This is a genomic window from Streptomyces sp. NPDC048254 (genome assembly GCF_043201895.1).
GTDB lineage: Bacteria > Actinomycetota > Actinomycetes > Streptomycetales > Streptomycetaceae > Streptomyces.
The window spans coordinates 1-57,671 of record NZ_JBICZJ010000001.1 but is presented as its reverse complement, the minus strand read 5'-3'; the positions used below and the strand labels follow the sequence as shown (position 1 = coordinate 57,671).

The following is a 57,671-nucleotide window of genomic DNA, read 5'->3' as shown; positions in this document are numbered from 1 at the left end:
TAGCGCTGCTGCGGCCGCTGGGGCTGCTGCGGCGGCGGGGCGTACTGCTGCGGCTGGTGGCCGTACCCGGCGGGCTGCTGCTGGCCGTATCCGCCCTGCTGCCCGTATCCCCCGCCCTGCGGTCCGCCCTGCTGCCCGCGCGGCTGCGGCCGGCGTACCGGCTGCTGCTGCGGGGCCTGGCGCGGCGGCTCCTGCTGCGGCCGGGCCACCTGGCGCTGGGGGCGGCGGCGCAGCGGGTCCTCGTTCGGGTCGAGGTACTGGACCTGCGTCTGCTCGTTGCGGTCGCGGGCCGCGCGGAGCTGGGTCTGCCAGGGATGCGGCTGCTCCGGCTGCTGCTGGCCCGGCTGCCCCTGGGGCATCGGCGGCATGACGGCCGTCGGGTCGGCTGCGCCGGTGTTCGGCAGCACGGCGGTCGGATCGGCGGCGCCGACGGGGCCGCCGGTGTGCGGGAGCACGCTGGTCGCCGCGTTCGGGTCGTACGACCCGCCCGCGCCGGTGTTCGGCAGTACCTGCGTGGGATCGGCCGACCCCGGTACGGCCGCCGGCGCCGGGTCGGGGGCCAGCAGCGCGCCCACCCCTTCGGCGGCGGCGATCTGCGCGGAGTTCGCGTGCACGCCGACGCCCTCGGCGACGACGCGCAGGCCGCGGGCGAGGTTCTCGGCGCTGGGCCGGTCGTCGGGGTTCTTGCGCAGGCAGCGCTCTATGACCGTCCACAGCGGGTCGGGGACGGTGGACGGGCGGCGCGGCTCGGCGCTGAGGTGCTGGTGGAGGACTTCGAGGGCGCTGCCGCCGGAGAACGGCGGGCGCCCGGTGACCAGCTCGTACAGCAGGATGCCGGCGCCGTAGATGTCGACGGCGGAGGTCTGCGGGCGGCCCTCGGCGGACTCCGGCGCTATGTACGCGGGCGTGCCGACGAACTCGTGGGTGCGGGTCAGGCCCGGGGAGTCGGCGAGCCGCGCGATGCCGAAGTCGGTCAGCAGCGGGTGCATCTGGCCGTTGTACTGCTGGAGCAGCACGTTGGCGGGCTTCAGGTCGCGGTGCACGACGCCGTCGGCGTGGCTGGCGGCGAGCGCGTCGGCGATCTGGGCGGTCAGCAGCGCGGCGGCGACCGGCGAGAAGGGGCCGTTCTCCCGCAGGTAGCGGTGCAGGTCGGGGCCCTCGACGAGGTCCATGACCAGGGCAAGGAGATCGCCCTCTACAACGAGGTCCCGGACCCGGACGATGTTCGGGTGGGTCAGCCGGAGCAGCACGGAGCGCTCCCGCAGGAACCGCATCACGATGTCGGGGTCGCTCGCGAGCTCTTCCTTGAGGACCTTGATCGCGACGGTCTCCCCGGGCTGGCCGGGCACGGCCGCCTCGGCGCCCGCGGTCTCCCGCTGGCGGGCACGCCAGACGGTGCCGGTGGCGCCGCGTCCGAGCGGCTCCTCCAGGAGGTACTTGCTGCCTACCGGCCGCACGTCATCCGCTCCCTGTCGCTTGCTGGTGTGTCCGGTTCTTGTGTCCGACCCACTGTAGTGCCGTCGTCCCTGGCACCGGGCTGTCGTCCTGCTGTGCTTTCCCCCGCACCGCAGGCGGCCGACGAGTGTTCCGGACGTATCCCCATACGTAGGCGTTCCCGCAGTTGTTCGATGGAAAGACGCTCGCTTCGGTCCGGTGGTTGCCGGGTCCGGACGTGACCGATCTCAAGTGATCGCCCGCGCGGTATTGGTCAGGCACTTTTGGGGGCAGAGCTGACCAATCAAGATCACTTACCATCGGGTCGTGGGCGCGTTGTCAGTGGCAGGTGCGAGGATGCGTGCGACAGCAGAACTGGCCGACGTGCTCGTGGCGGTGGGGGGAATTCCGCGCCCGCGCAGAAGGGACCGCTGACGGCGATGCAGATCCGGCTGACCGTCGTAGACCCGCTGGGCCCTGCCGCGCAGCGGGGCCGGACCGTGAGCCGGGACGTGCTGGTGACGGCGCCCGCGGGCACGGATCTGGCCGCGGTGGCCTCAGCACTGGCCTCGGCGGTCACCGGTGACGGCGGGCCGGGCGGCCGGGAGACGAGCGGCGCCCCCGTCGTGCTGTACGCCGGGGCGGAGCGGCTGGACGCCCGCCGCCGCATCCTGGGCGAGCCCCCGCTGGTCGACGGCGCCGTGCTGTCCCTGGGCGCGCCCGCCGCCCCCGAGCCGCATCCCGAGCTGGACGACGCCCCGGCCCAGCTGCATGTGATCGCCGGCCCGGACGCGGGCGGGGTCCATCTCCTGCACGGCGGCCAGATCACCATCGGCCGCTCCGCCGACGCCGACGTCCCGCTCGACGACCCGGACGTCTCCCGGCTGCACTGCGCGGTCACGGTCGCCGCCGACGGCCGCGTCTCGGTGGCCGACCTGCACTCCACCAACGGCACGGCCCTGGACGGCACCCGCGTCACCGACCGCCCGGTCCGCCTCGCCCCGGGAGCGCTCCTGCGCATCGGGGAATCGGCCCTGCGGCTTACGCCGTCCGGGGGACCGGGAGCCCGGGTCGGCACGGCACCGGACGGGGACGGATGCGTGCGGGTGCTGCTCGGGGGTGAGGGCGCGGACGCGGACGACGGCAGCGGCGGCTTCGCGGCCGGCGGTCTCGCGAGCCCCGCGCGCGGGACGGCCGCGGCCGACGGCCCGCCCGGCCCGGCGGGCCGCACCCATCACGCCTACGGCACGGCGGGCTGGGGAGCCTCGGGCGGAGCGGCGGGGGGCCAGGAGCACGGGCCGGGGGAGTCACCGGTCGTACCCGCACAGGGGGAAGCGCCGAGGATCGAGAGCCGGGGTGCACTGCCGACGGCCGGGCAGGGCGGCGGACTCCCTGCGGGCGCCGGGCGCGAGGACGGAGCACCGGCGGGCGGGCCCAGGCACGAGCCGCCGTCGGCCGGACGCGGAGACGGACCGCAGCCGGCCGGATCCAGGCACGAACCGTCCTCAGCCGGACACCGGGACGGCGCACCGGCCGCCGGACCCGGGCACGAGCCGCCCTCGTCCGCCGGACGTGGGTACGAGCCCTCGCCGGCCGGACGCGGGCACGACCCTTCGCCGGCCGGAAGCCGCGGCGGACTGCCCGGCCCACGCGCTGGTTCCGCCACCACGCAACGCACCGGTGACCCACAGCGCCCCGCCGCCGCGGACCGCGCCACCGCCACGGGCCGGTCCGCCCCCGCGCAACGCTCCGGCGACACTCACGCCGGCCGCTCCGGAGTTCTCGGCGGCCCCGGCCCCCGAGGTGGCTCCAACGGGCCCGCGTCCGGTTCCGGTGCCCGAAGCGGCCCGACCGGACCCGCGGTCTCCGACCCGGCGGCGGCGCACCACCGGACCTCTCCGGACGGCGTCCCGTCGGCCGGTGACGTCTCCGACGGCCCCGCCCCCGCCGCCTCCTCCGGCAGGCGCAAAGGCACCCCCCTCCGCGGTACCGACGCCCCCGCCCTGCCCGGCGCCCGCAGGCGTGGCGGGCTCGGGGCCTGGGCGCGGCGGCTGGCCGGCGGACGCGGTGAGGTGCTGTCGGCCGCCGACGGCGAACCCGCGGCCGAGGACGGCGGCACGGCGTCGCCCGGTGTCCCCGCCCAGCCCGAGACCTGGCCCGATCCCGCCGCCCTGCTGCTGACCGCGCTCGGCCCCGGCCCCCGCCTCTGGGAGCGCGGCCCCGGCCACCCGGAGACGCTCACGGTCCGGCTCGGCACCGCGGACCGCCCGGCGCCCGACGGACCGGGGCTGCTCCCCGCCGTGCCGGTCACCGCCGACCTGCGCGAGGCCGGCGCCCTCGGTCTCGCGGGCCCGCGCACCCGCCTCGCCGGTCTCGCCCGCGCCGTACTGGCGCAGCTCGCCACGCTGCACTCCCCCGACCTGCTGGAGATCGTGCTGATCAGCGCGGACCGGGCCCGCTCCCTCGAGGAGCGCACGGCCGAATGGTCCTGGCTCGGCTGGCTTCCGCACGTCCGCCCCGGGCACGGCCAGGACTGCCGGCTCCTGCTGGCCTACGACCGCGAACAGGCCGCGGCCCGCGTGGAGGAGCTGCTCCGCAGGGTGGAGGACCTGTCCGCGCCCCGACGGCCGGCCACCGCCGCCGACCGCCCGAACCTGGCGGGTACGACCGCGGACGCCCCGCCCGCCGAGGCCGCCCACCGCCCCTCCTGGGCCCGCGACGACCTCGGCGACGGCGACGAAGACGGCAGGGGCGGCTTCCCGGGACCGTACACGGTCGTCGTCGTGGACGGCGATCCCGGCGGCTCGGCGCTGCGGGACGCGGTGGCGCGGCTGACCGTCGCCGGGCCGCGTGCCGGAGTGCATGTGATCTGCCTGGCGGAGACGGCGCCCACCTCGCCCACCTCGCCGGTCACCCAGACCTACGAGGCGGCGTGCGCGGTGACGCCGACGTTCCGGGAGTGCGGGGCCGTGGCCCTGCTCAGCGGGGACGTGGCGACGGCCCTGCATCTGCTGCGGGTGGCCCGCACCGACGCGGCGGGCCCCCTCGGCCCCGGCACCCTGGCCGCGGTGGACGCGGTCTCCCCCGCCTGGGCCGAGCGGTTCGCGAGGGCGCTGGCCCCGCTGCGCCCCGACGGCCCGGCCGGCGACCGGCACGCGCGCGTGGCCACCCCGCTCCCCCAGTCCGCCCGCCTGCTGGACGAGTTGGGGCTGGCGCGGGCCACCCCGGCGTCGCTGATGGCCCGTTGGGCGGACGCGGCCGACGACGCCGAGTCGCTGGGCGGCCGGGCCCGGGCGGTGCTCGGCGCCGGACCGCGCGGCCCGCTCGGCGCCGACCTGGTGACCGAGGGACCGCATCTGCTGGTCGAGGGCCCGCCCGGCAGTGGCCGTACGGAGCTGCTGCGGGCGATGGTCGCCTCGCTGGCCGCCGCCGAACGCCCCGACCGGCTCGGGATCGTCCTGATCGACGGCCGCGACGGCGTCGGCACCGGTGCCGGCGCGGGACTCGGCGAAGGCCTGCGGGTGTGCACCGACATACCGCATGTGACCACCCACCTCTCCGTCAACGACCCGGTCCGGATGCGGGAGTTGGCGCAGTCACTGAGCGCCGAGCTGAAGCGGCGGGCCGAACTGCTGGGCCGCTCCCACTTCACCGACTGGCACAGCCAGCGGGAGATCTCGGGCCGGATCGTCACCCAGCGCGGCCGCCCCGCCGCCGCGGGCGCCGCCGACATAGAGGCACCGCCGAGCTCCACGATCCGGCTGCGCCCCTCGGCCGGAGCCGCCGCCCGTCAACGCACCGAGGCACCACCGCCGTTGCCCCGCCTGGTCGTCGTGGTCGACGATCTGGACGCCCTGGTCTCGCCCGCCCTCGGTTCACCGGGCCGGCCGGCCGCCGGTTCCGTGATGCGGGCGCTGGAGGCGGTGGCCAAGGAGGGCGACCGGCTCGGCGTCCACCTGATCGCGGCCACCGGTGCGGGCGGCCGTACGGCGGAGACGGAACCGGCCCGGCGGGCCACCCTGCGCGTCACCCTGGACCCACCGGCCACAGGACCCGACGAACCGGCCCCGGGCCGCGGCCGCCTGACCACACCGGACGGCCACGTCACGGCGTTCCAGGCGGGCCGCGTCACCGGCCGCATCCCCCGCACGGCGACCCAGCGCCCCACCGTCGTACCCCTCGACTGGCCCCGCATGGGCGACCCCCCGACCCGCCGCCCGGTGCGGGAGCTGGGCAACGGCCCGACGGACCTGGCGCTGCTGGCGAGCGCGGTGGAGAGAGCGGCGCGGGAGGTCTCGGCGGCGGAGGTTCCTTCGCTTCTGTGAGCGAGGGCGACCCGGGTCACTGATCACGAGGCGATCACGATCCCCGCCCCTCACCTGTACGCACCCTTGCCGCACAGGCGGCCCCCGCGTACACCGGAGCGCACGGGACAGAGTTCTGACGTTCAACGAGGAACGACGAACGGGGAAGTGATGCGCGCCATGAGCAACACCATCCGGACAGGCAGGGCCGTCACCACGCTTGCCGCACTCCTCGCGGGAGCCCTCGCGCTCACCGCGTGCGGAGGCAGCGACGACAAGAAGGACGACAACGGCTCGGAGAGCAGCGCCAATACGTCCGGTTCCACCCTCACCCTCCCGAAACTGGACGGCACCACGCTTGAGGTGGCCGCCGTCTGGACCGGGCAGGAGCAGAAGAACTTCAAGCAGGTACTCGCGGAGTTCGAGAAGCGCACCGGTGCGAAGGTCACCTTCGTGCCCGCCCAGGATCCGATCATCAACTTCCTCGGCTCGAAGATCGCGGGCGGTCAGCCGCCGGACATCGCGCTGCTGCCGCAGCCCGGCGCGATCAAGCAGGCCGTGCAGAAGGACTGGGCGAAGCCGCTCGGCGCGGACGCGGTCAAGGAAGTGCAGAAGAACTACTCGCAGGGCTGGCAGGACATCGGCAAGGTCGGCGGCAAGCAGTACGGCGTCTACTACAAGGCCGCCAACAAGTCGCTGATCTGGTACAACGCCACGGTCTTCGAGAACGCGGGCGCCCAGGAACCCAAGACCTGGCAGGACCTGCAGACGACCGCGCAGACGGTGTACGACTCGGGCGTCACCCCGTTCTCGGTCGGCGGCGCCGACGGCTGGACGCTGACCGACTGGTTCGAGAACGTCTACCTCTCCCAGGCGGGCCCGGAGAAGTACGACCAGCTCGCCCAGCACAAGATCAAGTGGACCGACCCGTCGGTGCAGCAGGCGCTGACCACGCTCGCCCAGATCTGGGGCAAGAAGGGGTACGTGGCGGGCGGCGCGAAGGGCGCCCTGCAGACGGAGTTCCCGGCCTCGGTCACCCAGGCCTTCACCGGCGGCGACCAGCCGAAGGCAGGGATGGTCTACGAGGGCGACTTCGTGCAGGTCAACATCGGTGAGACCAAGGCGAAGGTGGGCACGGACGCCAAGGTGTTCCCGTTCCCGGCGGTCGGCTCCGCCGCGCCCGTGGTCTCCGGCGGTGACGCGGCCGTCATCTTCAAGGACTCCAAGGGGGCCCAGGCCCTCGCGACCTTCCTGGCCTCCCCTGACGCGGCGACGATCCAGGCGAAGCTCGGCGGCTACCTCTCGCCGAACAAGAGCGTGCCGAACTCGGCGTATCCGAACGAGGTGCAGCGCACGATCGCCAAGGCGCTGATCGCGTCCGGTGACGACTTCCGCTTCGACATGTCCGACCAGGCCCCGCAGGCGTTCGGCGGCACCCCGGGCAAGGGCGAGTGGAAGGACCTCCAGGACTTCCTGCAGAACCCGAAGGACGTCGCGGGCACCCAGGCGAAGCTGGAGAAGGACGCGGCGGCCGCCTACGGCAGCGGAAGCTGACCCGGCGATGGCCGCACCCGCGACCACGGCCCCCGCTCCCCCCGGCCGCCGCAAGAGCGTGACCGGCACCCGCAGGACCGTGGCGTTCCTCTTTCTCCTCCCCGCCCTGGTGCTGCTCGGCGCGCTCGTGGTCTACCCGATCGGGTACTCGCTGATCCGCAGCTTCTACAACGCGAACGGCGACGGTTTCGCCGGCTTCGACAACTACAAGGCGATCTTCACGGACGACGGCATCCGCACCGCCCTGAAGAACAACATCATCTGGGTGGTGTTCGCGCCGACGGTCTCCACCGCCCTCGGTCTGATCTTCGCGGTGCTGACCGAACGGATTCGCTGGGGCACGGCGTTCAAGCTGGTCGTCTTCATGCCGATGGCGATCTCCATGCTGGCCGCCGGGATCATCTTCCGTCTCGTCTACGACCAGGACCCGGACAAGGGCGTCGCCAACGCGGTCTGGGTGGGCATCCACGACACCTTCGCCCAGTCCTCCGCGTTCCCGAACGCCCACCCGGGACGGGAGTCGCCGCTGAAGCCGGACCAGGGCGGCTTCGTCACCACGGCCACCGTCCACACCGGGCAGACCGTCACCCTTCCCCTGGTCGGCGTCGCCCCGGACCAGATGCCCGACGGCGCCAAGAAGGCCGTGGCGGCGCGGCCCGACCCCGGGAAGATCACCGGCACCACCTGGCAGGACTTCACCCGTGGCAAGGGCGTCGGCAGGCTCGGCGCCCCCGACCCGTCCGAGCTCGGCTACGACGGGATGCGCGTCGAGGCGGTGAAGGACGGCAAGGTGGTGGCCTCGGCCGAGGCCGCCGCCGACGGCACCTTCACCCTCCCCGCCGCTGCCGACGGAGCACAACTCAGGCTCCCGGCGAGCAACTTCAAGCAGCCCTACAACGGCGTCGACTGGCTCGGCCCGTCCCTGGTCACGCCCGCCATCATCGGGTCGTACATCTGGATGTGGGCGGGCTTCGCGATGGTGCTGATCGCGGCCGGACTGGCAGGTGTCCCCCGGGAACTCCTGGAGGCCGCCCGGGTCGACGGGGCGACCGAGTGGCAGGTGTTCCGCAAGGTCACCGTGCCGCTCCTGGCACCGGTCCTCGCGGTGGTCACCGTCACCCTGATGATCAACGTGCTGAAGGTCTTCGACCTCGTGTACATCATCGCGCCGGGCTCCTCGCAGGACGACGCGAACGTGCTCGCCCTGGAGCTGTACCGCAAGGGCTTCGCGGAGGGCCAGCCGGGCATCGCGAGCGCGATCGCGGTGTTCCTGCTGCTCCTCGTCATCCCGGTGATGTGGTTCAACGTGCGTCGGCTGCGACGGGAGGAACGGCGATGAGCTGGCTGCTGGAGAAGATCAACGGCGGTCTGGTGCGGTTCTTCCTGATCGTCGTCGCCCTGTTCTGGCTGGTGCCGACGATCGGGCTGCTCGCCTCCTCCCTGCGTTCCCCGGAGGACATGAGCGCGAGCGGCTGGTGGAACGTGTTCGCCAAGCCGTCCCAGCTCACCTTCGACAGCTACCAGAACCTTCTGGAGAACAGCGACATCACCAACTCGCTGTGGAACACCGTCCTGATCACCGTCCCGGCGACGGTCCTGGTCGTGATCATCGGGGCGCTGGCCGGTTACGCGTTCGCGTGGATGGAGTTCCCCGGCCGGGACTGGTGGTTCCTGATCGTGGTCAGCCTGCTGGTGGTCCCCGTGCAGGTCGCGCTGATCCCGATCGCCGAACTCTTCGGCAAGATCGGCCTGTTCGGGACGATCCTCGGAGTGGTCCTCTTCCATGTCGGCTTCGGTCTGCCGTTCGCGGTGTTCCTGCTGCGGAACTTCTTCGCGGAGATCCCGCGAGAGCTGCTGGAGGCGGCCCGTCTCGACGGCGCCGGTGAACTGCGCCTGTTCACCCGGGTGGTGATGCCGCTCGGCGGGCCGGCGATCGCGAGTCTGGGCATCTTCCAGTTCCTGTGGGTGTGGAACGACATGCTGGTCGCGCTGGTGTTCACCAAGTCGGGCACCCAGCCGATCACGGTGGCGCTCCAGACCCAGGTCCGCCAGTTCGGCAACAACGTCGACGTCCTGGCCCCCGGCGCCTTCATCTCGATGGTGATCCCGCTGGCGGTGTTCTTCGCGTTCCAGCGGCAGTTCGTGACGGGGGTGATGGCGGGCGCGGTCAAATAACCACACAAGACGCCTCGAAGAAGGGCGAGTCGGCCATCGGCTCGTCCTTCACCGTTCACGGAATGTAACCCACATGACCTAACGAACCGTAACCAAATCATTCCATTGGCCGTTCCCGGGCAGAACGCCCGCGCCGACCGACCCATGGATGTCCCTTGCCCAGGTTCAGTGTCATTGTCCCCGCGTACAAGGTCCAGGCGTATCTGCCCGAGTGCCTGGACTCGGTGCTCTCGCAGTCGTATCCCGATCTCGAACTGATCGCCGTCGACGACCGCTCGCCGGACGCCTGCGGCACGGTCATCGACGAGTACGCGGCCCGCGACGCGCGCGTACGGCCCGTCCACCTGGCCGAGAACCAGGGCCTGGGCGGTGCCCGCAACGCCGGGATGGAGCAGGCGCGCGGCGACTACCTGATCTTCCTGGACGGCGACGACACCCTCACCCCCGACGCGCTGCGGGCGATCGCCGACCGGATCAAGGAGACCGGCGAGCCGGACGTGCTGGTGTACGACTACGCGCGGACCTTCTGGACGGGCCGGGCGGAGCGCAACAAGGTCGCGTTCCAGCTGACCGAACAGGGCCCGGCGCCCTTCCGCCTCGAGGACCGGCCGGGCCTCCTCCGCGTCCTCATGGTGGCCTGGAACAAGGCGTACCGGCGGGAGTTCGTGGCGGAGCACGACTTCACCTTCCCGCCCGGCTACTACGAGGACACCCCCTGGACCTACCCGGTCCTGATGACCGCCGGGACGATCGCGACGCTGGACCGGGTCTGTGTGCACTACCGGCAGCGGCGGCAGGGCAGCATTCTCGGCACCGCGAGCCGCAGCCACTTCGACATCTTCGAACAGTACGACCGGGTCTTCGCGTTCATCGAGGAGCGGCCCGAACTGGCCCGCTGGCGGCCGGTGCTGTTCCGGCGGATGATCGACCACCTGTCGACGGTGTTCACCCGGCGGGAGCGGCTGCCCCGCGGCACCCGCGCCGAGTTCCTGCGCAGGGCCCGCGCCCACTACCGCCGGTACCGGGCCGAGGGCGCCCCGGTCCCGTGGCCCACCCGGCTCCGCCACGGCCTCGTCCACTACGGCCTGCACCGCACCTACCGCGCCCTCCAGCTGACGCGCTCCGGAGGCCGCCGCACGGTCAAGGCCGGCGTCAAGTCCGTCCGGGGCCTGCGCTCGGCCCTCCTCCAGCTGCACTACCGCGTCCAGCTGCGCCTGCCGCTGCGCGCCGACCGCGCGGTCTTCGCCGCCTACTGGAACCGCGGCCACAGCTGCAACCCGGGCGCGCTGGAGGCGGCGTTCCGCAGTCACGCCCCGCACATCCGCACCTCCTGGATCGCCCGCCCCGAGCACCAGCACACCGTCCCGCCGGGCCCGCGCCGGCTGCGTCCGGGCACCTTCGGCTACTGGACCGCGCTGGCCCGCTCCAAGTACCTGGTCAACAACGTCAACTTCGACCGGCGGCTGAAGAAGCGCCCCGGCCAGGTGTTCGTGCAGACCCAGCACGGCACCCCGCTCAAGCACATGGGCCTCGACCTCCAGGAACACCCGGCGGCCGCCGCCGACATGGACTTCGAGGAGCTCCTGCGGGGCGTCGACAAGTGGGACTACCTCCTGTCCGCGAACCGCCACACCACCCTCACCTGGGAGCGCGTCTACCCCGGCGGCTACACCACCCTCGAATACGGCTATCCCCGCAACGACGTCTTCCAGCAGGCCACCTCCGCCGACGTGACCCGGATCCGCGAGTCGCTCGGCGTCCCCGAGGGCGCGGTCGCGCTGCTGTACGCGCCCACCCACCGCGACTACCGGCGCACCCAGCGCCCCGCGCTCGACCTGGACCGGATCGTGCGCCGGCTCGGCCCGCGCTTCGTGATCCTGGCCCGCGCCCACTACTGGCACGGCGGCCCGCTCGCGGCCGGGGGACGGGTGATCGACGTCAGTGACCACCCGAGCGTGGAGTCCCTCTGCCTCGCCTCGGACGCGCTGGTCACCGACTACTCGTCGATCATGTTCGACTACGCCAACCTGGACCGCCCGATCGTCGTGCACACCGAGGACTGGGACGCCTACCACGCGGCCCGCGGCACCTACTTCGACCTGCGCTCCAGCCCGCCCGGCGCGGTCGCCCGCACCGAGGACGAGCTGATCGACATCTTCGCCAGCAGCCACTGGCGCGGCTCCCGCTCCGCGCAGCTGCGCGCCGCGTTCCGCGAGCGGTTCTGCCGGTACGACGACGGACGCGCCGCCGAGCGGGTCGTACGGCATGTGGTGCTCGGCGAGCCGGCCGGGCTGCCGGAGGTCATCCCGCCGGACGAACGGCACCCCGTGCCGTCGGCGGCCTCGGGGCTCGCCCACTCCCCGCTGGCCACCGTTCCGCAACCTTCCGGTCACCTGCCCGTCACCGAGAGCCGCTGACCGCCGTTTGCCTTCCAGGGAGTTCCTTCATGCCCCCGAACACCTCGCGGCCCACTCCGTCGCGGCCGTCCACCTGGCGACCCACGGGGAGGCCGGGCCGCATGGACACCTGAGAAAGAGCAGCATGCCCCGCTTCAGCATCATCGTCCCGTCCCACGGGGTCGCCGGCCGGCTGTCCCAGGCGCTGGACTCGGTCCTCGCCCAGTCCTTCGGCGACCTGGAGCTGATCCCGGTCTGTGACGCGCCGGACGCCCCGGCCGCCGCGGTCGCCGCCGGATACGCCGAGCGGGACTCCCGGGTGGCCCCGGTGCACTCACCGCCGTCCGCGGGGCTGAGCGGGGCCCGCAACACCGGGATGCGAGTGGCGCAGGGCACGTATCTGCTGTTCCTCGACGGCGACGACGTCCTGGTCCCGGGCGCGCTGGCGCGGCTGGCGGCACGGCTGGCCGAGACCGGTGACGTGGACGTGCTGTACTTCGAGCACGAGCGGGCGCCCTGGTGGGAGGGCGAGCCGGCCAATCCGGCGGCGCCGTTGCTGGCGGGCACCCCGCAGGGCGCCTTCGCCCCGGCCGAGGCACCCGCGCTGACCGGGGTGACGCTGCCGGCGTGGAGCGCGGCCCATCGCCGCAGCTTTCTCACGGACCGGCGGCTGCGCTTCCCCGACGGCCACTTCACGGACGTCGGCTGGGGCGGCCTGACCGGTATCGCCGCCGACCGTGTCGCGGTGCTGCGTTCGGTGGTCGTACGGCACCGGCTGCGCCGGCAGGGCAGCCGGCTGAACCTGCCGGGTGCGCATCAGCACGAACTCCTCGACCAGGTCGAGCTGGTACTGGCACGGGCGCTCGCGGCGGGGCTCCCGGGCGAACGGGCGCGGCCGCTGTTCGAGCAGCTCTTCGAGACCGTGCTGAGGACGGCCGCCCGCCCGCAGCGGCTGCCGTCCGGGCACCGGGCGTTCTTCCGCCGGGCGGGGTGGCTGCACCGTACGTACCGCCCGGCCGGGTTCCGGATGCCGGGCGGGAGTCTCGGGGTGCAGCACCGGCTCCTCGCGGCGGGCGCGTACACCGCGTTCCGGGCGCTGCGCGGGGCCAACCGGGCGGCCGGGCGGCTGCCCCGCCCGCGGCTGCCGCTCACCCGGCTGCGTTACGCCCTCGACCTGCGCCGCCCGCTCGACGAGAGCCTCGCCGTGTACTGCGCCTACTGGGGGCGCGGTTACACCTGCAACCCGGCCGCGATCCACGCCACGGCCCGCCAACTCGCCCCGCGGCTGCGCTCGGTGTTCCTGGTCGAGGCCGGCCAGGAACACACGGTGCCCGAGGACGTCGAGTACGCGGTGATCGGCAGCCGCCGCTACTGGCAGGTGCTGGCCCGCGCCAAGTACCTGGTCAACAACGCCAACTTCGCCGAGGGCGTGGTCAAGCGGCCGGGCAGCGTGCATCTGCAGACGCAGCACGGCACCCCGCTGAAGAAGATGGGCGTCGACCAGTCGACGTACCCCGTGGTCGCCGCGCGGACCGGCAGCTTCACCAAGCTGCTCGGCCGCGTCGACCGCTGGGACTACAACCTCTCCGCCAACCGCCACTCCACCCAGACCTGGGAGCGCGCCTTCCCCGGCTCGTACGAGGCGCTGGAGTACGGCTATCCGCGCAACGACGTCTACTACACGGCGTCCGGCCACGACGTGGTCCGGGCTCGCCGCGGCCTGGGCGTCCCGGACGGCAGGACGGCCGTGCTGTACGCCCCCACCCACCGCGACCACCACACCGGCTTCGAGACCGGCCTCGATCTGGAGGCGTTCTGCGAGGCGGCCGGCGAGAACGTCGTCGTCCTCCTGCGCGCGCACTACTTCTACGACCGGGGAGCCTTCGCGGGCACCGGCCGGGTCATCGACGTCACCGCGCACCGCTCCGCCGAGGACGTGTGTCTCGCGGCGGACGCGCTGATCACCGACTACTCCTCCATCATGTTCGACTACGCCAACCTGGACCGGCCGATCGTCGTCTACGCCGACGACTGGGAGGTCTACCGGGAGACCCGGGGCGTGTACTTCGACCTGATGGCCGAGCCGCCGGGCCCGGTCGCGCGCACCCCCGAGGAACTGGCCCGGATCTTCCGCGAGGGTTCCCACCGGAGCCCGGAGTCCAAGCGGCTGCGGGCCGAGTTCCGGGCCCGTTTCTGCCAGTTCGACGACGGTCTGGCCGCCGAACGCGTCGTACGCCGGGTGTTCCTCGGCCAGCCGCCGGAGGCGCTCCCGCCGCTGATCCCCCTCGCGGAACGCCTGCCCGCCCCGGCCGCCACCGTCTTCGCGAGGAGCTGACCGTGCCCCGATTCAGTCTGATCGTGCCCTGTTTCAAGGTGCAGGGCTTTCTGCGCGAGTGCCTCGACTCGGTCCTGGAGCAGTCCTTCCACGACATCGAGGTGATCGCCGTCGACGACCGCTCCCCGGACGGCAGCGGCGCGATCCTCGACGAGTACGCGGCCCGCGACCCGCGCGTACGGGTCCTGCACCTGCCCGAGAACGTCGGCCTCGGCCACGCCCGCAACGCCGGACTCCCGCACGCCACCGGCGACTTCCTGCTCTTCCTCGACAGCGACGACACCCTCACCCCGGGCGCACTGCACGCGATCGCCGACCGGCTGACGGAGACCGGCGACCCGGACGTGCTGGTCTTCGACTACGCCCGCACCTACTGGTGGGGCGGCACCCGGCGCAACGCCCTCGCGGAGGTGCTGAGTTCGACCGACGGCGTCTTCACCGCGGCCGAACACCCGGAGATCCTCGACCTGTTGATGGTGGTGTGGAACAAGGCCTACCGGCGTGACTTCGTCGAGGAGAACGGCTTCCGGTTCCCGCCGGGCTACTACGAGGACACCCCCTGGACCTTCCCGGTCCTGCTCGGCGCCGGCCGGATCGCCACCCTCGACCGGATCTGCCTGAACTACCGCCAGCGCCGCCAGGGCAACATCCTCTCCACCACCAGCCGCAAGCACTTCGACGTCCACGACCAGTACCGCAGGGTGTTCGAGTTCGTCGACTCGCGCCCTGAGCTGGCGGGCTGGCGGCCGTATCTGCACCGGAAGATGGGCGAGCACTGCCTGGACATCCTCGCCAAACCGGACCGGCTGCCGCCCGCGGCCAGGGGCGAGTTCTTCCGGCGTACCGCGGAGCTGTACCGGGCGTATCGTCCGGAGGGCGCCGACCTCGGGGTACTGGGCGGCTCGTACGCGTCGTACCGGCTGCGCGAACAGGCCGGGCGGATCGGCCGGGAGAGCGGACGCCAGGCGCTGCGGATGCGGCGGGCGGCGGGAGCCCGGGCCCGGCACGCGCTGACCGGGCTGGGCGGTCACCGCGCGCTGGACGAGCAGCTGGTCCTGTACTCGGCGTCCTCGCACCGGGGCCTGCTGGGCGACCCGGCGGCCGTCTACCGCAAGGCCCGGGAGATCGCGCCGGGGCTGCGGGGCGTCTGGGTGGTGAAGGACGCGGAGGTGGCGGCGGGGCTGCCCGCCGACGTGGAGCACGTACTGCTGGACTCCCCGGAGTACCGGCGGCTCACCGCCCGCGCGAAGTTCCTCGTGAACGACGTCAACTGGCCCGGCGCGCTGGTCAAGCGGCCCGGCAGCGTGCACATCCACACCCACCGGGGCACCCCGCTCAAGTACCTGGGCGCCGACCTGCTGGGCAAGCCCGGCGCCCGGCTCGGTCTCGACGTGCCGCAGATGCTGCGCCGGGCCGACCGCTGGGACCACAGCCTGGTCGCCAACCGCCACTCCGAGCTGGTGTGGGAGCGGGCCTACCCCTGCCACTTCACGTCGGCCCGCACGGGCAGCCCGCGCAACGACGTGCTGGTCGAGGGCGGCCCCTCGGACTTCCGGGCCCGGTACGGCATTCCGGCCGGCCACACGGTCGTGCTCTACGCCCCGACCCGCCGGGACCACGTCCGGGGCGGCCATACCGAGCGGATCGACCTGGCCCGGTTCGCCGCCGACCTCGGCGCGGGCCACACCCTGGTGGTCCGGCTGCATCCGACGCTGGCGACCGGTCCGGCACGCGGGATGGGCCTGGCCGAGCTGCACCGGCGCGGGATCGTGGTCGACGCGACCGGCGAACCGCACGGGGAGCAGGTGCTGCTGGCGGCGGACGCCCTGGTCACCGACTACTCCTCCGTGATGTTCGACTACGCCAACCTGGACCGGCCGATCGTCGTGCACGCCGACGACTGGGCCGCCTGCACCGCGAGCCGGGGCGCCTATCTCGACATCACCGCCGAGGCGCCGGGCCATGTGTCGCACACTTACCGGGAGTTGGCGTGGCTGTTCGCCTCGGGCGGCTGGCGGGACGAGGAGTCGGCACGGCTGCGGGCCGACTTCCGGTCCCGTTTCTGCGAGTTCGACGACGGCAGGGCCGCCGAACGGGTCGTACGGACGCTGCTGCTCGGCGAGCCGATGCCGGCCGCCGGTGTGCGGGTGCCGGAACCGGCCCCGGGTCACGATCTGCTGGCGTCGACGTGAGACCGCGCACCTGGGTGCTGGTCCTGGCCGCCGTGTTCGCGGTGCTGCAACTCGCCAACGTCACCGGCCGGGACACCCCCGACTCCGAGAACTACGTGTCCTACGCGCTGACCCTGGGCGGGGCGGACCATCGGGAGGCGGCGGCCCGGACGGCCGGCTGGGCGTGCGCCGGCCAGGCATCGGCGGCGGCGCGCGCGCAGAGCGTGAACGTGCTGCACTTCCATGCACCGAGCCCGGCGCGGCGGGTCTTCGCGGAGTGCCGTGAGAATGAACTGCGGCGCGTGGAGCGCCGGTTGGCGGCCGGGCAGACGGACGGGCACATCGTGCCCTTCGTGGCTCCCCGGCTGCGGGCGATCTTCGAGGTGCGGCCCGGCTATCCGGTGTTCCTGCTGCCGTTCGTCACCGCGTTCGGGGTGACCTGGGGAGTGTGGCTGGCGAGTGTGCTGGTCACGGCCGCGGGCGGGGCGCTGGCCTTCCTGATCCTGCGGACGCTGTCGGTACCGGTGCCGCTCGCGCTGACCGGGCAGGCCCTGTACTACGCCCTGCCGGTGGGCACGACCGCGATGCGGCCGATGACCGAGGGCCTGACGCTGGCGCTGACCCTGACGGCGGTGTGGGGCTGCGCGCTGGCCCTCACCGGGCAGGCGGGAGCGGCGCGGGCCGGGACGGCGCGGGTGGGGACGGCGTGGGCGGGAACGGCGCTGGTGGCGGGTGCGCTGCTTGCGCTGTTCGCCGTGAAGCACGCGCAGGCGCTGTTCCTCGGGGTGTGCCTGGCCGGGGCGGGAGCGGCGGTCGCCGTGCGGCGGCGACGGCACGGCCGGGCGGCCGGGCGCCCGGTGGTGGCGATCGCCGCGGCGGGCTGCGTGGCGGTCGCCGGCACCCTGCTGCTGGCCCGGCTGCTGGGCTATCCCTCCGAGGCGGAGAGCATGCAGGACCTGCTGACCGACCACTACACCCACCCGGACCGGGTCCGGCCCTGGCCGGAGTTCCTCCATCTGGAGTGGGACTTCTGGGTGGAGTGGCTGCGCCGGCAGCTGCTGGCGCCGCTGTTCCCGGCGGCGCTGGCGGCCGGAGCCTGGGGGGCGCGGCGGCGGCCGGCCTTCGGGGTCTTCCTGCTGGCGGCCGCGGGCACCGGGTTCCTGACCCAGGCCGGGCATCCGGACATCAACATCTGGGGCGACCGGCTGATCGTGCTGGCCTGGCTGCTGCCGGTGGTGGGGGTGCCGTTGCTCCTTGAGCCGCTGGTGGAGCGGGTGGTTCGGGTTCCTTCGCAGGGGTCACTCGACGAGGTGAGCGGCGGGGGCCTGCCGGAGGCTCACTCGATGAGGTGACGGGCGGCGAAGCCGCCGGGACGTCACCGGAACCCGCGGGAACACTCGGCAAATGGTCCGCCCTGTCCGTCCTCTCCGGTGAGCACCGGCGCCCTGGTCCGGCGCGCCGCGCGCGGCTCCACCGCTCTGCGCGGCGGCCGCGCCCGGAGACTCACCCCGTACCAGCTCTCCGGCCTGCTGTTCTGGCTGGTGATGACCCTGGCGTACTGGCGGGTGCCGCCGTGCTGCGAGGCCGGACAGCACGCGGCGGCGGTGGAGCGGCTGCTGCGGGCGGGCCTGGCGGACGCCGCCGCGTCCCCGTACGTGCTGGCCCAGGACACGCTGGCACGGCTGACCGGGCTCAGCGGCTGGCAGCTGCTGCGGGTGTGCGGCCCGCTGAACCTGCTGGTGCTGCTGACCGGCCTCGGCCGACTGGTCCGCGTGCTCTCCCCGCGCCCCTGGGCACCGGTGCTGGCACTGGCCTTCATGTCCGTGCTGTGGGGCACCCGGCCGGGGTCGGGCGGCGGTTCGCTGGCCCTGCTGCCGCTGACCGGCAGCCTCGGCTACCCGTCCGCGTTCGCCCTCGGTCTCACCCTCTGGGCCTGGGCCCTGACCGGCGCCCGGGCCCGCGATCTGCGCCGGGTGCGCTATGTCGGCCCGAGCGGCCTGCGCAGCCTCTCCGGATTCGCGGCGCTCGGGGTGCTGTACGGGGTGGTGGCCCTGGTCGACCCGGTGCTCGGCGTGGCGGCGGCGGCCGGGGCGGTGGCGTTCGCGGCGGGGTGGCAGCGGGGGTGGCGGGGCGCGGTGTGGGGGCGGTGGGGGCTGACGGGCGCGGCGGCGGCCGGGGTGATCGCCTTCGGGACACATGCGCGCGTGCTGCCACAGGCCTACGGGGCGTACGAGGCCGTCGGGGGCTTCGGCGGCTTCGGGGGCTTCGGGGGCTTCGGGGGCTTCGGCGGCTTCGGCGGCTTCGGCGGCTTCGGCGGCTTCGGCGGGATGGTCGGGCAGTGCTGGCTGGCGTTGCTCGGGGTGCCGGCGCTGTGGGTGCGGGCTCGGCGCACGGCCGGGCAGGCGCCGCGACGGGCGGACCGGCAGACGGATCGGCAGGGATGTCTGGTTGCGGGACGGACCGCGGCTTGGCGTGATCCGCTCGTACTGCTGTTCGTCCTGGAGGCCCTGCTGGCGGGGTACGGCGTCCGCCACGGCTTCGGCGAACTGCTCGGCCCCGCCCTTCTGGCGCCGCAGTGCGCGCTCGCGGTGGAGCTGGCGGCCGAGCGGCGCTGGCCGGGCCGGCGGCGGACGCTGGGGTGGGCCGCCGCGGGCGGGGCCTGCCTGGGCTTCCTGACCGCGCAGGCCGGGGCGGTCGTACCGCGCTCACTGGACCCGGTCGGCTTCGTCCAGCCGCCGCGCTGGCCGTCGTACGACTGGGCGGCCCGGCATATCGGCGCCGGGGAACCGGTGGTCACGGACGCCTACTACGCCGTACGCCTGCTTCCTGGATACGGCATCGAACTGGCCGACGCCCACGACCACCGCCCCCGGGTGCGCTGGCTGCTGCTGACGCGGCGCGAGCGGCTGCCCGGAGATGCGGTGGTCGTGGACTGGAGCCGGCGGACCGGGGAGGTGCTCGCGCGGCTCACCCGGACGAGGGACGTACCGGTGGCCGCCCGGCCGACTGCCCGGCTGACTACTCGACGATGAGCTCGACCGGGATGTTGCCCCGGGTGGCCTTGGAGTAGGGGCAGTAGTCGTGGGCCTGGTGGACGAGCTTCTCGCCGGTCTCGTTGGAGAGCTCCTCGGGCAGCTCGACGCGCAGGGTGACCTTGAGCGCGAAGCCGCCGTCGGACTCGTCCTTGCCGATGCCGACCTCGGCGGTGACGGAGATCTCGCCGGTGTCCACCTTGGCCTGGCGGCCGATGGCGCCGAGGGCGCTGGCGAAACAGGCGGCGTAACCGGCGGCGAAGAGCTGCTCGGGGTTGGTGCCCTGGCCGTTGCCGCCGAGAGCCGGCGGGAACGCCAGCGCGAGGTCCAGCTGCCCGTCCGAGCTGACCGCCCGTCCCTCCCGGCCGGTGGCGGTGGCGGCTGCGGTGTAGAGCGCGTCCATGGAAAACCATCCCTCTCGAAGTTTTGTGTTCCGGCGGCTCCGTTCCTGCCGCCCTCACGACGACAAGTAGAGCACACAATTCAATTGTGCACAACTAAATGACTCGCAAGAGGTACGATCGAGCCATGACCGCGACGACCCCTACCCCCGCCCCCGAGGCAGAGTGGCTGCGCCTGGACCGCCAGATCTGCTTCTCCCTGCACGCCGCGTCCCGCGCCTTCAACAGCGTCTACCGCGTGATCCTCAAGGACCTCGGGCTCACCTACCCGCAGTACCTGGTGATGCTGGTGCTGTGGGAACAGGGCGACCTGCCGGTCAAGAAGCTCGGCGAACACCTGCGCCTGGACTCCGGCACGCTGTCACCCCTGCTCAAGCGCCTGGAGACGGCGGGCCTGGTCCACCGGCAGCGCAGCGCCCGCGACGAACGCTCGGTGGAGGTACGGCTGACGGAACAGGGCGCCGAACTGCGGGAGCGGGCCTTCGAGGTACCGCGCAGGATCATGTCCGCGACCGGCTTCGACGTGGACGAGATACGGGATCTGAAGGCACGCCTGGACCAGCTGACGGGGGCGTTGGACACGGCGGCCTCGGAGGAAGGGGCGCGCTGAACTCAGCCCGACCCGCCCCGAATCGGCCGCACATACAGCCGCAGCGCGATCCGGTCGATCACCATCTCCTCCCGCAGCACGAACTGCTGGTTCAGCACGGCGAGTTTGGCCCGCTCCGTGGCGAGCCGCGGCCGGTACCCGCTCACCAGCGCGTACTTCTCCATCACCGCCCACACCTCGTCCACCCCCGCGAGCCGCCGTCGCAGCGTCCCCGCCCCGACCTCGCTCCCGTACAACGTCCCGGACACCGAGGCCGGTTCGGCCAGTGCGACGTCCCGCGTGCCCTTGAAATCGGCGGGATAGGCCAGCTCCGTCCCCCGCGCATGGGCCGGCAGGTACAGCACGGGGTCACCCGGCCGCAACGCACGCGCCGCCGCCTCCGCGACCGCGCCGAGGTCATCGGGCCGGGTGGTCGGCACCCGGTCCTGCCGCAGCAGCGGCACCTGGTGGGTGAAGGCGAGGACGAGCGCCAGGACCCCGGCCAGGGTGAGCGCGGGCGACCTGGGCGTGGTCGCCGAGCCGTGCGACCAGAGCCGGCCGAGCACCCCGGCGACCCGGTCCGCACCGAGCGCCACCAGCAGGGGCGCCCCGGTGAGCGCGTACAGCACATACCGGTCGACGTACAGCGGTGTGAGCTGCGAGGCCAGCATCAACGCCACCGGTGGCAGCACCGCGAGCGGCAGCGCGACCGCCGCGAGGGTCACCTCGCCGCGCCGGCCCACCAGCCGGGTCAGCCCCAGCAGACCGAGCGCGAGGCATGCCCAGTACACCCCGTCGGTCGGTCCGAGGTACTGGCGCAGCAACTCCTGCGCGGTCTCCAGGTCCGGCTCCCGCAGCCACGCCAGCTGGGCCGACTGCGCGTGCGAGACGACGACCATCGGCAGCAGCGACAGCACCACGCCCCCGGCCGCGCAGCCCCACCCCCGCCACACCCTTCCCGACGAACGGGCCAGCGCCAGGGTTCCCGCGTGCGCGAGCAGCAGCAGGACCGCGAACTCGTGCAGCCAGCAGGTGACTCCGAGGACGGCGCCGTACCACCACCAGGCCCGCCGCCCACCTCCGGTCCCGCTCCCGGTCTCGCCCCCGGTCCCGTCTTCGGCCTCCCCTCGGGTCTCGCCTCCGGTCTCCCTTTCGGTCTCCCTTTCGTCCGCCGCCCGTACGAACAGCAGGGTCGCGCCGGTCGCACCGGCGGCGACCAGGGCGTAGGAGCGGCCCTCCTGCGCGTAGTGGCCGACCAGCGGGGTGACCGCGTACATCAGTCCGGCCCACAGGCCGACGCGCGGCCGGCCCAGGCGGGTGCCGAGGACGGCCACCAGGCCCGCGGTGGCGGCCGCCGCGCACACCGAGGGCAGCCGGAGGTCGACCTCGCCCGGCCGGCCCGGCGCGACGGCGAGGACGACGTGCATCAGCAGGTAGTACAGGCCGTGCACCGCGTCCACGCCGTGCAGCAGCCGCCAGATCTGCGGCACCGTGCGCCGGGCGACCTGGTAGGTGACGGCCTCGTCGCGCCACATCCCGCCGCGGTGCAGCCCCCAGAGGCCGACCGCGAGCATCACCGCGGCCGGGACGGCCACGACGACGGCACGGCGCGCGCGGCCCGGCGGCCCGTCGGACGGTCCCCCCAACGGCTTCGGCCGACTCGACGGAGTCGGCCGGCCGGTTGTCGTCGTTCGCGTCGTCCGCGGATGCGCTTTTACGAGAGGCCCGATACTCACCACGGCCCGATCTTTTGCGATTAGCCAACCTTTGCCGGGTATTGACGGCGTATCGGCATGGATACACCATCCGCGCGGCTTACGCTCGCGGTTGATGAATCGCCGCTCGTACTTCCCGCTTCCACGGGCCCCGTTCGCCCCACCTGTTCGACTCCCGCGCCTGCGGCGCCCCGCGCGCACCGCACACCCCCCGCGCTCGCCGCGCCTCGCGCGCCCCCTCTGGCTCGCCGGTGTCTGGCTCGTCGGTGTCTGGCTCGCCACGCGCGCGTCGATGCTGTGGCTCCTCGCCCACAACAACGAGCGACTCCTGGGACACGGAGCGGTCGCGCGCGAAGTGTGGCGGCTGTACTTCCACTGGTACGGCGTTCTGTCGCACGGCGCGTTCCCGGCGCACGACACGTTGTGGCAGTACCCGCCGGGCGCCGGCGCGGTGTTGCTCGCGCCGGGGCTGGTGCCCGGGCCGAGCTACTTCCAGGCGTTCGTGGCACTCACCCTGGCGACCGACGCGCTGATCACGACGGCGCTCGCACGCGCGGGCACGCGCCCCGGGCGCACGCTGCTGGGCGCAGCCTTGTGGACCGGCGCCCTCCCCCTCCTGCTGCACCTCCCGCTCGCCCGCTACGACGTGGAGGTCACCGCCTTCGCCGTGCTCTCCCTGCTGGCGCTGGGGCGCGCCACGCGCGCGTGCGGAGCGCTCGCGGCCCTCGGCGCGCTGGTGAAGGTGTGGCCCGCGCTGGTGCTGCTGGGCGTCGAGCGCGGCCGTCCGACGCGCACGGCGTGGACCTGGGCGGCCGTGACCGGGGCCGCGACCCTCGCCGCGTTCCTGCTCTCCTTCCGCAACCCGCTCGCCTTTCTCCGTCAGCAGGGCGGCCGGGGTGTGCAGGTCGAGTCCCTCGGCGGCACCGCCCTCAGCCTCGCCCGGCACGCCGGCTGGCGGGGCACGACCCGCTACCAGTACGGCGCGATGGAGCTGGTCGGCCCGCATGTGCACGCGGTCGCGACGGTCTCCCTCGCGCTCACCGTCGTCGCCTTCGCGCTCCTGGTGCTGTGGCGGGTACGGGCCCGGCACTGGACCGAGGCCACCCCGTACGACGCGGCGCTGAGCGCGGTGCTCCTCTTCACCGTCACCAGCCGGGTGATCAGCCCCCAGTACATGATCTGGCTGCTCGGCCTGGCCGCCGTCTGCCTGACCTCGCGGCACACCACCCAGCGCCCGGTCGCCGCGCTGATCGTGACGGCGACCGCGCTCAGCGCCGTCGCCTACCCCACGTTCTACGCCGAGGTCGTGCACGGCACCTGGACCGGCTGTCTGCTGATGCTCGCCCGCAACGGCCTGCTGGCCACCGCCGCCGTCCTCTCCCTGACCCGCCTGTGGCGTGCCACGCGCCGCCCGGCGGACCCCGTCCGCACCTCCCTGGGCGCGGGAAGTCACCTCGGCCGTCCGCTGATGTCGGCGGCACCTGCTTCACTGAAGGTCGACCGCGGCTGACGAACACCACGGGCCAACTGACGGAGGGGACGGGCATACATGACGTGGCTCATCACCGGCGGCGCCGGTTACATCGGGGCGCATGTCGTACGCGCGATGACCGAGGCGGGCGAGCGGACGGTGGTGTACGACGACCTGTCCACCGGCGTCGCCGAGCGCGTGCCGGAGGAGGTCCCCCTGGTGGTGGGCTCCACGCTGGACGGCGAGAAGGTGGCGCGCGCCCTGGCCGAGCACGAGGTGACCGGGGTCGTCCACCTGGCGGCGAAGAAGCAGGTGGGCGAGTCGGTGGACCGTCCCCTGCACTACTACCGGGAGAACGTGGAAGGCCTGCGCGTCCTGCTCCAGGCGGTGACGGAGGCGGGGGTCCCGTCCTTCGTGTTCTCCTCCTCCGCGGCGGTCTACGGCATGCCGGACGTCGAGCTGGTGACGGAGGACACGCCGTGCGTGCCGATGTCGCCGTACGGCGAGACGAAGCTGGCGGGTGAGTGGCTGGTCCGGGCGACGGGCCGGGCGACCGGTCTCTCGACGGCCTGCCTGCGCTACTTCAACGTGGCCGGCGCGGCCCGCCCCGAACTCGCCGACGTGGGAGTCTTCAACCTCGTCCCCATGGTCTTCGAGAAGCTCACGGAGGGTGCCCCGCCGCGCGTCTTCGGCGACGACTACCCGACGCCCGACGGCACCTGTGTCCGTGACTACATCCACGTGGTGGACCTGGCCGAGGCCCATGTGGCGGCGGCCCGCGCCCTCCAGGCCGAGCCGGGCCGCGAACTGACCCTCAACATCGGCCGCGGGGAGGGCGTCTCGGTCCGCGAGATGATCGACCGCATCAACGCGGTCACCGGCTACGACCGCCCCCCGACCGTCACCCCGCGCCGCCCCGGCGACCCGGCCCGCGTGGTCGCCTCCGCCGACCGCATCTCCACAGAGCTGGGCTGGAAGGCCAAACACGACGTCCAGGACATGATCACCTCAGCCTGGGAGGGCTGGGTACGCCTGCACCCACAGGCAACCCGAACCTGACCCACACCCCCGCCACCGCGAATACGCCCCGCCACCCGGGATCCGCCTTGCCGCCCGGGTCCGCCCGACGCCCGAATCCGTCCTCTGCCCCGGATCCGCCTTGCCGCCCCGGATCCGCCCTCCACCCGGGATCCGCCTTGCCGCCCCGGGTCCGCCCGACGCCCGAATCCGCCCTCTGCCCCGGATCCGCCTGCCACCCGGGGTCCGCCCGCGCCCCCGGGGCCGCCGCCAGCCCGGATCCACCCGGCAGCAGGGAGCCAGCCGCCACCTCGGGTCCGCCCGCCAGCCCGGATCCACCCGGCAGCAGGGAGCCGGCCGCCACCTCGGGTCCGCCCGCCAGCCCGGATCCACCCGGCAGCAGGGAGCCGGCCGGCAGCCGCCGCCACGCCCATCGGCCGGTAGCAGAGACGCCCCCCGCCCGAAGGCGGACGCGCCCCCGGCCGGCACCCCGGCCCCACGGCCGAGTCGAACGGCGCCGTGTAGCGCGTATCTCAGCGCTGTGTGGCCGTATCTCGGCGCCGCGGGCCGGGGTCTCGGCGCCTCGGTCCGGGGTCTCGGCGCCTCGGTCCGGGGCCTCGGCTCCGCGGCCGAGTCCAACGGCGCCATGTGGCGCGTGTCTCGGCGCCGTGTGGCGCGTGTCTCGGCGCCATGTGGCGCGTGTCTCGGCGCCGTGTGGCGCGTGTCTCGGCGCCATGTGGCGCGTGTCTCGGCGCCGCAGTCCGGGGTCTCAGCCCCGCGGGCCGGGTGCCGCGGGCGAGGGGTGGTCAGTCCACGGGCCGACGGGCTCGTTTGAGCTCCTCCGAGATGGCCCAGGCGTCCGCCACCGGGCCCACGTGGGTGAGCTTGTCGGGGTTGAGGACCAGGCGGATCGCCTGGATCCGGCCGTCGAGGATGTCCAGGGAGAAGGTCTGGAGGACCTTGCCGTCGCGGTCGTGGAAGATCGCGCCCGGCTGGCCGTTGACCTCGTGCTGCTCACAGCTCACCTCGACCCGGTCCAGCACCGGGAAGACGGCCGCGAGAAGGCGGGCCACGTTCTGGGCGCCGATGACCGTCCGGGCCAGCTGCGGGGCCTTGCCGCCGCCGTCGCCGACCAGGGACACATCGGCGGCGAGCAGATCCCGCAGGCCGGCCAGGTCGCCCTCGTGGAGGGCCTCGAAGAAACGTGACGCCAGTTCGTCCCGTTCCCTCCGGTCCGCCTCGAAGCGGGGGCGGCCCTCGGCCATGTGGCGCCGGGCCCGTACCGCGAGCTGGCGGCACGCGGCCTCCGAGCGGCCCACCGCCGACGCGACCTCGGGGAAGCCGAAGTCGAACACCTCGCGCAGCACGAAGACGGCCCGCTCCAGCGAGCTGAGCCGCTCCAGAAGCAGCAGCGCCGCCATCGACACCGAGTCGGCCAGCTCAGCCGACCGCGCCGGATCCTCGTAGGGATCGGCGAGCAGCGGCTCGGGGAACCACGGGCCGACGTACTCCTCTCGCCGGACGCGGGCCGAACGCAGTACGTCGATCGAGATCCGGGTGACCGCGGCCGACAGGAACGCCTTCGGCGACCTGACCTCCGTCGGCGAGCCCTCGAACCGCAGCCAGCTCTCCTGGACCGCGTCCTCCGCCTCGCTGACGCTGCCCAGGATCCGGTACGCGATCGAGAACAGCAGCGGCCGCAGCTCCTGGAACTCCTCGGTCCTGTTCATGTCCACTCCCCCATTTCCCCGTGTCCCCCTTCTCCCCCGGCTCCCCCTCCGACATCCATGAACCGGCCGCTCAGAAGGACGCGGGGCCGAACCGGCCCACCGCGACGACCAGCGCGAGCACGAGGTAGACGAGGTTCAGCGCCACGAACGCGGTCTCGCCGCGCCGGCCGTGGGTGATCATCGCACCGGTCATCAGCAGGACCCAGGCGGCGGCCGTCACGGGCACCAGCACCGGTGCGACACCGACGACCGCGGGCAGGACCAGGCCCACCGCGGCCAGGAGCTCCAGCACGCCGAGCGTCTTGACGAAGCCGGCGCCCGCGTCCCCCGTCCAGCCTCCGCCGTGGGCCGCGGCCAGCTTCTCCCGGGGTACGAACGTCTTGCTGATCCCACCGGTCAGGGCCACCGCGGCGAGCAGTCCGGCGGCGATCCACAGGGCGAGGTTCATCGTCCACTCCTTGATCGAGGATGCCTGCGCCCTCTACGACGAGACGGCGGCCCCGCCTGTGACATCCCCGGCGGAGTGGTTCACAGCGCCTTGAGCGCCTCCGTGGTGCCACGGGCCAGCGCCGCCAGATACCCCTTCGGCAGCTTCGGGGTGCGGATCACCACCGAACGCCAGTACAGCGGGCCGGAGATCAGGTCCATGGCCAGGTCGTCGTCGAGGTTCGCGGCGAGTTCGCCGCGCCGCTGGGCCGCCTCGATGATCTTGCTGGCGACGCCGTCCTGGCCCTCGCGCAGCGTCTTCTGCATGGCCTCGGCGATCTCCGGGTTGCGGGCCGCCTCGGCCTGGAGGTCCGGGATGATCTGCGAGGCGACCGGGTGCCGCAGCGCACGGGAGGTGACCTCGTACAGGAGCCGCAGGTCGCCCTCCAGGGAGCCGGTGTCGGGCACCGGCAGGCCCAGCACCGCGAGGGCCGAGACGACGTCGAGGACGAGGTGCAGCTTGGAGCGCCAGCGGCGGTAGACGGCGGTCTTGCCGACACCCGCGCGGCGGGCGATGCCCTCGATGGACATCCGGGCGTACCCGACCGCCGCGAGTTCCTCGAAGACGGCGGCCCGGATGGCCTCGGTCACGTCCTCGCGGAGGACGGCCGCCCCGGCGGGGGCTCGTCGGCGCGGACGCGTCTGGGACTCCTCGGCGTTCGTCGTCATGTCACCCAGCATAGGGGCGTAACGACGAAACGGTTGCGTCCCGACGAGGCTCACCACCCGATCGCCGCAACAGAGCCGCGCTGAACGACTCCCAGCTCACCGCCGTACCGAACACGAGCACGGCCCGTCCCCCGGCAACGAATCGGTCGCGCCCCGACCTCGGAAGTGTTACGGCGCACACCAGTCCGTGACGACGAAACGGTTGCGTTCCGACGCCAACTCGGCCTACGCTCCCGTTGCGACGATACGGTCCCGTCCCGACGTAAGAAAACGCGAAGAGAAGCGTAAGGAAACATCGGATGACGGGACCGGTGCCCAGCCGGACGCCGCACCCCCACCCCCCGAGTGAAAGCAGCGGATGTGACCCAGGTTCTCCACACACCGCCCCCGACCCCGGTCACGGCCGAGGACGACCTCGCGGCACTCGCCGCCCGGCACGGACTCTCGGTCAGCGGCGCCCGCCCCACCCTGCCGGCGTACGTCCGCCAGCTGTGGGCGCGGCGGCACTTCATCACCGCGTTCGCCACCGCCAAGCTCACCGCCCAGTACGCGCAGGCGAAGCTCGGCCAGGTCTGGCAGGTCATGACCCCGCTGCTGAACGCGGCGGTGTACTACTTCATCTTCGGTGTTCTGCTGCACACCAAGAAGGGCGTGCCGGACTACATCCCGTTCCTGGTCACGGGCGTGTTCATCTGGACGTTCACGTCGAGCTCGATCATGACCGGCACCCGTGCGATCGCCGGCAACCTCGGACTCGTCCGCGCCCTGCACTTCCCGCGCGCCGCGCTCCCGATCTCCTTCTGCCTCCAGCAGCTCCAGCAGCTGCTGTTCTCGATGGCCGCCCTGGTCGTGATCCTGCTCTGCTTCGGCGTTCCGGTGGCCGCTTCCTGGGTGCTGGCCGTCCCGGCGCTGGTCCTGCAGTTCACCTTCAACACCGGCATGTCGCTGATCATGGCCCGCTGGGGCGCCAAGACCCCGGACATCTCCCAGCTGATGCCGTTCGTGCTGCGTACCTGGATGTACATCTCCGGCGTCATGTGGAACATCGACAAGCTGACCGGCGAGCACAGCGGTCTGCCGAGCTGGGTGAACCCGGTACTCAAGGCCAACCCGGCCGCCGTCTACATCGACCTGATGCGCTTCGCCCTGATCGACAGCTTCCACGCCGGCCAGCTGCCGCCGCACGTGTGGGTCATCGCGACCGGCTGGGCCCTGGTCGTCGGCGTCGGCGGCTTCATCTACTTCTGGAAGGCTGAGGAGACGTACGGCCGTGGCTGAGAACGTAAGCGACACCCGCATCCCCACCGTCGTCGCCGACGGCGTCGACATCGTCTACCGGGTCAACGGCACCGGCGCCGGCCGCGGTTCCGCCACCGCCGCCCTCAACCGCATGCTGCGCCGCAAGCAGAGCGAGAAGGCGGCGGGCGTCCGCAAGGTGCACGCGGTCAGGAACGTCTCCTTCGTCGCCTACAAGGGCGAGGCGATCGGTCTCATCGGCACCAACGGCTCCGGCAAGTCCACCCTCCTCAAGGCCGTCGCCGGCCTGCTGCCGGTGGAGAACGGCGCCATCTACACCGACGGCCAGCCCTCCCTCCTCGGTGTCAACGCGGCCCTGATGGGCGACCTGACCGGCGAGCGCAACGTCTACCTCGGCGGCCTCGCCATGGGCATGACCCGCGAGGAGATCAAGGAGCGCTACCAGGAGATCGTCGACTTCTCCGGCATCAACGAGAAGGGCGACTTCATCACCCTCCCGATGCGCACCTACTCCTCCGGCATGGGTGCCCGGCTGCGGTTCTCCATCGCCGCCGCCAAGGACCACGACGTCCTGCTCATCGACGAGGCGCTGGCCACCGGTGACGCGGCCTTCCGGATGCGTTCCGAGGAGCGCATCCGGGCGCTGCGCGAGCACGCGGGCACGGTGTTCCTGGTCAGCCACAACAACAAGTCCATCCGCGACACCTGCGAGCGGGTGCTGTGGCTGGAGCGCGGAGAGCTGCGCATGGACGGGCCGACCGAGGAGGTCCTCCAGGAGTACGAGGCCTTCACCGGCGACAAGGCGAAGCCCAAACCGAAGCCCAAGCCCAAGCCGAAGGCCGCGCCGCCGCAGCAGGCCGACGCTTCGAAGGTCGCCCAGCCCTCCTGAAGGCAACCGGACAGAAAGGGCGCCCCGAGCCGTCACCGGCCCGGGGCGCCCTTTCTGTCGTACGACTCGTACGACTACGCGTGCGTGCGCAGCAGCGTCCGCATCGTCCGCATGGCCACCGACAGGTTGGCCAGGTCGAACGAGTCCGAGCTGCGGATCTCCTCCAGCGTGGACCGGGCCCGGCCCAGGATGGCGGCGTTCTTCTGCTCCCAGGCCTGGTAGCGCTGCTCCGGCGTCGAGGTGCCGTTGCCCGCGGCGAGCACGTCCGCGGTGAGCATCGCGTGAGCCGCGTACAGGTCCTCGCGGATGGAGGCACGGGCCATCGACTGCCAGCGGTCGGCGCGCGGGAGTTCGATGATGCGGTCCATCAGCTGGGTCACGCCGAGACGGTCGGCGAGGTCGTAGTAGACCTCGGCGACGTCCAGCGGCTCCTTGCCCGTGCGGTCGGCCACCGAGACGATGTCCAGCGCCGGGAAGGCCGAGGAGAAGCCGGCCACCCGGGCCGCCACCTCGTCCGGCACACCGGCCGCGGACAGCTCGTCGTACACGTGCTGGTACCACTCCAGGTCCGCGCCGCGCAGCAGCTTGGGCAGCTGCTGCCAGACCTGTTCGACCCGCTCGGAGAAGAAGTCGACGGTGTCGAGCAGCTCCAGCGGCTGCGGCCGGTTGTTGAGCAGCCAGCGGGTGCCGCGCTCCACCAGACGGCGGGAGTGCAGCCGGATCCGGGTCTGGACGGCCGCGTCGACCTTGTTGTCCAGCTCCTCGACCGCGTCCCACACCGGGGCGGAGCGGAAGATCGCACGCGCCGCGGTCTGCGCCCGGACGATCTCCTCCAGGGAGGCCCCGGTCTCCTCGCGCAGCCGGTGCAGATAGGTCGTACCACCGGTGTTGACCGTGTCGTTGACCAGGACCGTGGTGGTGATCTCGCGGCGCAGCGGGTGGGTGGCGAGCGCGGCGGCGAACCGCTCGCGCAGGGCCGTCGGGAAGTAGGCGTGCAGCAGGCTGCTCAGATACGGGTCGTCCGGCAGCGTGGTCGCCAGCAGCTCGTCGGCGACCGTGATCTTCGTGTACGCCAGCAGGACGGCCGTCTCCGGACCGGTCAGACCCTGTCCGGAGCCGAGGCGCTCGCGGATCTGCCGGTCGGTGGGCAGGAACTCCAGGGCCCGGTCGAGGTGGCCCTCCCTGACCAGGTGGCGGATGAACCGCTGCTGAGCGTGGAGCATGTCCTTGGACTGGGCCAGCGCGTTGGCGATCGCCACGTTCTGCGCGTAGTTGTTGCGCAGCACCAGCGAGCCGACCTCGTCGGTCATCTCGGCGAGCAGCTTGTTGCGCTGCTTGACCGTCATGTCGCCGTCCGCGACCACGCCGTTGAGCAGGATCTTGATGTTCACCTCGTGGTCGGAGGTGTCCACACCCGCGCTGTTGTCGATGGCATCGGTGTTGATCTTGCCGCCCTGGCGGGCGAACTCGATCCGGCCGAGCTGGGTCAGGCCCAGGTTGCCGCCCTCGCCGACGACCTTGACGCGCAGGTCGGCGCCGTCGACGCGGATGGCGTCGTTGGCCTTGTCGCCGACGTCCGCGTTCGACTCGGTCGACGCCTTGACGTAGGTGCCGATGCCGCCGTTCCACAGCAGGTCGACCTGCGCCTTGAGGATCGCCTTCATCAGCTCGGCCGGGGTCAGCTTGGCGACCTTCTCCTCGATGCCGAGGGCCTCGCGGATATGGGCGTTGACCTGGATCGCCTTGGCGCTGCGCGGGAAGATCCCGCCGCCCGCCGAGAGCAGCTCGGTGTTGTAGTCGCCCCAGCTGGAGCGGGGCAGTTCGAACAGCCGGCGGCGCTCGGCGTAGCCCGTGGCCGCGTCCGGGGTGGGGTCGATGAAGATGTGCCGGTGGTCGAACGCGGCGACCAGGCGGATGTGCTCGCTGAGCAGCATCCCGTTGCCGAACACGTCACCGGACATGTCACCGATGCCGACGACGGTGAAGTCCTCGGTCTGGGTGTCGACGCCCAGCTCCCGGAAGTGCCGCTTCACGGACTCCCAGGCGCCGCGCGCGGTGATGCCCATGCCCTTGTGGTCGTAGCCCGCGCTGCCGCCGGAGGCGAAGGCGTCGCCGAGCCAGAAGTTGTAGCTGCCGGCGACCTCGTTGGCGATGTCGGAGAACGTCGCCGTGCCCTTGTCGGCCGCGACCACCAGGTAGGTGTCGTCCTCGTCATGCCGGACCACGTCCTGCGGGGGCACGACCTCGCCGGCCACCATGTTGTCGGTGATGTCGAGCAGCGCCGAGATGAACGTCTTGTAGCTGGCGATGCCCTCGGCCAGCCACGCGTCCCGGTCCTTCGACGGATCCGGCAGCTGCTTGGCGACGAACCCGCCCTTGGCGCCGACCGGCACGATGACGGTGTTCTTGACCATCTGCGCCTTGACCAGGCCGAGGATCTCGGTCCGGAAGTCCTCACGCCGGTCGGACCAGCGCAGACCGCCGCGCGCGACCTTGCCGAAGCGCAGGTGCACACCCTCGACACGCGGCGAGTACACCCAGATCTCGAACGCCGGGCGCGGCGCCGGGAGGTCCGGGATGGCCTGCGGGTCGAACTTCATGGAGACGTACGTGTGCGGGGCGCCCTCGACCGTCTCCTGGAAGAAGTTGGTGCGCAGCGTCGCCTTGATGACGGTCAGGAAGGAGCGCAGGATGCGGTCCTCGTCGAGACTCGCCACCTGGTCGAGCGCCGCGTCCAGCTCCTCCTGGAGGGCGTCGGTGATCTCCAGGCCGGCCTTCTGCCGGTCCGGCGACATCCGCGCCTCGAAGAGCGAGACGAGCAGCCGGGTGGTGTGGACGTTGTGGCGGAGGGTGGTCTCCATGTAGTCCTGGCTGAACGTGGAACCGGCCTGCCGCAGGTACTTGGCGTACGCCCGCAGCACCATCGCCTGCCGCCAGCTCAGCCCGGCGCTCAGCACCAGCGCGTTGAAGCCGTCGTTCTCCGCGAGGCCGGTCCAGGTCGCGGCGAAGGCGTCCTGGAACCGCTCACGGCCGTCGTCGCCCAGGTAGTCGCCGTTGCCGCCGCCCGCCGTCCTCGGCATCCGCATCCCGAAGTCGTAGATCCACGCGGTCGTCCGGTCCGAGCAGCGCAGCTCGTACGGCCGCTCGTCGATCACCTCGACGCCCAGCCGGTTGAGAACCGGCAGCACCGCCGACAGGGAGATCGCGGCGCCCTTGCGGTAGATCTTGAAGCGGCGCTCGTCGGGGGCGGCGCCCACCGGCTCGTAGAGGCTGAGCGCGAAGTCGTTGCCCGGCTCCTCGGTGAGCCGCTCCAGGTGGACCAGGTCGGCGACCGCCGCACGCGGGGTGTGGTCGGCCTTGTAGCCCTCGGGGAAGGAGTTGATGTAGCGGCGCTGCAGCTCGGCCGCGCGCTCTTCGCCGCACTCGGCGTTGAGCGCCTCGGCGAAGCTGTCGGCCCAGGAGCGGGCCGCCTCGACCAGGCGGGCCTCGATGCGGTCCTTGTCGGCGTCGGACAGCTCGGGCAGCTCGGTGCCCTGCGGGACCCGGACGACGAAGTGCAGCCGGGAGAGGATCGACTCGGTGTTCCAGGCCGTGAAGTCGACGCTGGTGCCGCCGAGCTCCTCCTTCAGGATGTCGATGATCCGCAGCCGGACACCCGTGGTATAGCGGTCCCGGGGGAGGTAGACGAGGGCCGAGTAGTAGCGGCCGTACTCGTCCTGGCGCAGGTAGAGGCGGAGCCGCCGGCGTTCCTGCAGGTAGAGGACGCTCGTGACGATCGACTCCAGCTCGGGGACCGGGGTCTGGAACAGCTCGTCACGCGGGAAGGTCTCCATGATCTGGAGCAGGTCGCGGCCGTCGTGGCTGTTGGGCGAGAAGCCGGCCCGGTCGAGCACCGCGTCGACCTTGCGGCGGATGACGGGCACCCGGCGCACCGACTCGGTGTACGCGGCGGACGAGAACAGTCCCAGGAACCGGCGCTCACCGACGACGTTGCCGTCCGCGTCGAACTTCTTGACACCGATGTAGTCCAGGTACGACGGCCGGTGCACGGTCGCCCGGCTGTTCGCCTTGGTCAGGACGAGGAGCTTGTGCTCGCGGGCCTTGGCGCGCGCGTCGGCCGGGAGCCGCTCGAAGGAGGGGCTGACCGGGTGGCCCTCCTCACCGGCGTGGGGCGGGTCGGAGCGCAGGATGCCGAGCCCGGTGCCGGGCACGGCGCCCAGCGAGTCGTCCTCGCGCAGCTGGTACTCGCGGAAGCCGAGGAAGGTGAAGTGGTCGGCGGCCAGCCAGCGCAGCAGCTCCCGGGCCTCCTCGACCTCGGGGCGGGGCAGGTCGCCGGGGACCGGCTCGGCGCCGAGGTCCTCGGCGATACGGACCGCCGCCTCCCGCATCTTCTCCCAGTCCTCGACGGCCTCACGGACGTCGGACAGCACCCGCAGCAGGTCGACGGTGATCTGCTTGAGGTCGGAGAGGTCGGTCTCGCGGTCGATCTCGACGTGGATCCAGGACTCGATGTGCGCGTCGTGCGGCAGTTCCTCGCCGGCGGCCGGTGCGGGCAGCATCTCGATGAGCTTGCCGGTGAGGTCGCGGCGGACGACGAACTGGGGGTGGATGACGACGTGGATGCCGCGCCCCTGCCGGGTCAGCTCATTGGTGACCGAGTCGACGAGGAAGGGCATGTCGTCGGTGACGACCTCCACCACGGTGTGGCTGCAGGTCCACCCGTTCTCCTCGACCGTCGGGGTGTGCACGCGGACGTTCGCGGTGCCCTGCGGACGGGTCTCGGCGAGACGGAAGTGCGAGACGGCTGCGCCGAAGACGTCGACCGGGTCGCGGTCGGCGATGTCCTCTGGCGCGGTGTGCAGGTAGTAGCGCTGAAGGAACGTGAACACGGACTCCTGGTCCGCCGTCCCCGTCGTCCCAGTCGGTAGGTGCCCCCCTGCCGGGCTGTTCTCAGCTACCCGGGCGGCCCGTTCGAGCAGCTCGGCCTTGGCTTCGTCCAGCTTGGTCTGCATTGTCCTCTGGCTCCTGTCGCGCGCCATTGCGTGACGTAGAAGGAAGTGCGGGCTCTTCCCCCTGCGGCTCGACGCCACGGCCGGGGTCTCCGGTCTGCTCCGACGCTATGCCGCAGGGTGAGACGAGCGGGGGGTATTCGGCCATTCTCGACATGCCCCAAGGGTGTGACGTCGCTCTCGGCAACGCCGCTACCAGGGCAGTCCTGGGTGCCCTCCGCCCGCGAAGACCAGCGACCGCCGCCCGGTCACGGAGGTGTTCCGTGTTCACCGGGCGCAGGGCAGGGGCATCGACGCCCCCGCGAACTATCGCGCTGATCACGCCACCAAGGCTATCGCTCCTCACCCGGGGGCCGTCATGAGCCGTATGTGTACAAAACAGGGGGTGGAACTTTGACGTTCTGCACAGCGACGCGGCGCTCGCACCCCCACTCCCCCCACTGCCCCGCCGATCACGCCACCAGCCGCTCCGCCTCCTCGACCGCCTCCGCCAGTGAGTCCACGACCGGCACGCCGACCTCCTCCAGGCTCGCCCTGCCGTGCGACCCCCCGGTGTACAGCACCGCCTTCGCCCCCACAGCCTGCGCAGCCACCGCGTCGTCCGCCGCGTCCCCGATCACCACGGTCCGCCCGGGCCGCACATCCCCCAGCGACCGCAGATGCCGCACCATGTGCTCGGCCTTGCTGCCCCCGGACGGCCCGACCCGCCCCTCGACCCGTATGAAGTGCGGCTCGATGCCGAATCCCCGCACCAGCGGCACGAGTTCGTCATGCGTGTACATGCTCAGCAGCGACTGGCTGCGCCCCGCCGCAATCCACCCCGCCAGCAGTTCGGCGGCTCCGTCGGTCAGCCCGCACAGCCCCCGGTGCTCGGCGTAGTACCGGTGGAAGATCACGTCCATGACCTCCCACTCGGCGTCGGTCGGCAGCCGCCCCATCAGCCGCTCGTAGAACTTCGGCACCGGCACGCAGTACAGCGCCCGGTACTGCTCCAGCGTGATCGGCGCCAGGCCCAGCTCGGCCGATGCCGCGTTCGTCGCCCCGATGATCGCGTCGTTGTCGTGGAACAGCGTCCCGTTCCAGTCCCAGACGATGTGTGCGTTTTCGTGCTTCCCCATGCCAAAAACGCTACCCGCCGCCACTGACAATCAAGACCGCTGACACGTCACCGCAGGTCACAGGCGTCCGGCTGGGCCTCGCCGACCCCGCTCAGCCGCCCAGCCCCACGAGGTTCGGGATCTCCTGCGTCGCGTACCAGAGCAGCTCGTGGTCCTCGGCCCCGTCCACGACGAACTGCGCGTCGTCGTCCCCGCCGTCCGCCGCCGGAAGCGCCCCGGCCGCCGCGGCCACGTCCGCCTCCGCGTCGTCGGAGTCGACGTGCACCGCGGCCGCCTTGGCCAGCGCCACCGTCCCGGTCACCCGCACCTCGCCCAGCGCCGCCGGGTCGAGCCCGCGGTCCGGGTCGGCCGCGGCCGCACCGTCGGGGACGTCCACGGCGACCACGACCCTGCGACGCAGCGCGCCCGGGTCGGCGGCCAGCAGCCGCAGCGAGGCGAGCGCGGCCCGGTTCAGCGCGGCGTACTCCAGTTCCTCTATGTCGTCGGAGAGGTACCACTCGCGCAGCGCGGGCGTGACGGCGTAGGCGACGAACGGACCGGTCCCCAGCTCGCCCGTCTTGTGCGCCTCGGCGAGCCCGGGGAGGGTCAGGGGGACGTAGACGCGCATGGCTGGCCGCTCTCTTCTGGACTCTTCGACTCTGCGTCTCCCGAAGGTCCTGGCGCCTCCCGGAGGGCCTTCAGGATACGTGCGGGCGTCCCCTTTCGAGTCCCGGGCGATGACGTCGGGGGCGTCCACCCGGTGCCCGGCGATTCACCCGGTGCCGCCGCCCGCCCAGAGGGTTTCCCGCACCCCCGATCACTCGGATAGGTGAACATTCCAAGGCCCCCGACACGGACCGGCACCGCCTTGCTGCCACCGTCCCGGCCCCCGTACAAGATCCCCAACCGCAAGTTACCGCCCGGTACCCGCCGGGCCCGCCGAACGGGGATCCCCATGAACAAGGTCATGACCAGGACCGCCCAGCTCCGCCCGGGCACCCGCCCGCCCGGCCGCCGCGACTCCCGCCGTCCCGGCGTGCCCTCCTCCCGCAGGCCGCTGACGCCTCCGGCGGCCCCGCCGAGCCCGCGCCCCACCGACCTCTTCGCGGAGCGTCTGCTGGCCGTCCTCAGCGGCCGCCGCCCCGTCCACTGGATGCTCCGGCACACGGCGGGACCCGCCTACGACGACCTGGCCCGCCTCGCCGAACGCGGTCCCCTGCGTTCCCGCGGCGCCGATCCCGTCGTCCGCGACATCGGCTACTACGTCCCCCGCGCCGGCGCACTGGAGGTCTTCGCCCGCATCGCCGCGGGCGACCAGCTGCGCGCCATGGCCTTCCGCCTGGAACAGGGCCCCGACCTGCGCTGGCGCTGCACAGCAGTGGAACTGGGCGGCCCCCGCGCACCGCGCGGCGACTAGCCCGAGGACCACGCCCCGGGAACCGACGTGCTGGCGGGCGGGCCGGGCCGGGCCTGCGAGGACCCGTCCCCGGGGCTGGGCCTACGCCGGGGCAGCCAACGCCCCCCAGCCGGGGCCACGGGGCTGCCGCGGACCCGTCCCAGGCCCAGGCCCGGCCCCACAAGCCGAAGAGCCGCAGGACCCACACCGCGAGCCGAAGAGCCGCAGGACCCACACCGCGAGCCGAAGACCGCCGAACACCCGCCATCAACCAAAGCCCACCGAACCCGACCTCAATCCGAAGGCCCACCGAACCCCGGCCACGAGCCGACCCCACCGCCCCCGGCCACGAACCGAAAGCCCACCGCACCCCGGCCTCAAGCAGAAGACCCACCGAACCTGGACCCACAGACCAAAGGCCCACACCCCTGGCCCCAACGGAAAGCCCACCGAACCCCCGCCCACAATCCGAAGGGCCGGCCCCCCTTTTCGGGGTGGCCGGCCCTGGTGGGTGCTGTCGGTGCCGTTACTTCCGGCGGCGGCGGCTGCCCTTCGCCTGCTTGCGGCGCTCCGCGCGGGTCAGGCCGTCCGCCTCGGAGCGGGCGGGCTCCTCGTCGTCGTAGTCGAAGTCGCCCTCGACGATGCCGCCCTCGCCGTCCACGGTGGCCGCCGAGAAGTGCATGCCCCGCCGCTGCGGCGCCTCCAGGCCCTTCGCACGGATCTCGGGACGCGAGCCCGCCTGGGCCGGCACCGAGTCCTGGACGCCCTCCGCGACGGCCTCGGCGTCCTCGACCGGGACCTCCTCGACCTGCTGCTCGACCTGGACCTCCAGATTGAACAGGTAGCCGACGGACTCCTCCTTGATGCCGTCCATCATCGCGGTGAACATGTCGAAGCCCTCGCGCTGGTACTCGACCAGCGGGTCCTTCTGGGCCATCGCGCGCAGGCCGATGCCCTCCTGGAGGTAGTCCATCTCGTAGAGGTGCTCGCGCCACTTGCGGTCGAGGACCGAGAGCACGACCCGGCGCTCCAGCTCACGCATGATCTCGGAGCCGAGCTGCGTCTCACGCGACTCGTACTGCTCGTGGATGTCGTCCTTGATGGACTCGGAGATGTACTCGGCGGTCAGACCGGCCCGGTCACCAGCCGCCTCCTCCAGCTCGTCGATGGTCACCTTGACCGGGTAGAGCTGCTTGAAGGCGCCCCACAGACGGTCGAGGTCCCAGTCCTCGGGGAAGCCCTCGGCGGTCTCCGCGCCGATGTACGCGTCGATCGTGTCGTCCATGAAGTGCTGGATCTGCTCCTGCAGGTCCTCACCCTCCAGGACGCGCCGACGCTCGCCGTAGATGACCTCACGCTGGCGGTTGAGCACCTCGTCGTACTTCAGAACGTTCTTACGCGTTTCGAAGTTCTGCTGCTCGACCTGCGACTGCGCGGACGCGATCGCGCGGGTGACCATCTTGTTCTCGATCGGCACATCGTCCGGCACGTTGGCCATCGACATCACGCGCTCGACCATCTGGGCCTTGAACAGGCGCATCAGGTCGTCGCCGAGGGAGAGGTAGAAGCGGGACTCACCGGGGTCGCCCTGACGGCCGGAACGACCGCGCAGCTGGTTGTCGATCCGGCGCGACTCGTGCCGCTCGGTGCCGAGGACGTAGAGGCCGCCGAGATCCTTGACCTCTTCGAACTCGGCCTTCACCGCTCGCTCGGCCTTCTCCAGGGCGGCGGGCAGGGCCTGCGCCCACTCCTCGATGTGCTCCTCGGGGTCGAGGCCGCGCTGGCGCAGCTCCGCCTCGGCGAGGTCGTCCGGGTTGCCGCCGAGCTTGATGTCCGTACCACGGCCGGCCATGTTGGTGGCCACCGTCACGGCACCCTTGCGGCCTGCCTGCGCGACGATCGACGCCTCCCGCTCGTGGTGCTTGGCGTTGAGCACCTCGTGCTGGATGCCGCGCTTGGAGAGCTGCTGCGAGAGGTACTCCGACTTCTCGACGGAGGTCGTGCCGACGAGAATCGGCTGGCCCTTCTCGTGCTTCTCCGCGATGTCGTCGACGACCGCCTCGAACTTGGCGACCTCGGTGCGGTAGATCAGGTCCGACTGGTCCTTGCGGACCATCGGCCGGTTCGTCGGGATCGGGACCACGCCGAGCTTGTAGATCTGGTGGAACTCGGCGGCCTCGGTCATGGCCGTACCGGTCATGCCGGACAGGCCGGGCTGTTCCTTGCCGTTGTGGTCGTGGCGCTTGTAGAGGCGGAAGAAGTTCTGCAGGGTGATCGTGGCGAGGGTCTGGTTCTCGTCCTTGATGTCCACCCCTTCCTTCGCCTCGATCGCCTGGTGCATGCCCTCGTTGTAGCGGCGGCCGGCGAGGATACGGCCGGTGTGCTCGTCGACGATCATGACCTCGCCGTCCATGACGACGTAGTCCTTGTCCTTCTTGAAGAGCTCCTTCGCCTTGATGGCGTTGTTCAGGTAGCCCACCAGAGGCGTGTTCACCGACTCGTAGAGGTTGTCGATGCCCAGCCAGTCCTCGACCTTGGAGACGCCGGACTCGTGGATCGCGACCGTGCGCTTCTTCTCGTCGACCTCGTAGTCGCCGGTCTCCTCGACGCCCTTGAGCGGGTTGCCGGCCTCGCCCTTCTTCAGGCGCAGGACCAGCTTGGCGAAGTCGCCGTACCACTTGGTGGCCTGGTCGGCCGGGCCGGAGATGATCAGCGGCGTACGGGCCTCGTCGACCAGGATGGAGTCGACCTCGTCGACGATGGCGTAGTTGTGGCCGCGCTGGACGAGCTCGTCCTGGGCCCACGCCATGTTGTCGCGCAGGTAGTCGAAGCCGAACTCGTTGTTCGTGCCGTACGTGATGTCCGACGCGTACTGCTCACGGCGCTGGGCCGGCGACATGTTGGCGAGGATGCAGCCGACGCTCAGGCCCAGGAACTTGTGGACGCGGCCCATCATCTCGGAGTCGCGCTCGGCCAGGTAGTCGTTGACCGTGATGAGGTGGACGCCCTTGCCCGACAGCGCGTTGAGGTACGCCGGCAGGGTGCCGACGAGGGTCTTGCCCTCACCGGTCTTCATCTCGGCCACGTAGCCGAGGTGGAGGGCCGCGCCACCCATGATCTGCACGTCGTAGTGACGCTGACCGAGGGCGCGCTTGGCGGCCTCGCGGACGGTGGCGAACGCCTCGGGGAGCAGGTCGTCGAGGCTCTCTCCGTCGGCGTAGCGCTGCTTGTACTCATCGGTGAGGGCCCGCAGCTCGGCGTCGGAGAGGTCGACGAAGTCCTCTTCGATGGAGTTGACCTGGTCCGCGATGCGGTGCAGCTTGCGCAGGATCTTGCCTTCGCCTGCACGCATGATCTTCGAGAGGACGGACACGGGGGTTTGTCTCCTTGCCGGTCGGGCCTGGGACGGTCGGTTTCCATTGGACGTACTGAGCAACGGCCATCGTATGCGAGGACCCGGCCGTGCCGGGAGGCCTGGCGGCCCGACGGCCGTCCGCTGCTTTTCCGAGGGCTCCGCGAGCCCCCTTCGTGTGACTCTTCCGGGTGGGTATTCGGTTGTGCCGGGTGGTGTCGCCAGGTTTTGCCGTTTCATAAAGGACAACGGCCGTGGCACGCGGATAGTGCCGCATCCCGGCGAGGAATTGCGCGAACCGTGATCACACGGTCACGGAACGCGAAAGGGATGGCGTGCCGGGCGCCGGGCCGAGCAGAATCGGCCGATGGAACCCGTCACGCTCACCACGCCCCGTCTGCTCCTGCGCACGGTCGGCCCGCAGGACACCGAAGCGGTGTACACGGCCGTCCAGGACCCCGACATCCAGCGCTGGACGACGATTCCCTCGCCCTACCTCCCGGAACACGCCCGGAACTTCACGGAGCAGATGGTCCCCGACGGCTGGTCCGAGAGTTCGATGTTCACCTTCGGCGTCTTCCCGCCCACGGGGGAGCTGGCCGGGATGCTCGCCCTGACCATGCGCTCCCTCGGGGTGGCCGAGGTGGGTTTCTGGACCGCCAAGGAGCACCGTGGCCGCGGCTACACCACCGAGGCCACCCTCGCCGCCGCCCGCTGGGGGTTCACGCGGCTGGCGATCGACCGGGTCGAGTGGCGTGCCGAGGTCGGCAACCAGGGCTCCCGCGCGGTCGCGGAACGCGCCGGTTTCACCATCGAGGGAACCCTCCGCTCCGCCCTCAACAACAAGGGCGTACGACGCGACTGCTGGGTGGGCTCCCTGCTCCCGTCGGACCTGGGCCTGCCCTCGGCCGCGCCCTATCTGCCGACCCCGTCGCGGGGATGAACGCCCAGGTCGCAATGGGCTGTCAGTGCCACCCTCTATCGTCCGAGCCATGACGACCCTCCCGCGCCCCACCACCACCCTCTCGGCGGACGAAGCCCGCCGTATCGCCCTGAGGGCACAGGGCTTCCTCGGCGCCCCCGACCGCCGCTCGGGCGCCCGGGGCGTGCTCCGCCACCTCGGCGCGGTCCAGCTCGACACCATCTCGGTCCTCGCCCGCTCCCACGAGCTCATCCCGTACGCCCGCCTCGGCGCCGTCGGCCGCAAGACGGTCGAGGCCGCCTACTGGACGGACACGCACGCGTTCGAGTACTGGTCGCACGCGGCCTGCATCCTGCCCATCGAGGAGTGGCCGCACTTCGCCTTCCGCCGCCGCGCCTACCGCGACCGCCCGCACTGGGGCCACGAACTCCCCGACGGCGCCTACGACCAGGTCATCAAGCAGCTGCGCACCGAAGGGCCGCTGACCGCCACGGAATTGGGCGGCGCGAAGAAGACCAGCGAGTGGTGGGACTGGTCCGGCACCAAGGTCGCCGTGGAGCGCGCCCTGATGTACGGCGAGGTGGTGTGCGTCCAGCGGCGCGGCTGGAAGCGAGTGTACGACCTCGCCGAGCGCGCGGTCCCGGCCACGCTGCTGCACGACGACCTGGACGACACCGAGTGCCTGCGCCGCCTGGTCCGGCTGGCCGGGCAGTCGCTGGGCGTCGGCACGCGCGCGGACATCGCCGACTACCACCGGCTCAAGGGGGAGCAGGTCGACGCGGTGATCGCCGACTCGGGCCTGGTCCCGGTGGAGGTGGAGGGCTGGTCCAAGCCCGCCTGGGCGGACCCGGCGGCCCTGGCCACGCCTCCGCGCGGCCGGCACCGTACGACCCTGCTCTCCCCCTTCGACTCCCTGATCTGGGACCGGGCGCGCACCGAGCGGATCTTCGGCTTCACCCACCGCCTGGAGGCTTACGTCCCGAAGCCGAAGCGGGTGTACGGCTACTACGCGATGCCGGTGCTGGCCGGCGGCCGCCTGGTGGGCCGGGTGGACCCCGCACGTGAGGGCAGCGGCGTCCTGGTGGCGCGCCAGGTCACGCTGGACGGCCCGAAGGCGGTGCCGGCGGTGGCGGAGGCGCTCGTCGAGGCGGCGAGCTGGGTGAACTGCACGACGGTACGGGTCGAGCGGGTGGACACCCCCGAACTGCGCGAGCCGCTCGTCCGGGAAGTCACCCGCGCGCTGACGACCGCGCTGCGCTGACCGGCGTCGGCGGTCTCAGCGGATCTCCAGGATCTTCTCCCGCATCGCGTAGACCACCGCCTCCATCCTGGAGTGCAGCTGCAGCTTCTCCAGGATGTTGCGCACATGGTTCTTCACGGTGTTCTCGGAGATGAACAACTCCTTCGCGATATCGCGGTTGTTCATACCCGTGGCGACGAGTTTGAGTACTTCGAGTTCACGGTCGGTGAGCCGTGGCGCCGGCACCAGCCGGCGCTCGTCGGTGCGCTGGATCATCGACTTGAACTCGGTGAGGAGTTTCGACGCCATGGACGGGCTGATCTGCGACTGCCCGTCGGCCACCGCGCGAATGGCGGTGGCCACCTCGTCGGTCGAGATCTCCTTGAGGAGATATCCGGTCGCGCCCGCCTTGATCGCGTCGTAGAGATCGGCCTCTTCGTCGCTGATCGTCAGCATGATGATCTTCGCACTGGGCGCGACCTCCTTGATGGAGGTGCAGGCCTCGATACCGCCGCGTTTGGGCATCCGGACATCCATCAGCACGATGTCCGGCAGCAGGTCGGCGGCCTTGTCGACGGCTTCTGCACCGTCGCCCGCCTCCCCTACGACCTGGATGTCCTCCTCGGCGGCGAGCACGATCTCCAGACCGCGGCGGAAGAGGGCGTGGTCGTCCACGACAAGGACTCTGATCGGTTCCTTGCGCGAGGTGCCTCCCGCGTCCGGGCCCAGGCCGACGACGCCGCCGTCGGCGTCGTCCTGCATCGGTCCGAAGCTGTCCGCCATCGTTCCTCCCCCTGAAGGCTGTGGCCTGTGGTGCTGTGCCATCGCCAACCCAAGGCAGCGACCCACCGGTTGGGCCGTTGCGGCCATGATTCCATGCCCGGGTGACAACGCGGTGCCGGAGCGGGGTGCGAAGTGGTCGCGCACCGGTGCCCCCGGGGGCGCACACACGCTTCCAGGGGCACAGGTCCTGCTGCCGGGCGGGCGGGTCAGCCGCCCAGTGTGCCTCCCGCCGCCGGGGGTTGCGCCTGGGCCACCATCGGGTCCGTGCTGAGGTGGATGACGCCGTAGTCGTACGCGTGCCGCCGGTAGACGACGCTCGGCTCCTTGGTCTCGGAGTCGATGAACAGGTAGAAGTCGTGTCCGACCAGTTCCATCTCGTAGAGGGCCTGGTCGAGGCTCATCGGGGAGGCGACGTGGGTCTTCTCGCGGACGACGAGGGGGCCTTCGCCCTTCACCTCAAGGGAGCCCATCTTCTTGGTGGGCACACCGTCGGGCTCTTCCTCCCGGACAGGGCTGCCGTTCCCGTTGAGCGTCGCCGCGTCCGGGACGTGGTCGGGGACCTCGGCGGCCGGGATCCGCTGTGCGCCACGGCGCGAGAACCGCTTGTCGTGCTGCTTGCGCAGCCGCGCGTCCAGCTTCTCCGCCGCCAGGTCGAGTGCCGCGTACGGGTCACTGGCCGCTGCCTCCGCCCGGATCACCGGACCGCGGGAGCGAAGCGTGATCTCCACTCGGTCGCAACGGTCGGCCTGTCGGGGGTTGGGCTCCTTGGACACCTCGACGTCGAGGCTGATCACCTTGCCGTCGAGCTTCTGGATCTTCTCCAGCTTCAGCTTCTCGGCCACGTGCTTGCGGAACCGCTCGGGCACCTCGGTCTTGCGGCCCTTGACGACGATGTCCACGCAGAACTCCGTTCCCGGAGCGCTCCGCTCCACTGGCGGAGCATCTCCCTTTTTGCACCCAACTCCGGTGAACCCCGGAGCCTCGGACTCGGCGACTTCACCTCCTCCTCCCCCATGGGCAAGATCTGCACCCCAGCACCGCGATGATTACCGAAAACCCGCGGCACGGCATTCGGATACGGGAGGCATGGCCTGCGGCTTTCTCCCTCACAACCGAACATATCTCGCCCGGACGGATGTCGTCACCCTCTACTGATGCGTACCTCCATTCAGGTGAATTGGCCCGGTCACTACCTGCAACGATGGGCGTTCACAGTCAGTTCCGGTTCATTTCGAAAGAATCCGGTGCGGCCGCGACCACAGCCGCACGGATCGGCCACGCGGGGGCGTTCCCCTCGGCCATTCCCGGCGTGTCCCGTGTCCACTTCGCCCGCTCTTCCCTCGGTCCGGCGATCCGTTCCTCCCTACCTTCCCAAGCCGCGCACCGATACACGGCCGTTGTCTCCTCTGTCTCCTCTCCTGCCCCTTCGGGCCCCGTCCCCTCTCGTACCGCACGCGCCGCCTCCGCGAGGGTGGCGCCGGTCGTGACGAGGTCGTCGACGAGGACAACGGGGCCACCCGCGAGCAGCCGGACGCCGCCCGCCGTCACCTCCAGCGCGCCGTCGATGTTCGCCAGTCGCTGCCGGGAGTTGAGCCCCGACTGGTCGGCCACGGCCCGCCGCTGCCGCAGGACCGGGGCCACCCGGGCCGAAACCCCGGTGCGCCGCAACTCCGTGGCCGCCGCCAGGGCGATCCGGCGCACCGGATCGTGTCCGCGCGCCCGCACGGCCCAGGGCGCGGACGGCACCGGCACGAGAAGCACGGGCCCGCCGGCCCGGGCACCGCCGCTCCCGGCCCAGTTCCCGTCACCGGTCCTGTCACCGATCCCGGTCATCAGGCCACCGGTCTCGCCACCGGTCCCGCCCGTCGCGTCGTGGGCCCAGGACGCCACGATCCTCACGGTCCGCGTCGTCCGAGTCGTCCGGGCCGTCCGGCTCTCCCGGAGCCCGGCCCGCACCGCTCCCGCCAGAGCCGCGCCCAGGGCCCCGGCGAGCGCCAGCGCGCCCCGTTCCTTGTGGGCGAGGAGAGCCGCCCGTACCTCGTCCGCATAAGGCGCCGCCGCGTACACCGCCGGCAGCCCGAGCGGCTCCGGCACCGGTCGCACCCGGCGCGGTACGGCCCCGCTCAGGGCGGCACGGCACTCGGCACAGAGCACCGTGCGAGGCGTCCCACAGCCTCCGCACTCGGCCGGTAGCACCAGGTCGGTGAGGTCCTGCCACCACCCCCGCATGTGCCCACTGTGCCAATGCCCGGCCGCACCGGCCACCCCTGTGGACAACTGCCTGTGGACAACTCCACGGAACACACACAACGCGTCACCCACATGGGTAAGGAGACCGGTGTTCCACTCGGTAACGGTCGCCCTGGGCACACAAACAGCGGTTGCCCGCGCACAAAAACAAGACGGCCGTCCCGCCGGCTCCGCGCCGGACCGGGACGGCCGCTCTCACGCCGTTCTCCGCGCTCAGCCCGGATAGACCGGCACCGAACCGTCCTTGATCACCTTCTGCCACTGCGCCCCGGACGGCAGCCGGACGATCCCGTCGTCCTGCGAGTCGGCCACCAGCGGCACCCGGTCGTCCTCGGACGCGGCGATCGCCAGGACGCCCGTGAGGGCGGCGGGCGCCGGCCCGTCCGGCGTGGAGCCGTCGACCTGGACGTACCGCGTCTGCTGCACTCCGCCCTGCTCGCGCCCGACCACCACGAGCCGGCTGTCCCCGGCCCAGGACATCGCGGTGACCTCCTCGGCGCCAGGAGTGGCGGAACGCAGTTCGAGGACCGAAACCTCCTGCTGGTCCTCGGACTTGGTGCGCTCGATCCGCCCCACGAACAGCGACTGCTTGCCGTCCTTCTCCACGACGAGCGCGATCCGCACCCCGTCGGCGGCGACCCGCACCTCCTCGATACGGCCGTTCAGCTCGGGGATCTGCACTGCCAGGGGCTGGCCGACGCCCTGCGCCAGCATGTACAGCTGCGGCTTGGCGGGATCCCGGTCGGCCACCCACAGGTCGCCCCGGGCGTCCCAGCTCGGCGCCGTCAGCCGGTCGTCCTCGGTCGCTCCGTGGCTGGTCAGCACGGCGTCGCCCAGCGAACCGTCCGACGCGAGCGAGGTGACGTACAGGGACTTGGCGTCGCCCGTGACCCCGGCCGCGGTCCGCTCGTCGCGGGCGACCGCCACCGACCGCAGCGACTTGGTGCCCGCGCCGAACGGGCCCGGCACGGCGACCGCGCTGGTACCGGTACCGCCGGTCGTCATCCGCACCAGCCGGTGCTTGCTGTCGAGGAAGTACAGGTAGTCGGGCCGCTTGGCGGACGGGCGCCAGGCGGTGGCCTCGGCCTGATCCTCGGTGACGTCGCACATCCGGCCGCCGTTGACGGACTGCAGCGCGACCGACTCCACGGTGGGCGTCAGGCTCCGCAGCGTGAACAGCAACTGGGTCGCCATCTCGGTGCACTTGGCCGACCCGATCCGGGACGCCTTGACGTTCAGCGGCACGGTGACCTGGTTCTGGTCGTCCGGTGTCAGCCCGGACACACCCTTCTTCAGCGCCGTACCGGTCGGGAAGCTCGACCGGACCACCGGGCCGAGCCAGGTGGTGGGGCCCTTGATCAGCGAACGCACCAGCTGGGTCGTCGGATCCACCGGGCTGCGGACGAAGACCGGATCGGCGACCGCCACCGGCTGCCCGGTCTCCCCGGCCGAGGTGCCCGAGGCGAAGTAGTACTTGTTGACGGACGTGTAGTTGCGCTGGAAGTCGGACTTGCCCATCACCACGCCCTGCGGCAGCGAGTCGATCCGCCACTGCCCGCTCTTGGCGTCCTTCGTCAGATGCACCGTCCTCTGATACGCCCCGGCGACGGGCGTGTAAGCCTGCTGCACGTCGACCGTGGCCACCCGGCTGCCCTGCAGCGAGTAGGTGATGCTGTCCGTGCCATCCCGGCCGGCCTGCCGCGGGTCGGTCTGGATACTCGGCCCGTTCGCCAGCACCGTGGCCTGCGACTCCGGCCGCCAATTCTTCGCGGCGGCCGTGGTCAGGTACTTGCGCGCTGTGTCATAGCGCGGATCGTCGCTGGTCAGAGCCTCCAGGAAGCCCTGGACGATCTCGGTGGAGGAAGCGTCCTGCTGCGGCGGCATGGCGAACACCCGCACCTGCGTGTCCTGCCGTGGCGTGGACTCGACATCCCGCAGGTCGCCACTGTCCGGCATGGAGGCGCAGCCCGCCAGCAGTACGGCTCCGCAGGCGGCGTACGCCATCGCGCGCACCGGTCCGGGCCGCGCGCTCCCCTCGCGGTCAGCGACCACGAAATGCCTCCCCTGGCTTGTTCGACTCGTCCGGCCCGCCGACGCTCCCGTCGTCCGCCGGGCCGTTCCCGGGCGTGCCCTCCTGGCGCCGTGCGCCCCCATGGGGCCTGGGCACCACGCGCGCGCCGTTGCCCGGCAGCGCGGTCGGGTCTGCGGTGGGGGCCACGGTGGCCATCCGCTGTGCCATGGGAGCGAGCGCCGCCCCCTGTCCGCCGCCGGACTGCACCGGCACGGTGGCCCGCTTGTCCCCGCCACCGCTCGGCAGACCGGCGTCGTTGAGCCCCCGGTTACGCCGGGAGTCCTTGGGCTCCAGGGGTATCGGCGAGCCCCGCAGCGGCTCGTCAGCGGTCCGCGGCAGCGTCAGCCGGAACTGCGAACCGCCGCCCGGCTCCCCCCACGCCTGCAGCCAGCCGCCGTGCAGCCGCGCGTCCTCCAGGGCGATCGACAGCCCCAGGCCCGTACCGCCGGTGGCACGCGCGCGTGCCGGGTCCGCCCGCCAGAAGCGGCTGAAGACCCGGGTCGCCTCGCCGGGCTTGAGCCCGACGCCGTAGTCGCGCACCGCGATCGCCACCGCCCCGCCGGCCGAGGCCAGCTTGACGACGACGTCCTTGCCCTCGCCGTGCTCCACGGCGTTGACGACCAGGTTGCGCAGCACCCGCTCCACACGCCGGGTGTCCGCCTCGGCCACCACGGGCTGCAGGTCGCCGAGCACGCGTATGTGCGTGCCTTTCCGCTCCGCGAGCGGCGCGGCCCCGCTGACGACCCGCCGTACGACCTCTCTGAGGTCTATCGGCTCCGCCTCCAGCGCCGCCGCGCCCGCGTCGAAGCGGCTGATCTCCAGCAGGTCGGCGAGCAGCGACTCGAACCGGTCCAGCTGGTCGGCGAGCAGCTCCGCGGACCGCGCGGTCACCGGATCGAAGTCCTCGCGCGCCTCGTGGATGACGTCGGCCGCCATCCGCACGGTCGTCAACGGCGTACGCAGCTCGTGCGACACGTCCGACACGAACCGGCGCTGCATCCGCGACAGGTCCTCCAGCTGCTGGATCTTCAGCTGAAGGTTCTGCGCCATCTTGTTGAAGGCCTCGCCGAGCCGCGCGATGTCGTCCTCGCCGGTGACCTTCATCCGCTCCAAGAGCCGCCCGGCGGACAGCCGCTCGGCGATCCCGGCCGCCATCCGCACGGGTGTGACGACCTGCCGCACCACCAGCCAGGCGATGGCCCCGAGCAGTACGACGACGAAGAGCCCGGCGGTCGCGAGCGTGCCCTTGACCAGGCTGAGGGACTTCTCCTCCTGGGTGAGCGGGAAGAGGTAGTACAGCTCGTACGGGTCGCCGTTCGGATCGTTGACCTGCTTGCCGATGACCAGGGCGGGCTGCGAATCCTTGTCGCTGTCCTTGTAGACGATCCGCGTGTAGCTCTGCGCGGCCGTCATGCTGCCGTTGATCCGCGTGCGCAGGTCGTCGGGCACGCTGGACGTCGGGTCGACCTGGCCGGAGGCACGCGGACCGCGCCCGCCACCGCTGTTGTCGCCCGCGGGCAGCGTCACCACGTCGAAGGCGCCCTGGCCACCGCTGGAGAGGGACTCGACGAGGTCGCTCATCCACGGGGTGAGGTTCTGCGACTGCCGTCCGTCCGCCGACGCGGCGGTGTCACCGGTGCCGGCCGCGGCCTCGTCGGCCTTCTGCTTGGCCACCGCGAAACCGCCGGTGGCCTGGCTCTGCGAAGCCTTCACCTTGGCGTCCAGCAGGCCGTTGCGCACCTGCCCGATGACGACGAATCCGAGCAGCAGAACGACGCCCAGCGACATCAGCAGGGTCGTTGCGACGACCTTGAGCTGGATGTTGCGCCGCCACAGCCGCATGACCGGCAGCAGCGGCCGACGCACCCAGCGCATGAACAGCCGCAGCACCGGGCTGCCCTGGACCCCGCCCTGCAGCAGCCCGCCCTCGAAGAGCAGCGCCCAGCGCGAACCGGGCCGCTTGCCGCCGACAGGCCGCCCCGGACGGTCCCCGGACCGGCCGGGGGCCGAAGCGGCACTGTCCCCGGACATGTCAGCTCGGTCCGGCCTTGTATCCGACACCACGGACGGTCACCACGATCTCCGGCCGCTCCGGGTCCTTCTCGACCTTGGAGCGCAGCCGCTGGACGTGAACGTTGACGAGACGGGTGTCCGCCGCGTGCCGGTAGCCCCAGACCTGCTCCAGGAGCACCTCACGCGTGAACACCTGCCACGGCTTGCGGGCGAGCGCGACCAGCAGGTCGAACTCCAGCGGGGTCAGCGCGATCGACTGCCCGTCCCGCTTCACCGAGTGCCCGGCCACGTCGATGACCAGGTCACCTATGGCGAGCTGCTCCGGCGCCGGCTCCTCCGACCTGCGCAGCCTCGCCCGGATCCGGGCGACCAGCTCCTTCGGCTTGAACGGCTTCACGATGTAGTCGTCCGCACCCGACTCCAGGCCCACGACCACATCGACGGTGTCGCTCTTCGCCGTGAGCATCACGATCGGCACCCCGGACTCCGCCCTGATCAGGCGGCACACCTCGATACCGTCCCGGCCGGGCAGCATCAGATCCAGCAGCACCAGATCGGGCTTGCTCTCCCGGAAAGCGGCCAGCGCCTTGTCGCCGTCGGCTACGAAAGACGGCTCAAAACCTTCACCACGCAACACAATGCCGAGCATCTCGGCCAGTGCGGTGTCGTCGTCGACGACAAGGACTCGTCCCTTCATAAACGACATCATCCCATTAGCTAATCGTTACCTGGCGTGACCTGGCACACAGCTCGGCAAGGGCCTCAGCCGTCACGGGCGAAACGGCGCCTTCCTCGGTGACGATCGCCGTCACCAACTCGGGCGGCGTCACGTCGAACGCCGGGTTGTACGCCTGGGTCCCCAGGGGTGCCACCGGAATCCCGCCTCCCGCTCCCGTCACCGGCACCTGCGGTGCTGTGATCTCGGTCACCTCATATCCGGGGCGCTGTTCGACCTCGATGGACGCCCCGTCCGGCGTCTCCAAATCCACCGTCGTCACCGGCGCCACCACGATGAACGGCACATGGTGGTACCGCGCGAGCACCGCGAGCGGATAGCTCCCCACCTTGTTCGCCACCGAACCGTCGGCCGCGATCCGGTCCGCCCCGATCAGCACCGCGTCCACCTCCCCCGCCGCGAACAGCGAACCGGCCGCGTTGTCGGTGAGCAAGGTGTACGCCATGCCGCTGCGAGCCGCTTCGTATGCCGTCAGGCGAGCACCTTGCAGCAACGGACGCGTTTCGTCCACCCAGAGCCGCCGGAGCCGTCCTGCCCGATGTGCCCGCAGGGCCACCGCGAACGCCGTTCCCTCCCCTCCCGACACCAGCGAACCGGTGTTGCAGTGGGTGAGGATCCGGTGCCCTCCGCCCGGCAGCAACTCGTCCAGAAGCGCCAGCCCGTGCCCGGCCATCCGGGCGCTGGCCTCGGCATCTTCCCGGTGCAGCGCCCGCGCCGCGACCAGCGCCGCCACGGCCGCCGCCCCGCTGTCACCGCTCTTGGCCAGAGCCGACCGGTACGCCGAAGCAGCCCTGCGCACCCCGACAGAAAGATTCACGGCCGTGGGCCGGGCACCCGCCAGCGCCGCCGCGGCCTCGTCCACGTCGAAACCCCGCACGGCGGCGAGCGCGACGCCGTACGCCCCCGCTATCCCGAGCAGCGGCGCCCCGCGCACCGCGAGCGTCCGGATCGCCTCCACCAGCGCCGACGCATCCGTGCACACCAGCTCGACCTCCTCGGCCGGCAGTCTGGTCTGGTCAAGAAGGACCACCACGGGACCTTCGGGCGGCTCCTCCCACCGGATCACGGGCATTCCCGTCGGCCGCTTGTCCTCGCCGGTTTGCGCGTACTGATCAGCCATGCCGTCAGTCTGCCCCGTATCCGGCGGACAATTGAAGGTGCGGAGCCTGTACCGCGGCAGGTCACTGGGTGACCACCCCATGGCACGATGGCAGCCAACCTGCCACCGCGACCGCGGACGGGCACCGTGAAGGAGCTTCGATGAACGACACTCCGGGCTGGGCCTCGCCCGGATCCGCCCCGTCCGACGGGCGGGAACCCGGCGCGTCCGCCCCTGCCGACCGCCCCGTCCCCGCAGGCCCTGCCGAGCAGCCCACCGATCAACCGGGTACGGACCCACAGGGCTCCGGCTCGAAGTGGTCCAAGGAGCAGCCACCGCCCGGCCAGTGGTCCGCGCCCACGGGAGCCCCGGCACCGGGCCAGGCACCGCCGCCCCCACCCCCCGGCCCCGGCTGGGGCGGCCAGCCCCCCGGCGGCGGTTACGGAGGCTACGGCGGCCCCGGCGTGCCCGGCCCCGGCGGTTACGGCGCCCCGGGCGGATACGGGCCGCCCGGCGGATACGGCCCGCCCGGCGGTTACGGAGCCTGGGGCGGTGGCTGGGGCGGTCCCCCGCCCGCCGCCAAGCCCGGCGTGATCCCGCTGCGCCCGCTCGGCGTCGGCGAGATCCTCGACGGCGCCGTCTCCACGATGCGCACCTACTGGCGCACGGTCCTCGGCATCTCGCTGACGGTCGCCGTCGTCACCCAGGTCGCGGTGATCCTCCTCCAGGGTCTCGTCCTGAACGACACCGAGACCACCGACGCCCTCAACGACCCGAGCGCCTCCCTCAGCGAGGTGTCCCGCGCCGCGGGCGAGGTCATGCTCAGCTCGGGTGCCGTCCTGCTGATCTCGCTGGTCGGCACCATCATCGCGACAGCCCTGCTGACCACGGTCACCAGCCGCGCCGTGCTCGGCAGGTCCGTGACCACCGGCGAGGCCTGGCGCGACGCCCGCCCGCAGGTCATCAAACTGTTCGGCCTCATCGTCCTGATGGGACTCATCGCGGTCGGCATCCTGCTCGTCGGCGCACTGCCCGGCATCGTCGTCGCGATCACGGGCGGCCCGGGCGGCGCCATCGCCGCCCTGCTCATCGTGGGCATCCTCGCGGGCGCCGTCGTCACCCTGTGGCTGATGATCCGCTTCTCCCTGGCCTCCCCCGCCCTGATGCTGGAGAAGCAGAGCATCACGAAGTCCCTGGGCCGCTCCGCCAAGCTTGTCCGCGGCTCCTGGTGGCGGGTCTTCGGCATCCAGATCCTGGCAACGATCATCGCCAACATCGTCTCCTCGATCGCCGTGATCCCCTTCGCCGTAGGCGCCGCCTTCCTCAGCGGCGACGGCTTCACCGGCTTCCTCGAGAGCAGCAACGCCGGCGTCGGCTGGACGTTCCTCATCGTCAGCGGCATCGGCTCGGTGATCGGCTCCATGCTCACCTTCCCGATCAACGCGGGCGTCACCGTGCTCCTCTACATCGACCAGCGCATCCGCCGCGAGGCCCTCGACCTCGAACTGGCCCGCGCCGCCGGTGTCGAGAACTACGGCACCAGCACCCCCGGCACCGTCCCGGGGAGCTGATGCGGTGAGCTCGACGGGGGGAGTCTTCACAGCGGTGCCGGCGGCCCTGCCGCGCGCCGCCGACGAGGCCGTACGCGGCCTGCTGCGGGCCCGGGAGACGGTCCTGCTGTCGCTGACCGGCTCGGGCGACGAACCGCCCGTGACGATCCCGCGCGACCCCGCACGGGAGGCGGCACGGCATGAGCTGTCCAAGCGGATGTACCACGAGAACGACCCCGGGCTGTTCCAACGCGCACTGAACGCCGCCCTGGACTGGGTCGATCGCATGCTCTCCGCCGCCGCGTCCGCAACGCCCGGAGGCACGCTGGGCCTCGTCGTCGTGGTCCTGGCCGTCGTCGCCGTTCTGGGCGCCCTGTGGTGGCGCCTGGGCACCCCGCGCCGCCAACCCGCCTCTGCCGCCGCCCTGTTCGACGACCGCCCCCGCAGCGCCGCCGAACACCGCGCGGCCGCGGAGGCACACGCCGCCCAGGGCCACTGGAACCAGGCCCTCCAGGAACGCATGCGTGCCGTCGTCCGCGCCCTGGAGGAACGCGCCCTGCTCGATGCCCGCCCGGGCCGCACCGCCGACGAGGCCGCCGCCGAAGCCGGCCGCGTCCTGCCCGCCCACACGGACCGGCTGCGCGCCGCCGCCCGGGAGTTCGACGACGTGACGTACGGCGGCCGCAGGGCGACCCAAGCGTCGTACGAGCGCATCGCCGAACTCGACCGAGACCTGGAACGCACCAGGCCGATACTCGCCAGCAGCACCCCGAGCACCGCCCACAACACCCGCCAGGGAGCCGCCGAATGACCACCGGCGTAGCCCTCCCGCCCACCTCCACCGCGCCCACCACCCGCCAGGTGTGGACCCGGACCCGGGGCATCGTCCTCGCCGTGGTGCTCCTCCTGGCCGGTGCTGTCGCCATCGCCGTCGTCCGCTCCGACAGCAGGCACGGCATCCTCGACCCACGCTCCGCCGACCCCTACGGCAGCCGCGCCGTCGCCGAACTCCTCGCCGACCGGGGCGTGTCCACCCGCTTGGTCACCACCCTGGCCGAGGCCCGCGCCGCGGCCGGCCGCGACACCACCCTGCTCGTCGCCGTCCCCGACCTGCTCACCCCGGATCAGCAGTCCCAGCTGCGAGTGTCGACCGCTGCTTCGGGCGGCCGCACGATCCTGGTCGCCGCCGGCAGCACGTCCGTCGAACGGCTCGCCCCCGGAGTCACCGCCGACCCCGCCACCAGCCTGAAGTCCACGCTCGACCCCCACTGCAGCCTGGCCGAGGCCCGCCGCGCGGGCAGCGCCGACACCGGTGGCATCCGCTACACCACCACCCACCTCGACGCCGACTCCTGCTACCCCAGTCAGCGCCTGGCCACCCTGATCCGCGTCCCCGCTGCCTCCGGAGGCGGCGACACCGTCGTCCTGGGTGCGCCCGACATCCTGCTCAACGACCGTCTCGACGAGCAGGGCAACGCCTCGCTCGCACTCCAACTCCTCGGCTCCCGCCACCATCTGGTCTGGTACCTCCCCTCGCTCTCCGACGCCTCGGCCTCCGGCACGGGCAACCAGAAGTCCTTGTTCGACCTGCTCCCTTCCGGCTGGCTCTGGGGCACACTCCAGCTCTTCTTCGCCGCGGCCCTCGCCGCCTTCTGGCGGGCGCGCCGACTCGGCCCCCTGGTGCCCGAGAAACTCCCCGTGGCGATCCGCGCCTCCGAAACCGTCGAAGGCCGCGCCCGCCTCTACCGCAAAGCCAACGCCCGCGACCGGGCGGCCGCCGCTCTTCGCTCCACCGCTCGCACCCGCCTCGCCCCCCTCGTCGGCGTCCCCGTCTCCCAGGCGCACGCGCCCGAGGCCCTGCTCCCCGCACTGTCCGCCCACCTCCATGGCGACGGCCAGGCACTGCACTCCCTCCTCTTCGGTCCGCCGCCCGGCGACGACGCGGCCCTCATCGCCCTCACCGACCAACTCGACGCCCTCGAAAGAGAGGTACGCCGTCCATGATGGACCCGACCACTGACAACGCCGGGAACACCGGGAACCCGGCCGACGCCCGGGCCTCCCTGGAGGCCCTGCGCGCCGAGATCGCCAAAGCCGTGGTCGGCCAGGACCCCGCCGTGACCGGCCTCGTCGTCGCTCTCCTCTGCCGCGGACACGTGCTACTTGAAGGAGTCCCCGGGGTCGCCAAAACGTTGCTCGTCCGCGCCCTCGCCGCCGCGCTCGAACTGGACACCAAGCGCGTCCAGTTCACCCCGGACCTCATGCCGAGCGACATCACGGGCTCCCTGGTCTACGACATCCGCACCGCCGAGTTCTCCTTCCAGCCCGGCCCGGTCTTCACCAACCTCCTCCTCGCGGACGAGATCAACCGCACCCCGCCCAAGACCCAGTCGGCCCTCCTCGAAGCCATGGAGGAACGCCAGGTCACGGTCGACGGCACATCGCGCCCGCTCCCCGACCCGTTCCTGGTCGCCGCGACCCAGAACCCGGTCGAGTACGAGGGCACGTATCCCCTCCCGGAAGCCCAACTCGACCGTTTCCTCCTCAAGCTGACGATCCCTCTCCCCTCCCGCCAGGACGAGATCGACGTCCTCACCCGCCACGCCGAGGGCTTCAACCCGCGTGACCTGCGTGCCGCCGGCGTACGCCCCGTGGCCGGCCCCGCCGCCCTCGAAGCCGCCCGCGCCGCGGTCGCCAAGACGACCGTCTCACCCGAGATCACCGCCTACGTGGTGGACATCTGCCGCGCCACCCGCGAGTCGCCGTCCCTCACCCTCGGTGTCTCCCCACGCGGCGCAACCGCTCTCCTGGCCACCTCGCGCGCATGGGCCTGGCTGACCGGCCGCGACTACGTCATCCCCGACGACGTCAAGGCCCTCGCCCTGCCCACCCTCCGCCACCGTGTCCAGCTCCGCCCCGAGGCCGAGATGGAAGGCGTGACGGCCGACTCCGTCATCAACGCGATCCTCGCCCACGTCCCGGTACCCCGCTGATGCCCCTCACCGGACGCGCCGCCCTCCTCGCGGCAATCGGATCGATCCCCATCGGCATCTGGGAACCGAGCTGGACGGGCATCCTCGCGGTGAACGGTCCGCTCGCCCTGGCCTGCGCCTGCGACTTCGCCCTGGCCGCTCCGGTACGACGGCTCGGGCTGACCCGCTCCGGTGACACATCCGCGCGCCTCGGTGAGACCGCCGACGTCACCCTGACCGTGACCAACCCGTCCGGACGCATCCTCCGGGCCCGGCTCAGGGACGGCTGGCCGCCGAGCAGCTGGCAGCCCGGCACGGAGATCGACGCTTCACGCCACCGCCTCACTGTGCCGCCGGGTGAACGTCGGCGCGTGACGACCCGCCTGCGCCCCACCCGCCGCGGCGACCGGCAGGCAGACCGCGTCACGATCCGCTCCTACGGCCCCCTCGGGCTGTTCTCCCGCCAGGGAGGTCACAAAGTGCCCTGGTCTGTACGGGTTCTGCCCCCGTTCACCAGCCGAAAGCACCTACCGTCGAAACTCGCCCGATTGCGTGAACTCGACGGCCGCACCAGCGTCCTGACCCGCGGCGAGGGCACCGAATTCGACAGCCTGCGCGAGTACGTTCCCGGCGACGACACCCGCTCCATCGACTGGCGCGCCACGGCACGCCAGTCGGCGGTCGCCGTACGGACCTGGCGTCCGGAACGCGATCGCCACATCCTCCTGGTCCTCGACACCGGCCGCACTTCCGCCGGCCGCGTCGGCGACGCCCCACGTCTGGACGCCTCGATGGACGCGGCACTCCTCCTCGCCGCCCTCGCCTCACGCGCGGGTGACCGCGTGGATCTACTCGCCTACGACCGCCGAGTCCGCGCGCTCGTCCAGGGCCGCGCCGCGGGCGATGTCCTCCCGTCCTTGGTCAACGCGATGGCCATGCTGGAGCCCGAGCTCGTCGAAACAGATGCGCGCGGACTCACGGCCACGGCGCTCCGTACGGCTCCACGCCGTTCCCTGATCGTCCTTCTGACGACGCTCGACGCGGCACCCGTCGAACAGGGCCTGCTTCCCGTTCTCTCCCAACTGACCCAACGCCATACGGTCCTGATTGCTTCAGTGGCGGACCCGCGTGTCGCCCGCATGGCGACGGCACGCGGAAACGCCGACGCGGTGTATGAGGCGGCGGCCGCAGCACAGGCGCAGAGCGAACGGCACCGCACCGCAGAACAACTCCGTCGGCACGGTGTGACGGTTGTGGACGCGACGCCTGAAGATCTCGCTCCCGCATTGGCCGACGCCTATCTGGCCTTGAAAGCGGCGGGCCGGCTCTGAAACTCCGTGGCAGGCCCGCCGTCGGGCCTGCCAATTCCTCCGCGTATCCAAGAACACCCAGAGAATCCAAGAACACCCGGAAATGCAGAAAGGCCCACGCCATGACGGCGTGGGCCTTCCCCTAAAATTTGTTCGGCGGTGTCCTACTCTCCCACAGGGTCCCCCCTGCAGTACCATCGGCGCTGTAAGGCTTAGCTTCCGGGTTCGGAATGTAACCGGGCGTTT

General features: G+C 72.0%; 39 protein-coding genes and 1 rRNA gene (1 of these 40 running past the window's edge). 22 read left to right on the top strand and 18 right to left on the bottom strand.

What is annotated here, in order from left to right; translation table 11 throughout:
- Nucleotides 1–1,457: the 5' portion of a serine/threonine-protein kinase gene (locus tag ACGFZQ_RS00200; protein ID WP_393838477.1), read on the bottom strand. 265 nt of this gene lie to the left of the window's left edge; 1,457 of the gene's 1,722 nt are visible here — the first part of the coding sequence; its start codon is at nucleotides 1,455–1,457; its stop codon lies off the left edge, out of view.
- A gap of 417 nt (nucleotides 1,458–1,874) precedes the next feature.
- On the opposite strand from ACGFZQ_RS00200, the gene ACGFZQ_RS00195 reads away from it, so the two are divergent.
- From ACGFZQ_RS00195 to ACGFZQ_RS00155, 9 genes are all read left to right on the top strand, one after another.
- Nucleotides 1,875–5,759 (top strand): FHA domain-containing protein, encoded by a 3,885-nt coding sequence (locus tag ACGFZQ_RS00195; RefSeq protein WP_393838476.1) that lies wholly within the window; start codon nucleotides 1,875–1,877, stop codon nucleotides 5,757–5,759.
- A 150-nt stretch (nucleotides 5,760–5,909) separates the two neighbouring features.
- Entirely contained in the window at nucleotides 5,910–7,292 is a 1,383-nt protein-coding gene (locus ACGFZQ_RS00190) for an ABC transporter substrate-binding protein (RefSeq protein ID WP_393838475.1), read from the top strand.
- Between the two features lie 7 nt (nucleotides 7,293–7,299).
- Nucleotides 7,300–8,631 (top strand): carbohydrate ABC transporter permease, encoded by a 1,332-nt coding sequence (locus ACGFZQ_RS00185; RefSeq protein WP_393838474.1) that lies wholly within the window; start codon nucleotides 7,300–7,302, stop codon nucleotides 8,629–8,631.
- On the top strand, nucleotides 8,628–9,467 hold the full coding sequence (locus tag ACGFZQ_RS00180) for a carbohydrate ABC transporter permease (protein ID WP_351746716.1): 840 nt from the start codon (nucleotides 8,628–8,630) through the stop codon (nucleotides 9,465–9,467). Before ACGFZQ_RS00185 ends, ACGFZQ_RS00180 begins: the two co-directional genes overlap by 4 nt.
- Nucleotides 9,468–9,622: 155 nt before the next feature.
- Entirely contained in the window at nucleotides 9,623–11,884 is a 2,262-nt protein-coding gene (locus tag ACGFZQ_RS00175) for a CDP-glycerol glycerophosphotransferase family protein (protein WP_393838473.1), read from the top strand.
- A gap of 124 nt (nucleotides 11,885–12,008) precedes the next feature.
- Nucleotides 12,009–14,198, top strand: a complete 2,190-nt coding sequence (locus tag ACGFZQ_RS00170) for a bifunctional glycosyltransferase family 2 protein/CDP-glycerol:glycerophosphate glycerophosphotransferase (protein WP_393838472.1) — start codon at nucleotides 12,009–12,011, stop codon at nucleotides 14,196–14,198.
- Nucleotides 14,199–14,200: 2 nt separating this feature from the next.
- A complete protein-coding gene (locus ACGFZQ_RS00165) occupies nucleotides 14,201–16,390 on the top strand; it encodes a CDP-glycerol glycerophosphotransferase family protein (RefSeq protein ID WP_393838471.1) in 2,190 nt (729 codons plus the stop codon).
- A complete protein-coding gene (locus ACGFZQ_RS00160; protein ID WP_393838470.1) occupies nucleotides 16,387–17,721 on the top strand; it encodes a hypothetical protein in 1,335 nt (444 codons plus the stop codon). The genes ACGFZQ_RS00165 and ACGFZQ_RS00160 overlap by 4 nt, the downstream gene beginning before the upstream one ends.
- A 78-nt stretch (nucleotides 17,722–17,799) precedes the next feature.
- Nucleotides 17,800–19,401, top strand: coding sequence for a hypothetical protein (locus ACGFZQ_RS00155; protein WP_393838469.1), 1,602 nt, complete (start codon nucleotides 17,800–17,802; stop codon nucleotides 19,399–19,401).
- On the opposite strand, the gene ACGFZQ_RS00150 is transcribed toward ACGFZQ_RS00155, so the two are convergent.
- Nucleotides 19,388–19,804: an organic hydroperoxide resistance protein gene (locus ACGFZQ_RS00150; RefSeq protein ID WP_351746699.1), complete on the bottom strand. Its 417-nt coding sequence runs from the start codon at nucleotides 19,802–19,804 to the stop codon at nucleotides 19,388–19,390. The genes ACGFZQ_RS00155 and ACGFZQ_RS00150 overlap by 14 nt on opposite strands.
- Nucleotides 19,805–19,929: 125 nt before the next feature.
- On the opposite strand from ACGFZQ_RS00150, the gene ACGFZQ_RS00145 reads away from it, so the two are divergent.
- Entirely contained in the window at nucleotides 19,930–20,412 is a 483-nt protein-coding gene (locus ACGFZQ_RS00145; RefSeq protein ID WP_393838468.1) for a MarR family winged helix-turn-helix transcriptional regulator, read from the top strand.
- Nucleotides 20,413–20,414: 2 nt separating this feature from the next.
- Here the strand turns inward: ACGFZQ_RS00145 and ACGFZQ_RS00140 are convergent, their stop codons facing one another.
- Nucleotides 20,415–21,986, bottom strand: coding sequence for a hypothetical protein (locus ACGFZQ_RS00140; protein WP_393838467.1), 1,572 nt, complete (start codon nucleotides 21,984–21,986; stop codon nucleotides 20,415–20,417).
- Between the two features lie 412 nt (nucleotides 21,987–22,398).
- Here ACGFZQ_RS00140 and ACGFZQ_RS00135 point away from each other — a divergent pair, with 412 nt between their 5' ends.
- Both ACGFZQ_RS00135 and galE read left to right on the top strand, forming a co-directional pair.
- On the top strand, nucleotides 22,399–23,616 hold the full coding sequence (locus ACGFZQ_RS00135) for a glycosyltransferase 87 family protein (RefSeq protein WP_393839212.1): 1,218 nt from the start codon (nucleotides 22,399–22,401) through the stop codon (nucleotides 23,614–23,616).
- Between the two features lie 39 nt (nucleotides 23,617–23,655).
- Complete coding sequence (galE, locus tag ACGFZQ_RS00130) at nucleotides 23,656–24,636, top strand: UDP-glucose 4-epimerase GalE (protein WP_351746694.1); 981 nt, start codon at nucleotides 23,656–23,658, stop codon at nucleotides 24,634–24,636.
- Nucleotides 24,637–25,400: 764 nt separating this feature from the next.
- On the opposite strand, the gene ACGFZQ_RS00125 is transcribed toward galE, so the two are convergent.
- From ACGFZQ_RS00125 to ACGFZQ_RS00115, 3 genes are all read right to left on the bottom strand, one after another.
- A complete protein-coding gene (locus ACGFZQ_RS00125) occupies nucleotides 25,401–26,324 on the bottom strand; it encodes an RNA polymerase sigma-70 factor (RefSeq protein WP_393838466.1) in 924 nt (307 codons plus the stop codon).
- A 70-nt stretch (nucleotides 26,325–26,394) separates the two neighbouring features.
- Nucleotides 26,395–26,772, bottom strand: a complete 378-nt coding sequence (locus tag ACGFZQ_RS00120; RefSeq protein ID WP_393838465.1) for a DoxX family protein — start codon at nucleotides 26,770–26,772, stop codon at nucleotides 26,395–26,397.
- 80 nt (nucleotides 26,773–26,852) lie between these two features.
- A complete protein-coding gene (locus ACGFZQ_RS00115; RefSeq protein ID WP_351701481.1) occupies nucleotides 26,853–27,479 on the bottom strand; it encodes a TetR/AcrR family transcriptional regulator in 627 nt (208 codons plus the stop codon).
- Between the two features lie 360 nt (nucleotides 27,480–27,839).
- Here ACGFZQ_RS00115 and ACGFZQ_RS00110 point away from each other — a divergent pair, with 360 nt between their 5' ends.
- Nucleotides 27,840–28,757, top strand: coding sequence for an ABC transporter permease (locus ACGFZQ_RS00110; protein ID WP_351701484.1), 918 nt, complete (start codon nucleotides 27,840–27,842; stop codon nucleotides 28,755–28,757).
- Nucleotides 28,750–29,625, top strand: a complete 876-nt coding sequence (locus ACGFZQ_RS00105) for an ABC transporter ATP-binding protein (protein WP_393838464.1) — start codon at nucleotides 28,750–28,752, stop codon at nucleotides 29,623–29,625. Before ACGFZQ_RS00110 ends, ACGFZQ_RS00105 begins: the two co-directional genes overlap by 8 nt.
- A 74-nt stretch (nucleotides 29,626–29,699) precedes the next feature.
- On the opposite strand, the gene ACGFZQ_RS00100 is transcribed toward ACGFZQ_RS00105, so the two are convergent.
- From ACGFZQ_RS00100 to ACGFZQ_RS00090, 3 genes are all read right to left on the bottom strand, one after another.
- The gene (locus tag ACGFZQ_RS00100) at nucleotides 29,700–34,637 is read right to left on the bottom strand and encodes an NAD-glutamate dehydrogenase (protein ID WP_393838463.1); all 4,938 of its coding nucleotides are present in this window, start codon (nucleotides 34,635–34,637) and stop codon (nucleotides 29,700–29,702) included.
- A gap of 449 nt (nucleotides 34,638–35,086) precedes the next feature.
- The gene (locus tag ACGFZQ_RS00095) at nucleotides 35,087–35,752 is read right to left on the bottom strand and encodes an HAD family hydrolase (RefSeq protein WP_393838462.1); all 666 of its coding nucleotides are present in this window, start codon (nucleotides 35,750–35,752) and stop codon (nucleotides 35,087–35,089) included.
- A 91-nt stretch (nucleotides 35,753–35,843) separates the two neighbouring features.
- Complete coding sequence (locus ACGFZQ_RS00090) at nucleotides 35,844–36,359, bottom strand: DUF6912 family protein (protein WP_351746674.1); 516 nt, start codon at nucleotides 36,357–36,359, stop codon at nucleotides 35,844–35,846.
- A 327-nt stretch (nucleotides 36,360–36,686) separates the two neighbouring features.
- Here ACGFZQ_RS00090 and ACGFZQ_RS00085 point away from each other — a divergent pair, with 327 nt between their 5' ends.
- On the top strand, nucleotides 36,687–37,148 hold the full coding sequence (locus ACGFZQ_RS00085) for an Rv3235 family protein (RefSeq protein ID WP_393838461.1): 462 nt from the start codon (nucleotides 36,687–36,689) through the stop codon (nucleotides 37,146–37,148).
- A gap of 505 nt (nucleotides 37,149–37,653) precedes the next feature.
- On the opposite strand, the gene secA is transcribed toward ACGFZQ_RS00085, so the two are convergent.
- On the bottom strand, nucleotides 37,654–40,500 hold the full coding sequence (gene secA / locus ACGFZQ_RS00080; protein WP_351746669.1) for a preprotein translocase subunit SecA: 2,847 nt from the start codon (nucleotides 40,498–40,500) through the stop codon (nucleotides 37,654–37,656).
- Nucleotides 40,501–40,846: 346 nt separating this feature from the next.
- On the opposite strand from secA, the gene ACGFZQ_RS00075 reads away from it, so the two are divergent.
- The gene (locus tag ACGFZQ_RS00075) at nucleotides 40,847–41,422 is read left to right on the top strand and encodes a GNAT family N-acetyltransferase (protein ID WP_351746666.1); all 576 of its coding nucleotides are present in this window, start codon (nucleotides 40,847–40,849) and stop codon (nucleotides 41,420–41,422) included.
- A 49-nt stretch (nucleotides 41,423–41,471) separates the two neighbouring features.
- On the top strand, nucleotides 41,472–42,662 hold the full coding sequence (locus ACGFZQ_RS00070; RefSeq protein ID WP_393838460.1) for a winged helix-turn-helix domain-containing protein: 1,191 nt from the start codon (nucleotides 41,472–41,474) through the stop codon (nucleotides 42,660–42,662).
- Nucleotides 42,663–42,677: 15 nt separating this feature from the next.
- Here ACGFZQ_RS00070 and ACGFZQ_RS00065 read toward each other — a convergent pair whose 3' ends face one another.
- From ACGFZQ_RS00065 to mtnA, 7 genes are all read right to left on the bottom strand, one after another.
- Complete coding sequence (locus tag ACGFZQ_RS00065) at nucleotides 42,678–43,424, bottom strand: response regulator transcription factor (RefSeq protein ID WP_351701511.1); 747 nt, start codon at nucleotides 43,422–43,424, stop codon at nucleotides 42,678–42,680.
- Nucleotides 43,425–43,630: 206 nt separating this feature from the next.
- The gene (gene hpf / locus ACGFZQ_RS00060; protein ID WP_393838459.1) at nucleotides 43,631–44,323 is read right to left on the bottom strand and encodes a ribosome hibernation-promoting factor, HPF/YfiA family; all 693 of its coding nucleotides are present in this window, start codon (nucleotides 44,321–44,323) and stop codon (nucleotides 43,631–43,633) included.
- 316 nt (nucleotides 44,324–44,639) lie between these two features.
- Nucleotides 44,640–45,653, bottom strand: coding sequence for a ComF family protein (locus tag ACGFZQ_RS00055; RefSeq protein ID WP_393838458.1), 1,014 nt, complete (start codon nucleotides 45,651–45,653; stop codon nucleotides 44,640–44,642).
- 234 nt (nucleotides 45,654–45,887) lie between these two features.
- Nucleotides 45,888–47,726 carry an LpqB family beta-propeller domain-containing protein gene (locus ACGFZQ_RS00050; RefSeq protein WP_393838457.1) on the bottom strand — a complete coding sequence of 613 codons (1,839 nt, stop codon included), beginning with the start codon at nucleotides 47,724–47,726 and terminating at the stop codon, nucleotides 45,888–45,890.
- Nucleotides 47,716–49,776 carry an MtrAB system histidine kinase MtrB gene (mtrB, locus tag ACGFZQ_RS00045; protein ID WP_393838456.1) on the bottom strand — a complete coding sequence of 687 codons (2,061 nt, stop codon included), beginning with the start codon at nucleotides 49,774–49,776 and terminating at the stop codon, nucleotides 47,716–47,718. Before mtrB ends, ACGFZQ_RS00050 begins: the two co-directional genes overlap by 11 nt.
- A 1-nt stretch (nucleotide 49,777) precedes the next feature.
- Nucleotides 49,778–50,467 (bottom strand): two-component system response regulator MtrA, encoded by a 690-nt coding sequence (gene mtrA, locus ACGFZQ_RS00040; protein ID WP_187284748.1) that lies wholly within the window; start codon nucleotides 50,465–50,467, stop codon nucleotides 49,778–49,780.
- Between the two features lie 4 nt (nucleotides 50,468–50,471).
- The gene (mtnA, locus tag ACGFZQ_RS00035) at nucleotides 50,472–51,614 is read right to left on the bottom strand and encodes an S-methyl-5-thioribose-1-phosphate isomerase (RefSeq protein ID WP_351749291.1); all 1,143 of its coding nucleotides are present in this window, start codon (nucleotides 51,612–51,614) and stop codon (nucleotides 50,472–50,474) included.
- A gap of 140 nt (nucleotides 51,615–51,754) precedes the next feature.
- On the opposite strand from mtnA, the gene ACGFZQ_RS00030 reads away from it, so the two are divergent.
- From ACGFZQ_RS00030 to ACGFZQ_RS00010, 5 genes are read left to right on the top strand one after another with little or no spacing between them, the layout of a single operon-like run.
- On the top strand, nucleotides 51,755–53,164 hold the full coding sequence (locus ACGFZQ_RS00030; RefSeq protein WP_393838455.1) for a hypothetical protein: 1,410 nt from the start codon (nucleotides 51,755–51,757) through the stop codon (nucleotides 53,162–53,164).
- Between the two features lie 4 nt (nucleotides 53,165–53,168).
- The gene (locus ACGFZQ_RS00025) at nucleotides 53,169–53,954 is read left to right on the top strand and encodes a DUF4129 domain-containing protein (protein ID WP_393838454.1); all 786 of its coding nucleotides are present in this window, start codon (nucleotides 53,169–53,171) and stop codon (nucleotides 53,952–53,954) included.
- Entirely contained in the window at nucleotides 53,951–55,147 is a 1,197-nt protein-coding gene (locus ACGFZQ_RS00020) for a DUF4350 domain-containing protein (RefSeq protein WP_393838453.1), read from the top strand. The genes ACGFZQ_RS00025 and ACGFZQ_RS00020 overlap by 4 nt, the downstream gene beginning before the upstream one ends.
- Nucleotides 55,147–56,136: an AAA family ATPase gene (locus ACGFZQ_RS00015; RefSeq protein ID WP_393838452.1), complete on the top strand. Its 990-nt coding sequence runs from the start codon at nucleotides 55,147–55,149 to the stop codon at nucleotides 56,134–56,136. Before ACGFZQ_RS00020 ends, ACGFZQ_RS00015 begins: the two co-directional genes overlap by 1 nt.
- Nucleotides 56,136–57,446, top strand: coding sequence for a DUF58 domain-containing protein (locus ACGFZQ_RS00010; RefSeq protein ID WP_393838451.1), 1,311 nt, complete (start codon nucleotides 56,136–56,138; stop codon nucleotides 57,444–57,446). The genes ACGFZQ_RS00015 and ACGFZQ_RS00010 overlap by 1 nt, the downstream gene beginning before the upstream one ends.
- Nucleotides 57,447–57,576: 130 nt before the next feature.
- Here the strand turns inward: ACGFZQ_RS00010 and rrf are convergent.
- Nucleotides 57,577–57,671: ribosomal RNA gene (rrf, locus tag ACGFZQ_RS00005) — 5S ribosomal RNA — on the bottom strand; the annotation flags it as partial.

What these genes read in the sequence shown, in the direction of transcription:
- ACGFZQ_RS00195 (WP_393838476.1), top strand. Translation starts at nt 1,875, where the DNA reads ATGCAGATCCGGCTGACCGTCGTAGACCCGCTGGGCCCTGCCGCGCAG.
- ACGFZQ_RS00190 (WP_393838475.1), top strand. Translation starts at nt 5,910, where the DNA reads ATGCGCGCCATGAGCAACACCATCCGGACAGGCAGGGCCGTCACCACG.
- ACGFZQ_RS00185 (WP_393838474.1), top strand. Translation starts at nt 7,300, where the DNA reads ATGGCCGCACCCGCGACCACGGCCCCCGCTCCCCCCGGCCGCCGCAAG.
- ACGFZQ_RS00180 (WP_351746716.1), top strand. Translation starts at nt 8,628, where the DNA reads ATGAGCTGGCTGCTGGAGAAGATCAACGGCGGTCTGGTGCGGTTCTTC.
- ACGFZQ_RS00170 (WP_393838472.1), top strand. Translation starts at nt 12,009, where the DNA reads ATGCCCCGCTTCAGCATCATCGTCCCGTCCCACGGGGTCGCCGGCCGG.
- ACGFZQ_RS00150 (WP_351746699.1), bottom strand. Translation starts at nt 19,804, where the DNA reads ATGGACGCGCTCTACACCGCAGCCGCCACCGCCACCGGCCGGGAGGGA.
- ACGFZQ_RS00145 (WP_393838468.1), top strand. Translation starts at nt 19,930, where the DNA reads ATGACCGCGACGACCCCTACCCCCGCCCCCGAGGCAGAGTGGCTGCGC.
- ACGFZQ_RS00135 (WP_393839212.1), top strand. Translation starts at nt 22,399, where the DNA reads ATGCTGTGGCTCCTCGCCCACAACAACGAGCGACTCCTGGGACACGGA.
- galE (WP_351746694.1), top strand. Translation starts at nt 23,656, where the DNA reads ATGACGTGGCTCATCACCGGCGGCGCCGGTTACATCGGGGCGCATGTC.
- ACGFZQ_RS00125 (WP_393838466.1), bottom strand. Translation starts at nt 26,324, where the DNA reads ATGAACAGGACCGAGGAGTTCCAGGAGCTGCGGCCGCTGCTGTTCTCG.
- ACGFZQ_RS00120 (WP_393838465.1), bottom strand. Translation starts at nt 26,772, where the DNA reads ATGAACCTCGCCCTGTGGATCGCCGCCGGACTGCTCGCCGCGGTGGCC.
- ACGFZQ_RS00115 (WP_351701481.1), bottom strand. Translation starts at nt 27,479, where the DNA reads ATGACGACGAACGCCGAGGAGTCCCAGACGCGTCCGCGCCGACGAGCC.
- ACGFZQ_RS00100 (WP_393838463.1), bottom strand. Translation starts at nt 34,637, where the DNA reads ATGCAGACCAAGCTGGACGAAGCCAAGGCCGAGCTGCTCGAACGGGCC.
- ACGFZQ_RS00095 (WP_393838462.1), bottom strand. Translation starts at nt 35,752, where the DNA reads ATGGGGAAGCACGAAAACGCACACATCGTCTGGGACTGGAACGGGACG.
- ACGFZQ_RS00090 (WP_351746674.1), bottom strand. Translation starts at nt 36,359, where the DNA reads ATGCGCGTCTACGTCCCCCTGACCCTCCCCGGGCTCGCCGAGGCGCAC.
- ACGFZQ_RS00085 (WP_393838461.1), top strand. Translation starts at nt 36,687, where the DNA reads ATGAACAAGGTCATGACCAGGACCGCCCAGCTCCGCCCGGGCACCCGC.
- ACGFZQ_RS00075 (WP_351746666.1), top strand. Translation starts at nt 40,847, where the DNA reads ATGGAACCCGTCACGCTCACCACGCCCCGTCTGCTCCTGCGCACGGTC.
- ACGFZQ_RS00070 (WP_393838460.1), top strand. Translation starts at nt 41,472, where the DNA reads ATGACGACCCTCCCGCGCCCCACCACCACCCTCTCGGCGGACGAAGCC.
- ACGFZQ_RS00065 (WP_351701511.1), bottom strand. Translation starts at nt 43,424, where the DNA reads ATGGCGGACAGCTTCGGACCGATGCAGGACGACGCCGACGGCGGCGTC.
- ACGFZQ_RS00055 (WP_393838458.1), bottom strand. Translation starts at nt 45,653, where the DNA reads ATGCGGGGGTGGTGGCAGGACCTCACCGACCTGGTGCTACCGGCCGAG.
- mtrB (WP_393838456.1), bottom strand. Translation starts at nt 49,776, where the DNA reads ATGTCCGGGGACAGTGCCGCTTCGGCCCCCGGCCGGTCCGGGGACCGT.
- mtrA (WP_187284748.1), bottom strand. Translation starts at nt 50,467, where the DNA reads ATGATGTCGTTTATGAAGGGACGAGTCCTTGTCGTCGACGACGACACC.
- mtnA (WP_351749291.1), bottom strand. Translation starts at nt 51,614, where the DNA reads ATGGCTGATCAGTACGCGCAAACCGGCGAGGACAAGCGGCCGACGGGA.
- ACGFZQ_RS00030 (WP_393838455.1), top strand. Translation starts at nt 51,755, where the DNA reads ATGAACGACACTCCGGGCTGGGCCTCGCCCGGATCCGCCCCGTCCGAC.
- ACGFZQ_RS00020 (WP_393838453.1), top strand. Translation starts at nt 53,951, where the DNA reads ATGACCACCGGCGTAGCCCTCCCGCCCACCTCCACCGCGCCCACCACC.
- ACGFZQ_RS00015 (WP_393838452.1), top strand. Translation starts at nt 55,147, where the DNA reads ATGGACCCGACCACTGACAACGCCGGGAACACCGGGAACCCGGCCGAC.
- ACGFZQ_RS00010 (WP_393838451.1), top strand. Translation starts at nt 56,136, where the DNA reads ATGCCCCTCACCGGACGCGCCGCCCTCCTCGCGGCAATCGGATCGATC.